This window comes from Pseudoalteromonas sp. J010, assembly GCF_003934235.1.
GTDB lineage: Bacteria > Pseudomonadota > Gammaproteobacteria > Enterobacterales > Alteromonadaceae > Pseudoalteromonas > Pseudoalteromonas peptidolytica.
Map to the genome: position 1 here is coordinate 1 of NZ_RDBW01000034.1, position 57,671 is coordinate 57,671.

Below are 57,671 nucleotides of genomic sequence, written 5' to 3' on the forward strand. Positions count from 1 at the left end.
GTTTCATTCTATACTACAAGGTGGTGAAAACAACAGTTAATTTGCATTTAGTTAAAACTATCCATCTAAAAAACGATGCAAAAACCAACAAAAAATACAAAAACAACAAACACGATCATTTTAAAAACAATATATAAACAAATTAAATATTATCTTAATAAATGTAGATATATAAAAAAACCCACGCATTGCGTGGGTTTTTGATAACCAGATAGGCGGCTGCTTATTTGCGCAGCTGGCGTAGAAGGCGTAGTTGAGCAAGAGCTTCTTCAAGCTGCAATGCCGCACGCTGATAATCCAGCTCGCTTGCAGTGCCAGAAGCTAATTGCGCCTGCGCTTCACGTTTAGCTTCTTCAGCAGCTTGCTCATCAATTTCATCCGCACGAATAGCTACGTCCGCAAGGACGGTAACTGTTTTCGGTTGAACTTCAAGCGTACCGCCGGCAACGTAGATAACTTCTTCTGAGCTATCTGCTTTAACCAAACGTACCATACCAGGTTTTAGGCCAGTCAGTAGTGGCGCGTGGCCAGGGTGAATACCAAGTTCACCTTCACTACCTGTCACTTGAATCGTAGCCACTTCGCCAGAGAATAAACTCTGCTCTGCACTTACTACGTCAAGGTGTACTGTCATTGCCATAACAACCTCCTAATTACATGTTTTTAGCTTTATCAACTGCTTCGTCGATTGAGCCAACCATGTAGAATGCCTGCTCAGGCATATCATCGTAATCACCGTTTAGGATGCCCTTAAAGCCAGAGATTGTGTCTTTAAGAGATACGTATTTACCAGGTGCACCTGTAAATACCTCAGCAACGAAGAATGGCTGAGATAGGAAACGCTGGATCTTACGTGCACGAGATACTACTTGCTTATCTTCGTCAGATAGCTCGTCCATACCTAGAATTGCGATGATGTCTTTCAGCTCTTTATAACGCTGAAGAACTGTCTGAACGCCACGTGCTGTATCGTAGTGCTCTTGACCGATAACTTGTGGGTCAAGCTGACGTGAAGTTGAATCTAGAGGGTCTACCGCAGGGTAAATACCTAGAGACGCGATATCACGAGAAAGTACTACTGTCGCATCTAAGTGAGCAAACGTTGTTGCTGGAGATGGGTCAGTCAAGTCATCCGCAGGTACGTATACCGCTTGGATTGAAGTGATTGAACCAGTCTTAGTTGATGCGATACGCTCCTGTAGAACACCCATTTCTTCAGCTAGTGTAGGCTGGTAACCTACTGCTGAAGGCATACGACCTAGAAGTGCTGATACTTCAGTACCTGCTAGTGTATAACGGTAGATGTTATCTACGAAGAATAGTACGTCACGACCTTCGTCACGGAACTTCTCAGCCATTGTAAGACCAGTTAGTGCAACACGTAGACGGTTACCCGGTGGCTCGTTCATCTGACCATATACTAGCGATACTTTGTCTAGTACGTTTGAGTCGTTCATCTCATGGTAGAAGTCATTACCCTCACGAGTACGCTCACCAACACCTGCGAATACTGAGTAACCGCTGTGCTCGATTGCGATGTTACGGATAAGTTCCATCATGTTTACGGTTTTACCTACACCCGCACCACCGAATAGACCAACTTTACCACCTTTAGCGAATGGACATACAAGGTCGATAACCTTGATACCAGTCTCTAGAAGTTCAACTGAGTTGCTCTGCTCTTCGTATGATGGTGCTGCACGGTGAATAGACCAACGCTCTTCTTCACCAATAGGGCCCGCTTCATCAATTGCATCACCAAGTACGTTCATGATACGACCTAGTGTTGCTGTACCAACTGGAACCTTAATTGGCTCAGCTGTACCTTGTACTGGAGTACCACGACGTAGACCGTCAGTACTACCTAGTGCGATACCACGTACCACACCGCCACCTAGCTGCTGTTGCACTTCTAGTGTCAAACCAGCTAAGTCGCCTTCTGTAACTTTTAGTGCGTCATATACGGCTGGCACGTTGTCTTGTGGAAACTCGATGTCCACAACGGCGCCGATAATTTGGACGACCTTACCTAAACTCATGTCTATTCCTCTTATTAAACTTTGCCGAAGCGTTATACGGCAGCCGAACCGCTCACAATCTCACTAATTTCTTGTGTGATTGCGGCCTGACGTGCCTTGTTGTATACCAGCTGTAGCTCATCAATCAGGCCACCTGCGTTATCTGTTGCGGCTTTCATCGCAACCATACGGGCAGCTTGTTCAGAGGCAGCATTCTCAACTACACCTTGGTAGACCTGAGACTCAATAAAGCGCACTAATAGTGTCTCTAAAATCGCCTCTGGGCTTGGCTCATATAGATAATCCCAAGCGTGAGCTGATACATCTTCTTCAGCTTTTGGCAAAGGTAATAACTGATCGATAACAGGCTCTTGTTTCATTGTGTTGACAAACTGGTTGTACACAACGAATAAGCGGTCAATTTTGCCTTCTTCAAATGCTTTAAGCATTACTTTTACAGGACCAATAATATCCTGAACTGAAGGCGTATCTCCTAACCCGGTCTTCTTGGCTTCTAGCTCACCGCCAAAACGCTTAAAGAAACCAGCAGCTTTGCTGCCTAGAGCTGCGAACGTTGCCTCAACCCCTTTGTCTTTCCACGCTTTTGCGTCTCTTACTACTTTTTTGAACTCGTTTGAGTTCAAACCACCACATAGACCACGGTCTGTAGAGATAACAATGTAACCAACTCGCTTCACTTCGCGTTCTTGTAAGAACGGGTGAGTGAAGTCAAGATTAGCCTGAGCAACACGACCGATCACTTTGCGTAAGTTTTCAGCGTATGGACGACTAGACGCTACGCGTTCTTGTGCCTTCTTCATTTTAGAAGCGGCAACCATCTCCATTGCGCTGGTGATCTTTTGAGTATTCTTGATACTCCCGATCTTGCTTTTTATCTCTTTTCCGCTGGCCATGACTCTCTCTCCGAATCTCGGTGAGTAGTTCCCTACTCACCTTAATAACACATTACCAAGTTTGCGTAGATTTGAACTTCTCTAGAAGTTCTTTAAGCTGCGCTTCGATCTCGGCGTTGTAGTTACCAGTTTCATTGATTTGAGCCATTAGCTCTGCGTACTCGCTCTTAGCAAATGCGATTAGGCTTGCTTCAAAATCAAGGATCTTGTTGATTTCGATGCCTTTTAAGAAGCCTTTCTCTACTGCAAATAGCGATAATGACATATCAGCAACAGACATTGGTGCGTACTGTTTCTGCTTCATTAGCTCTGTTACACGCTCACCGTGTTCAAGCTGTGCACGCGTTGCATCGTCAAGGTCAGAAGCGAACTGAGAGAACGCCGCTAGTTCACGGTACTGAGCTAGCGCTAGACGGATACCACCACCTAGTTTCTTAACGATTTTAGTTTGCGCTGCACCACCTACACGAGATACCGAGATACCAGCGTTAACCGCTGGACGGATACCTGCGTTGAACAAGTCAGTTTCCAAGAAGATCTGACCGTCAGTGATTGAGATAACGTTGGTAGGTACGAATGCAGAAACGTCACCACCTTGAGTTTCAATGATTGGCAATGCCGTCAATGAACCTGTTTTACCTTTAACTTCACCATTTGTGAACTTCTCAACGTAGTCAGCGTTTACACGTGACGCACGCTCTAGAAGACGTGAGTGAAGGTAGAATACGTCACCTGGGTATGCTTCACGGCCTGGTGGACGCTTAAGTAGTAGTGAGATTTGACGGTAAGCAACAGCTTGCTTAGACAAATCATCATATACGATTAGTGCATCTTCACCACGGTCACGGAAGTATTCACCCATAGTACAACCAGAGAATGGCGCTAGGAACTGAAGTGCTGCTGATTCTGACGCAGAAGCAACAACAACAATCGTGTTCTCAAGTGCACCGTGTTCTTCTAGTTTACGTACTACGTTTGCAATTGTTGACGCTTTTTGACCAACCGCTACGTACACACACTTAACGCCTGTGTCTTTTTGGTTGATGATAGCATCGATTGCTAGTGCTGTTTTACCAGTCTGACGGTCACCGATCACAAGCTCACGCTGACCACGACCAACTGGGATCATCGCATCGATAGACTTATAACCAGTTTGTACTGGCTCATCTACTGATTGACGCTCGATTACGCCAGGTGCGATTTTTTCAACTGGTTCAAAACCATCGTTATCAACAGCGCCTTTACCGTCGATTGGCTCACCTAGTGTGTTAACAACACGACCAAGTAGACCACGGCCTACTGGTACTTCAAGGATACGACCAGTTGATTTAACTTTTACGCCTTCTTTAAGGTCTGCGTATGGACCCATTACTACAGCACCTACTGAGTCACGCTCAAGGTTTAGTGCGATAGCATAACGGTTGCCAGGAAGCTCAATCATCTCACCCTGCATACAGTCAGCAAGACCGTGGATGCGGATGATACCGTCGGTAACAGATACGATAGTACCTTCGTTACGCGCTTCACTTACAACTTCAAACTGTTCAATGCGTTGCTTGATCAGTGCAGAAATTTCTGTGGAATTAAGTTGCATGCTCTTTTTCCCAATTACGATTGTAGCGACGTCGCAAGACGATCTAACTTGCCGCGAACAGAACCGTCAATTACGGTGTCACCGGCTTTAATCACTAGGCCACTTACAATGGCTTCGTCGATGCTACAATTCAGCTTAACTTTGCGTGCGAAACGTTTCTCAAGTGCCGCGACCAATTTTGCTTGCGCATCATCCGCAAGCGCTGTTGCCGAAACCACATCTACTTCGATTTCTTTGTCATAATCTGCTTTAAATTCAGCAAACAATTCTGCAACAGCTGGAATGGCAGCTAAACGCTCATTTTCGGCCATCAGCTTGATAAGGTTTTGACCTTGTTCGTTGAGTTGCTCTGCACATAACTTGATAATGATTTCAGACTGCTGTGTTTCAGTAGCAATGCTACCTAGTAGTGCCTGAACCTGCTCATCGCTGGTAACTTGACCAGCGAAGAACAGCATTTCATTCCAAGCTTCAACTGTGCCTTTTTCAACGGCAAGTTCAAAAGCCGCTTTAGCGTATGGGCGAGCGATAGTAGTCAATTCAGACATGCTCATACCCCCTGCTTAAAGCTCAGCGACAAGTTTTTCAACGATGTCACTGTGTGTGGCTTGATTGATTTCACGCTCTAAAATCTTCTCAGCGCCTGCGATAGAAAGTGCAGCGACTTGTGAACGCAGCTCTTCTTTCACACGGTTGCGCTCAGACTCAATTTCAGAGTGTCCCTGAGCAATGATTTTTTCACGCTCTTGCTGACCACGAGTCGTCTCTTCGTCAACAATTAGCGCAGCACGCTTCTTAGCTTGTTCGATGATTTCAGCCGCTTGTGCTTTCGCTTCTTTGAGCTGTTCAGCGCCTTGTGCACGTACGCGCTCAAGTTCTTTTTCAGCTTCATCAGATGCTGCTAAACCATCTTCGATTTTCTTTTGGCGAGCTTCAATCGCACCATTTAGTGGTGGCCATACGAACTTCATACAGAACCATACGAAGACCACAAATGCGATTAATTCACCTATTAGAGTGGCGTTTAAGTTCACGACCGCTCCTCCTTACTTGACAGTTGTTCGTTTCAGGTATTTTGCAATATTAAAGAGCGAACAACATGTACATAGCGATACCTACACCGATCATTGCAACGGCATCGATAAGACCAGCTAGGATGAACATTTTAACTTGTAGTGAAGGCGCAAGCTCAGGTTGACGAGCACATGCTTCTAAGAACTTACCACCCATGTTACCGAAGCCTAGTGCAGTACCGATAGCACCAAAACCGATTAGTAGTGCAACAGCGATAAGTTTAATAGCAACTGCGATTTCCATTTTTATCTCCAAAGTTTCAATAGTAAATTAAAGTTAAAGTTTAAATTTAAGTATAAAAAATCTTTATTATTCAGCTGATTAGTGACTTTCTGTACTAGCCATGCTGAGGTAAACGATAGTTAGCATCATAAATACAAATGCTTGCAGTACGATTACCATAATGTGGAATACTGCCCACACGAAGTGCAGTGGTAACTGCATTAAACCAATTGCACCGATAAGGATGAAGATCATCTCACCAGCGTACAAGTTACCAAACAAACGCAGTGCTAGTGAGAATGGCTTAGCCACTAGTGCGATTGTCTCAAGTAACAAGTTAAATGGAATTAAGATTGCCATCATTAGCTTGTTCTTAGAGCTAAATGGGTGCAATGTTAATTCTGCAATAAAGCCACCGATGCCTTTGATTTTAATTGAATAACCGATCATCAGRATAAACACACCTAGCGCCAGTGCCGCAGTCATATTTAAGTCTGTTGTAGGTACAATTTTCATGTATACATCGTGTGAGTCCATACCAAATGCTTGTTCACCAACAAAGCCGGCAAATGCAGGTAGGAAATCAACTGGAACTAAGTCCATCAAGTTCATTAAGAATACCCAAACGAAAATCGTTAGGGCCAAAGGTGCAACTAACTTGCTGTTACCGTGATAAGTATCGCGAACGTTGGCACCAACGAACTCAACAACCATTTCGATAAAGCACTGGAATTTACCAGGAACACCTATAGTGGATTTTTTAGCGGCACTTCGGAAGATCCATAAAAATATCAGACCTAAACCGATTGACCATGCGAGGGTATCTACATGCCATGTCCAGAAGCCACTATCCGCACATGCTTTGTTGAAGGCAAGACCGGCATCGGTCGAGCACATCTTGGCATTGGTCAAGTGGTGCTGAATATGGCTTGATAGAGTAACTTCTTCTGCAGCCATGTTTTATCCCAAAAGTTAATGATTAAAAAAAATCAGGACTAACCATTGTGTTAGCATCACGAGCATATACACACCAAAGAATGGCAGCATCATTACTGAAAAATGCTTAAAAATCAGTGCAAAGAGCACAACAGTTAGCAAAAATTTTAATCCATTTCCTCGTTTTATCGAGGAATATACTTGATTTGCTTTGCTCGCGCCCATAAAACGAAAAGCATAAGCAGCAAATACAAAATTAGGGAGTACTAACACAGCCCCGCCAGCTAATGCTGAAACTCCGGCTTGTACTCCCCAACCCATAAAAACGATTACTGCAGCGATTAATGCTACGATACCCTGAATCAAAACACCTTTTAATGCGGCTCGCCGATATGGACGGGCTAACGAATGAGTCACTTTATATTAACCTTAATGACGTTAAATTTTATCAGGGTATGAAAACTGGCGAAATTATACTTGTTTCTGCTTAATTTGCAACTTGACGCGATGAAATGTGACGTTTTTTGGACTCAAAATAGGTCATATTTTGTTAAGTAAGAGCGCGTAGATTGGTCGCACTTCGAAGGTGATTGCTTTTACAGCGAAGCTCTGTTGTTTGGAGCTGTGCAATAAACTGTAAAGACGGTAATGTGATGTCTGACTCAACACCACATTACCAGTTAGGCTAGGGGGCTTAGCTAGTTGGACTCAAACACAAAAAGTAGCAGTGCTTTTAGTCAACATTTTAATCTTAATTGGCATCGTTCATCTCAGGGTTAATACGCCCTAAGATACCATCGAGTTCATCTAAGCTCGCATAAGAGATAACCAGTTTACCTTTGCCTTTTTGGTTATAGTTAATCTCAACTTTTGCACCCAGGTTTTCCTGTAATTGCTGTTCCAATAGCTTCACATCAGGATCTTTTTGCTTAACAGCTTTTTCCTCAACTGGTTCTAGAATTGTACGTACCAGTTTTTCGGTTTCCCTAACCGTTAACCCCTTAGCAACAGCCGTTCTAGCAGCTTCTGATTGGGATTCACCACTGAGTGCTAACAAACAACGCGCGTGACCCATTTCAATATCACCATGCTCTAACAATATTTTTACATCGTCATTGAGATTGTTTAAGCGCAGTAAGTTAGTCACTGTGGTACGAGATTTACCCACAGCATCTGCCACTTGTTGATGTGTTAGCTCAAACTCATTCAATAACCTATCAAGTGCTATTGCCTCTTCCATCGCATTAAGATCTTCACGCTGAATGTTTTCGATCAATGCAATGGCAACCGCGGCTTCATCAGGAACATCTTTAACTAAGCAAGGGACTGTGTCTTGCTTGGCTAACTGCGCAGCACGCCAACGTCGCTCACCGGCGATGATCTCGAACTGTTGAGCTGACACTTTACGCACCACGATAGGTTGCAAAATTCCCTGAGATCGAATTGAGCTGGCAAGTTCTTCCAGTGCCTGTTCAGACATATCTTTACGCGGCTGGTATTTACCCGGCACTAGCCACTCTATGGGTAAACGTTGTAACTCTTGCTCGATAACTGGCTCTGCACTAGGTTCACTTTCGGCAGTCACCGGCTGCTCAGCGGCCGTAGCAGGTGCAGATGCACTTGGATTAGGTTTCGCCGAACTCAAAAGGGCATCCAACCCTCGGCCTAAACCTCGTTTTTTAACCGACATGTTCTTTTTATCCTCTTAGGCAACCGCAGCTGCTTGCTTTTCTTTGCGTCTTAGCATTTCCCCTGCAAGAGCAAGATAGGCTTTTGCACCACTGGATGCTCTATCATAATACATCGCTGGAGCACCAAAACTTGGTGCTTCCGCCAAGCGCACATTCCGTGGGATCACAGTACGATACACTTTATCACCAAAGTGCTGCTTTAGCTGTTCGGATACATCGTTTGCAAGGCGATTACGCGGATCGTACATGGTGCGTAAAATGCCTTCAATTTGCAATCCAGGATTTACCAATTTGCCCAATTGAGTGATGGTATCCATCAAGGCGGTCAACCCTTCAAGTGCATAATACTCACACTGCATAGGCACTAACACCGCATCAGCTGCTGCCATCGCGTTAACTGTGAGCATATTGAGAGAAGGTGGGCAGTCAATAAATATATATTCATATTTATCTTTGACGGCTTCTAACGCATTGCGCAATCTAACTTCACGGGCAAATAACTCCATTAGTTTGACTTCAGCAGCCGTTACATCGCCATTCGCTGCGATCAAATGATACTCACCGCTAGTTTCAGTAGAGATGACTTGATCGATAGGTGACTCTTCGATCAACAGATCATACACCGTCGCCACATCACCATATTTATCGACACCGCTTCCCATCGTTGCATTACCTTGAGGATCGAGATCGATCAGTAATACTTTACGTTTTGTCGCCGCCATGGACGCGGCCAAATTCACCGCAGTGGTTGTTTTACCAACACCACCTTTTTGGTTTGCTATTGCAATGATTCTTGCCACATTGTCCTCGACAATTAATCTTTAGAAAGAATGATTAAATGGCGCTCACCGTCTAGTTTAGGCACCACTAAGCTAATATCTTGCGATAAACTCACACCGTTTGGTAGCTTTTCTAGCTCATCAGCAGGGTACTGTCCCTTAAGCGCTAAGAATACACCTTGGTCATCGATTAAATGCGAGCACCACTGGATCATATCTTGTAGTGATGCAAAAGCACGGCTGAGTACACCGTCTAATTTAACACTTGGTTGATATTCTTCAACACGAGACTGCACAGGGGTGACATTATCAATGCCAAGCCCATGTTTTACCTGCATTAAAAACCGGACTCTTTTACCAAGGCTATCAAGAAGAACAAAATTGATGTCCGGTCTAGCAATCGCTAACACCATACCGGGTAAACCAGGGCCTGTGCCAACATCAATATAATTGCTACCTGTTAAATGCGGTGCGACGACTAAAGAATCCATGATGTGTTTCACCATCATTTCTTTAGGGTCTCGAACGGAAGTGAGATTGTAAGCTTTATTCCATTTATCCAGCAGTTGGACATAGTCGACCAACTGCTGCTTTTGTTGTTCGCTGAGCTCAATTGAGGTATCAGCGAGTAATTCATTCAATTGTTCTAATAACACAGTGTTCCACTGCTATTACGCCGACTTACGCAATAGCCCTTGCTTTTTCAGATACACTAATAATAGCGAAATAGCAGCAGGGGTGATACCAGAAATACGTGAAGCTTGGCCAATCGTTTGTGGACGCGCATCAGTTAGCTTTGCCACAACCTCATTTGACAGGCCACTTACCTGGCTATAATCAAAATCCGCTGGCAATACTGTTTCTTCATGACGTAGCTGTTTATTTATCTCATCCTGCTGACGCGCAATGTAGCCTGCGTACTTAGTCTGGATCTCAACTTGCTCAAGAGCAGGGATGTTATCAAACTCAGATCCTAGCCCTTCTATTGCCATGAGATCATGGTAATTAACTTCCGGGCGACGGATTAAATCTTCAAGACTGGCTTCGCGTACGAGTGGCTTTTTCAGCAGTTCGTTTACCGCATCAAGTGCTGGATGATCTTTATGGATCCAAGTGTTGCGTAAACGCTGTGCTTCTTGTTCCATGACTTCAAGCTTTTCATTGTAAGCTGCCCAGCGTTCATCATTAACAAGACCTAGCTCGCGGCCTTTTTCAGTTAATCGTAAATCTGCATTATCTTCACGTAATAACAAACGGTACTCTGCACGAGAAGTAAACATACGATAAGGTTCTTTGGTGCCTAATGTTGCTAAGTCATCAATCAGCACACCGGCATAAGCTTCATCACGGCGAGGAGTCCATGCTTCACGACCTTGAACCTGAAGTGCCGCGTTCATACCCGCGATCAGGCCCTGAGCACCAGCTTCTTCATAACCAGTGGTACCATTGATTTGACCAGCAAAGAACAGGCCATTGATAAACTTTGTTTCTAGTGACTGTTTAAGGTCACGTGGATCGAAGAAATCATATTCTATTGCATAACCAGGACGGCAGATATGAGCATTTTCAAAACCTTGGATCGAGCGTACGATCTCTAGCTGAATATCAAATGGTAAGCTGGTGGAAATACCATTTGGATATAACTCGTAAGAAGTTAGCCCCTCAGGCTCAACAAATATCTGATGCTTTTCTTTATCAGCAAAACGTACAATTTTATCTTCAATAGAAGGGCAGTAACGTGGACCTATACCTTCAATCACACCAGCATACATAGGTGAGCGATGCAAATTATTGCGGATCACTTCATGAGTTTTTTCATTGGTATAGGTGATATAGCATGGGATCTGCTTTGGATGATCAGACACTTTACCCATAAATGAGAAAACCGGAGTAGGGGTATCGCCTGGTTGTTCTTGCATCACTGAAAAATCAACCGTTCGTGCGTCGATACGTGGTGGAGTACCCGTTTTTAGACGATCAACACGGAATGGCATTTCACGTAAACGTTCAGCTAGGGCGATAGAAGGTGGATCGCCAGCACGGCCGCCTTTGAAGTTTTCTAAACCTATATGGATCTGACCACCTAAGAAGGTACCAACCGTTAGCACCACAGAAGAAGCACTAAAACGTAATCCCATCTGTGTCACTACACCTTTGACCTGATCCCCCTCAACAATTAGATCATCACAAGATTGTTGGAAGATCTTTAAGTTATCTTGGTGTTGTAAAATATCTTGGATCGCGGCTTTATATAATGCGCGATCTGCTTGAGCGCGAGTTGCCCGTACCGCTGGACCTTTAGATGAATTTAATGTTCTAAACTGGATCCCACCTTTGTCGATGGCCGTGGCCATTGCACCGCCAAGTGCATCGATCTCTTTTACTAAATGACCTTTACCAATTCCACCAATTGCCGGGTTACATGACATTTGGCCTAAGGTATCCATATTGTGTGTTAACAATAAGGTATTCATACCCATTCGGGCTGCTGCGAGTGCAGCTTCTGTGCCTGCGTGTCCACCACCAACAACGATGACATCAAAATGTTCATGATAAATCATTTACGGGATCCTACTTAAAACAACCGAGCAAATTTAGAAAGGATGCGTATTCTACCTAGAATTAACCAGAAGTGAAATGGTTAAACTTTAGACAACGCAAAAAAGAGATCTCTTAAAATATATAAGGATCTTTTTAAAGATCTTTATTGATCTTACTATTACTGATCCTATGATCTGTGAATAGTTTTGTATTCCTTTTTAGATCCAACTGCTTAGCTTAGATCAATTGATGTGAATTAGATCGGATCAACAGGCTTAAAACCTTTGATCAACTTGGCACTTTATTCACAGGCTTAGATCTTGATTATTTTATCCAATGGATAAGTAACCTTAGATCTGCAGTTAGATCAGAGGTTATCCACAATGCGATCTAAAATAGACTAAATTTGTGTATAACTTCTGTGTATTTATGATCGCCTCATTAAGCGATACTGTCGATAAACTTAGGTAGCCAAGCAATAGCGGTATCTTCTGGTAGATCAGATTGTAATACATCGATCTTTTCCACGTCGACCAGCAATGTCGCTCCTTTCTCTTTTAACAAGGCTGCAAGATTAAGTGCTGCATAGTTAAAGGTGTCATAACTTGAGTCGCCAATCCCTATCACTGCAAAGCGCAGGCCTTGGAGATCTGTTGTATCGTTTAGGGCTGATATAAAAGGCAATAGGTTTTCAGGATAATCTCCAGCACCATAGGTTGATGTGACCACCAGCCATAGTGTTTGTTGACATGCCTCAAGCTCTGGTTGCTCATGTAGGTTCACTGCAATGCCATGGGATTTAAGTGACTCTACTACTTGTTCTGCAACATATTCTGCTGACCCCATTTGACTACCAACGATCAGATCTAAAGTTTGCATTATTACCTTACCTAAGCTTCTAGTGCGCGACATCTTAGCGATTAACGTGAATATGTAAAGGGTAACACTTACGTTGTGGGAATTTTTTTTTGCTCAAATTCTGTTTGATTTTTTAGTTTTTTAATTATAGCTATGAATTTAAAGAAGAAAATAAAATATTCCTTATGGTTTATAGGTGATTTACTTGTGGATAATCTATGAGCTAGTTGAGTTTAACTGTACGTAGCTAAGGTGATGTTTCGCATTAATAAGTGGTTGATATCGCCATTATGGATGCAAGCAGTAAGGTTGTGGATTAGCGATTGTGGATAACGATCTAAATGGTTGAAGTTGATCGGTTTTTTTAGATCTATATAGTTAGATCCATATAATAAAAGAATCTAAAAAAACCGGGAGATCTAGCCATTAATTTAATTTGACTGCCATGTTATGCCGACAGAGTGTTCAAATAAGAAGTCAACTGTTGCTTCTTTAAGCATCCTTTTAGTTACTGACTCCTGCTGCGCTATCATGTGATCGCTCAGTGCATTTCCGGATGAGATACGTTTGACACCCAATTCTGTGAGCTGCTGTTTATCACTTAGTCCGGGCATCAACATTACGTTAACTGGAATCGAAAGTAGAGTAGTCAGGCGCTTTATCGTGACAAGTTCAGTTAAACCGGGAATAAAAAAGCCATCGCAACCCGCTTCTTGATAAGCGAATGCACGTTTAAGTAATGCTGTTTCATTCCATTGTGGTTGTAAGCAAAGATCGCAACGTGCATTGATAAAAAAGTGTTTAAAACCAGCGTCACGTAATGCTTGCCTGATAGCATATAGTAATGACTGGTGTGCTTGAATATCACGTAAACCGTTCTGATGACTGGGCGTGTCTTCAATATTGATACCAGCAACACCAAGATCTGCCAATTGAATAATATGCTTGATGATCTGACTTTGATCCTCGCTGTAGCCTGCCTCAATATCAACGCTTAAGGGAATAGTGATCACCTTAAGAATGGCACTGACTATTTGTAGCACATGATCAAATGTGAGTTGTTCTCCATCTTTAAAGCCTTGATGATTAGACATGCCCCAACTTGTTGTTGCAACTGCTTGGCCACCAGCTTGCTCAATAATAAGTGCCGATAAAGGATCCCAACAATTAGCAATAAAGAGGGGGTTGGGGTTTTGATGAAGGGCTTTAAAAATTGTTCGTTTATTCATTTTATTTCTCGTAAGTTTAAATACTTAGCATAAATATTCTTGTCAGAACAAACTGGCCACATTCGGCACTCAACATTTTTATACGTATTTTCACAAAAAAGTAAGGTGAGTCGCTTACTTGAAAAATATGTATGATTTTCATACATATGAAGAAGTTTTCAACAATATCCGTATTTTTATAAAATTTTATGTCATTGATAAATAAACTTTTTGTTTATTTTCTCATTATTTGTTATCCCATTCGCTTTGATGTTAATACTGATTATGAATTGTACAAAATAGCAAGGATTGCTTTGGTAAACGTTTTTACTTTTACATCAAAACTGGATTTTGCTTGGGCAATGAGATGTTTTATCGATTTATTCTCATTCCAGATAAGTCGATATAAACAAGGTGCTTATTACTAGCCGTTACATAACCGCAAAGTTAAGGAAAAAACATGAAAAAATTAATTGAAAAAAGTGCGCTATCTAGTATTTCTGGTGGTAGTGGTGTTTTGGATCCATTAGACCCAGCGTCGTCTGTTTTACATCCTGTTAGACCTGAATCTTCAGTACTGCACCCAGTGAGACCTGAGTCTTCAGTATTACACCCTGTTAGACCTGAGTCTTCGGTATTACACCCTGTTAAGCCCATCTAATACATAGATTTAATACGCGTTGGCATATGTGTTGTTGCCAACGATATTACCTTATACTTTACTTTTTATTAATATAATTCAAAGACTTAATTTTATATGTTGTATTGACCTCATGATTAAGATTGGAAATAATGCTTTTGACTTTAAGGAACACTAAAAGGTAAAGCATGGAGAAGAAACTGCGCATCAGTGCCGCTAAAGATTGGTATTCATTTCGCATTAGCGCTTCTGGAGAGCTGGAATTTAAACGTGTTGCACTATGGGCCGCCGATAAACATGGTTCAGTAACAGGACTTGTCTCTGGTACTGTGAGCAAAAAGTTCGCCAACTATTTATACAAGTCATCATACACACATGGTGGTTATATTCATTGGGATGATATGACACCCGATCAACAGAAAAAGGCAAAGCAGGACTGCCAAATAGACGTCGACAGGTTAAAAGAGCTACAAGAGGACGATACTAGCTCGTAATCGACACCCGCTGCTTTTTAATATTTACTTGAAATCACCGCAGTTTACATAACTGTGCTTCATTATTTTTTCTACTCTATAGTCCGATTAGTGCGGCTATACGTTAAATCCAATTAGAAATAACGACATGAATCAATTCGATAAAAACCAGATTATCACGCTGGATATTCAAGACCCGCAACAAATCAAACTAGCATTAACACAATATAAAGCTTTATTAGATGAGGATAGGGCTTTTAGCGATAGTCAATTTGATGTTGAGTTTAAGCAACTGGGAAAAGACGGTAAACGCCGCCTACAACCACAAGATAGCGGCAACAACCTTAAGTTGCTGCAGTCTGCGTTAAACTTAGGCCAAGAAGGCGGATCGCACCACTATAACCACCCTATAGATGATGATACTGAAACTTATATTTCTGAGGTTATTCTGTTTGCAGCTGCGCTGCAATATCCTGAAATTAAAGAGGTTGTTGTAGAAACCGCCCAAGCCATCGTTGCTTATAGTCGACGCCAAAACGATACAGACGAAATGTGGCTTGATGATATGCGGGTATTTGGCGTAGAAGCATTATATATGCTTGCAAAGACGGATATACGATATGCCTACTTGCTTGCACAGTTTTTTGTGCCTTATTGGGATGATGAACATGCCTGCGGTTACGAAAGCTATTTAAGTTCGATACTTCATGAGCATGGCTGGCACAATGAAATAATCAAAGCATTTATATGGTGTGACAACGAGAGCTTTAGATCTGGCATGTTCCAAAATGATCGATATAGTGACGATTGTAGCTACCAGCCATTGGGGGAATATTTATGCCAGCACCCCGAGCACTACGAACAATTTAAAGCATTAGTCGTTGCACGTTTCCAAGCAGAGCCTGTATTACTTGAGCGTGTGGATACTATGTGCGATGAGGATGAAGAAGAAGACTTAAGTACTTATCAACCCGTCGTGTCTCTATACCAATCGCTATTCCCTCATACTTGTTTTTATGACGATGAAGAAGCCAAAGATAGCTTTATGGCAATGCCATTTTTTGGCAGCACGCTCGAAAATGAAGCGTATGATTTACAGCAAAAAGTCCAATCACAGGTTGTAGGGCCGCTCGTTAAAATAGCACAAAGTGCCATTACTGCGCGTGCAAACTATCGCGCCTATCTCGCCAGAGACGAGAGAAAATATGAGCTTAACTATGGTAGCAATTTATTGAAGCCCTTAGTGCTAGCTATGCCCCAAGGTGAATCATTGTGGCGCTATATTGAAAGTGGTGAGCCACACACCGTGTTAGAAACACTCTTTGAAGTTGATGTACTTGAATTAGCGAAACTGCATGCCAGTGACATGGCTGAGCATCTTATTGATCAATTGAGTAGTTTCGAGCGCAATAACCAAGGTATAGCCGACGAATTGGAGTCGGTGCTCAGTCTTGTACGGGGCGATTTATTGACTGATCACTTCAGTGAAGAAGTTGAATATACACAACCAAATGGCATGGTGCTGACGCTTACGGTACGCAAAGATACAGAAACGAATTTACTACAAGCTCGTGCTCAGCAATACTTGCGCGTGATTGACGTATTTTACCATGCTCTAGGCAAACGTGAGTTTAGTAAATATATGATGGCATCACTTACCGAAGGTGATGAGGCGCTACTTTCTAGAGAAGCCTACTATCAGCGCTACACTCAACTCTCCTTATCTGATATTGAAAGCGCAGCAGAAAGTGCTAAAGCCAAAAATATTCAATCGATATTTCGCCACTTTACTAATCACGATGAATTACTGTGTCGCAAGCACCTAAACTTGGTTGACGAGCATTTTCGCTCATCCCGTGCGCTTTGCCATCCAGAGCAGTGGCCGCAATTGGATATGGGCTTAATGACACTGGCCAGTTATCACCTTCACAGTGATTACAATCAGCGTATTGGCGATGATATTACAGAGGCGCTGGTAACTTATCTTAACGATAATCATATTTGGCAACTCGCTGCCCAGCACATAATTAAAAAATGTCATAAAAAGTCAGACCGTTATAACCACGAAAATCTGGGGTTATCTGAGGAGCAAATAGCGCGGATCTGCGAACACTTTACTGCAGACACGCCGCAAGATGATTTGACCAGTATATTGGCACTAGTACAGCCACACTTGTATCGAGATGAGTGCTGTCTCGGCGATCTTTACTTAAACAAATTTAGTGAGCAGCAACCCAGCTATCAGCTTTTTAAAGATCATGATGATGACTTTCAGCGCTTTACCTTAGCCGCATTTTGGTTGCGGCAATTACCTTTACCCTTACAAAATAAAGCAGAGCGTTTGTGGCAATTTATTATTGCATTGGCGCCTGTTAGGGTTGCACGCAATGTGCTTCGTGCTTATTCAGATGATCATTGGGATATAGAGTTTAACAATATACTCGATGGGATTGATGTCTATGAGCACTTAAGTAGAGCTGGAATAGATAGCGGTATTCTGAATGCCTATGAAATGAGTTATCAACGTTATGACTTCGGGCGTTACGTAAATTGGATAGAGATTTACAGCGAAATAGTCAGTGATGATACCAGTATGTTTGGTAGCATGGGGCGTAAAAAAGCCAAAGCCATGGATCGGGGGCTTGCGTATATTAATGAGCGCACGAAAGTTGAGTTTTTACATCATGTATCACTCAAACATCCTGAAGTTGCAGTGGACTTTGATCATGACTTGCGCCGTGCGATAGATATTTTTGTGCAATTAAATCTGCACTCTTGGGAGCATGCGTTGGCACACGAGTCAGGTAAGGATTGTCTGTATTTTGGTGAAGGTGAAAAGTTACCAAAGAAGCTGCATAAAGCCATTGTGGCAGATAGCCTTTCAATACATGATAAACCTTGTCATGTTGATGGTCGAAGTTGGGAAGCCTGCACTGTGTTGCAGCAGCAAGGAGACAATTACGTGATTGTGATGGCCGATCATGAGGTGCCGCTTGCTTGGTATGAAGACAGACTGCCGTCGGGACCCTTATTGGTATTCTCAGAGCGGGTTGAACGTGCTGCTATTGTAAAGCGCGTTGCTGAACTTCAAGTGCAGTGCAATCGTATTAACGGGATTGTTGAACAAACGATGGCTTATCTAGATAACGAAATAGAGTTTGACGCCATGGCTGCGCTGTTCAAAGAGCAAATATCCACCGAGTTTATGCGTATCGATGCCGATGAATACCACATGTATAGTCTGCGTCAATTTGTGTGGATGCTAGATGTTAAGCGTCGCAACAAACTGGTACGTCTGCTTCTTAATCATGACTATCGCGGCTTTAAATTAATTGAAGCGCAAATGGAGCAACCTTGGTTGTTACACCAACTGGCACACAATGAAATTGATTTTGAGACTTATCTATCAAACAGCGATGAGTATGAAGGTGAAGCATCCGAGACCGGTATGGCATTTTTACTCGCCTGGTTATTTGATATCGGCGTTAAATCCGAACACCTGATGCTGTTTTGTATTAAGCGCAGCCATTTTGACGTGTGTCGTGAGTTTATTGTGGCACACGCCCGTGGCCAATATGGCAGTTTTAAACAGAGTTTGAGCTACCTACACGCGGGTCGCCGTGCTGAACTTCCTGAAATATTATGCCACGAAGCAGATGCTGAAGTATTGCTAGCTCCATTGAAAAAAGACAAATCTCGTAAGGTAAAAGAAGCAGTCAGCTATTACTGTAGCTAACCTGAGTTCGGATAATTAATGCCTTTCTAGCAACCTGCTTTAGCGCTAACTGCGTTGAATTCACTTCCAATAGCCAGCTATTGGTACGTAAATTCGCCTTGTTATCCCCAAAACTGTCTGGCTAGAGAAGGGGATAATTTAATGTGGTCTTGAAAACAACGAGTCAGCTCATTCCTTATCTAAGCCTCAGGTTAGCTAGTGTGTAACCATACGCCCGGAAATTGGGCGTATGACAACTCAAATATTTGGATGATTTATCCGAAGCTCAGGTTATTTACCAATACAGAATGAGCTAAAGATTTTGCCTAGCAAATCATCTGAGGTAAATTCGCCGGTGATCTCATTGAGGTATTGCTGGGTAAGGCGCAGTTCTTCTGCCAGAATTTCACCGGCAATGTGCATCTCTAGCTGAGTTTGGCCTATTTCTAAGTGCTCAGCAGCGCGTTCTAGGGCGTCTAAATGACGACGACGAGCCATAAAGCCACCCTCAGTTGCACCTGTGAATCCAATACAGGCTTTTAGGTGTTCTCTCAATAAATCAATGCCTTGAATATCTTTGGCACTCAGGCGAATAAGAGTATGGCCATCACTCGTGGTAGTGCCAATGGCTTCACCGCTCAAATCGACTTTATTGCGGATCACCGTAATCTCCATACCTTGCGGTAGTTGCTCAATAAAATCAGGCCAGATCTTCGCAGGATCGGTTTCGTGGGTTTCTGTGCCATCTACCATAAACAGTACATGATCGGCACCACGGATCTCTTCCCAAGCACGCTCTATGCCTATCTGTTCTACTTTATCTGGACTATCACGAAGTCCTGCAGTGTCGATAATGTGAAGCGGCATACCATCGATATGAATGTGCTCACGCAGTACATCCCGTGTGGTACCTGCAATGTCTGTAACAATCGCGGCTTCACGGCCAGCTAAGGCATTGAGTAGCGATGATTTACCTGCGTTAGGACGACCTGCAATCACCACGCGCATACCTTCACGCATAATACTGCCTTGCTTGGCTTGTTTACGCACTTCAGCGAGTTGCTGAATAATGCTCTCAAGATCTCCTGCGACTTTACCGTCTGATAGAAAATCAATTTCTTCATCGGGGAAATCAATTGCAGCCTCTACATACATACGAAGGTGAATTACTTTTTCGACTAATGCGTTGATATGTTTAGAGAAGTCACCTTGGAGCGAATGTAGCGCACTTTTTGCAGCTTGCTCGCTGGTGGCATTGATCAAGTCTGCGATGGCTTCTGCTTGCGTTAAGTCTAGCTTGTCGTTCATAAAAGCACGTTCTGAGAACTCACCAGGCTTTGCCAAGCGCACTTGCTCGATTTGGCTTATCTCCTTTAGCAGCATATCAAGGACAACCGGACCACCGTGGCCTTGTAGCTCAAGCACATCTTCTCCTGTGAATGAGTTTGGTCCTTGAAAGAACAGCGCAATGCCTTGGTCAAGCTGTTCACCTGCTAAGGTATTGAATGGCAGGTATTCGGCATAGCGAGTTTTTGGGCATTTACCTAAGATTTGCTCGGCGACCGCTTTGGCTTTACTACCTGATACGCGAATAATACCAACGCCACCGCGACCCGGAGCGGTAGCCTGTGCTGCTATGGTGTCTTGTGCAATCATGATGACTCTTTAGACTGTCTGGTTAATAGACATAATTGTACAGCAATAGATATATCTCAGGTATAGCTGCTAGATAATATCTACAAGTGTTGGTTCCCTTGCGATTTTGTTTTTGTTCTTCGGAGTGTACTGTGGCTATAGCGTTTGACTTGTCGCTTCGCGGTTCAAGCGATAATTGAGCGATATGGATTTGACCTAGTGTTGGTAACAATCAAGTTGGAAAGGTTGGCTTAGCTTCATTTTAGCAGTTAGATGACTTTGCTTAGGATTAGTCGTGTTTGTTAGTTATAGTATAGGTACAATACTTACTGGATACTTCTGGTAATAGGTTTGTATAAGGGAAATAAACACCGTGTTGTACTTCTTACATTTTCGCTTTGATCCAATGACATTGTGCTTATATCGTGATGCTGTGCAAGTTCCATTGCGGCCAAAGGTTGCACAGCTATTGGCATATTTTTTAACGCATCCAAATCAAGTTGTTGCACGTGAAACATTACTAAGCAGCCTCTGGCAACATGGCGAGTTTAGAGAAGCCGCACTCACTCAAAGCATTACAGAGCTCRGGCAAGCACTGAGCGACAGTCCCCAAAATCCAACGTTTATCAAAACTATCCCACAGCAAGGGTATTTGTGGATTTGTCCTGTTGAACAGCCGCATTCAAGAAGCCTAATTTCACATGTTACTAAGCTAGGGAAGAAAGCCACAATATTGCTCACCGCGGTTGGCTTAACAGCGATTATTAGTACAGTCAGCTTATATTTTTTATCTGCACCAAAGCCGGTTTCAAGCAAGGCTAGTGTCACATTGCCGACACTTATTATCCCACCTATGGCTAATGAAACGGGTGTACAAGCAAATGCGTGGTGGGGGTATGCGTTGGAAGCTGCACTACGGCAACAGCTGCAATCTAGTTATCACTTAGTACCCAAAAGCCAGTATCCAGAGCTTTCTGACAGTGATAAAACTAAAAAGCTCACGCTTTCTCTTAAACCGTTACAACAACGATTTCTATTAACGGCTAGTTTAGCAAGCGAGCGCACCGAGCTGATAGTCGAACAGCTAGATGAAAACTTTACAGCTATTGCAATGCAAGTCATAACACAACTAGCACTTAAAACTGAAGCGATAGATATGGCTCCCTTTAATCGTGGCATGCGTGACTATTATCGCGGTGTCCAAGCGTTAAATGAGCAAGGTCCAAAGCTAGCTAAAGCATACTTTGAAGCGGCGGTTATGCAAATGCCAGATCATATAGAAAGTCAGCTTGAGCTTGCACAAATTTGCTGGTGGCTTGGGGACATACAGTCTGCACATAAGCAGTTTGAGCATATCTCACTGAGCACAGCATCTATCGCGACGCAGGCTCGCTATCACTTGTATTATGGCGAGTTTTTAAAAGCAACAGGACAAGCGCAGCAGGCCTTGCAACAAGCGAAATTGGCATTGGATGTGGCACAGCAAAGTCAACAGGTTGAATTAATAGCATCTGCTTATCAACTTCAGGCGGACGCCTATTGGAGCCTTCAGCGCTGGGATGAATACAAACAAGCAATGAATTCAGCGCATGTTTTGGTGGGGAGTCGCTCTTTTGCCTACAGCGAAGCGCAGCGCAGCTTTTATTTAGCTAATCCACCCGCAGCAGGGCCGATAGAAAAGACTTTACTCAACTTAGAAAAAAGTAAGCCAGTCCTTGCTCAAGCGATCACTTACTATCAGCAAACGGCACAAAAATTAAGCTTAATTAAGGCATTATTTGCTTACGGACAAAACTATTTAGTGCCTGTTAGTGAGAGTGAACCAAGCTTATTAAAGGCGTTAGAATTGGCGCAACAGGGCGGCTATCACCATCTAGAAATGCAAGTACTAACTTACTTGGGGTTTTTCTATATTCAGCTTCATCAAGGGGAAAAAGCGCTTGATTACCTAAAGCAAATTACACCCGAACCACGTTTTGCGCCTAGTTATGAACAGCAGCAATTACTGATAGGCATGGCGCAAATGGATATTGCACTGCAAACGGGTGATGAAGAAGCAATGCAAAGCGCAATTTTACAATACCAAGCATTGCTCAAAAGTGATGATATATCTGTCGTGACGCGGGCGAACGTTAAATTATTACTCAGTTGGACATTGATAAAAGCAGGAGAGCTTGAGTCTGCCGAGCAGCTCTCACTGGAGGCTATGCAAGCGTATCAAACGCTACAACTACAGGAAGTTGAAACCTATGCGCTTTATACTCAAATGTATATACATCTTTTAAATGAAGAGCCGCAACAAGCACTTGATATTATTAGTTCACAGCAACACCCCAGCTCGCATCTTTTGCTACTTTATGGTGCTGTAGCCGCTGATATGGCGAAAGAGGAAGCGTTACAGCAAGACTTTTCAGACAAACTCACTGAGCTTGAAAATAGTCAATTATTACAGTTGCAGTTGCAGCAGTTACGACAGCAAAGCCGCATCGATAAGCGCTTTATTGCTGAGCTTATTGATGCGCCGTATAGCGTATATTGTCAAAGTAAATGGACGATAAATTAGCTCGAGATCTCCCTAAATTTACAATCTTGTTTGAGCAGCCAGTCTTCGCTTAAGCTGGCTGCGACAGGGAATTAGTCTAAGCTCGGTGGTTGATTACCGCGATATACCACTTTGCCTTGTTTGTCTTGTACCAACCAATAAGGTAATTCACGTACATCAAAAGCACTGAATACCTCATTGTGGTGATCGAACACAATATCGTGTTTGATATTAAAGCGCTTTTGATAAGCATAAGCACTTTGCTCGTCGACGTAAAATGGCTTAATTATCGTTAGCACGGGATAATCGCTGACTGCTGCGAGGTGATTATTCATTTCAATTTTCATTTCGCATGCTGGAATATGTTGAAACGGACATAAGCTATCACTGAAAAATAGCACTCGGTATTGGCTATTAACTGTTTTAATAGAAAACGGCGTACCGGTTAGTGTTTGTAAAGGAGCGCCTGCCTTTTCTTCTGCACCGATAGCGGTTGCTGTAGACAATTGCTCTCGTTTGATAACTTTACCATTTTCAACGAGTACACGCATGGGGGTTTGCCTCACTGAAAATTGCAGCATTAACTGATTTTGCTTATCAATTTTGATATTACCGTAACTAGGGTAAGCCGCTTTAAACTGCTCTAGACTTGCATCATCAATATTGATATCTGGCTGCAATATAACTCTCGGAGCTGATGGTGCGGGTAATGAGGTTGGCTGCACATACTCATCCCAAATATTGATAAAAATATACTCTTGTGTGCTCGCCTGCGCAGACATACTTAAATAGATGGTAATGTGCACAAGTAGTAATTTGATTAGTGACATTAGTTTACTCCTTGTAGTGCGTTTAGGWGCTGCTGTAGCTCATCGGTAAACAGTGCACTGCGATAAATTTCTTTACCGTTTTCATCAATTAAGATGTGCTGCGGTGTACCTAATACTTGAAACTGTTGGGTTATCTTACCGCTTTCATCAAATACCGTTGGAAATTGATAATTATGTTTATCAAGATAGGCTTTGATACCTTTTTCTGACTGATTGAAGCCGATATTAATAGCGATAACCTGATAGTGGTCATTGGCTTGTTGGTAGCTTTGTTCAAGTAGCGGCATCTCCTCAATACAGTAAGCGCACCAAGTTGCCCAAAATTTTAAATAAGTGATCTTCCCTTTGCTTGTAATCACATTGTTGGTCAGTGTACTAGCATTCAGTACGGGGTAGTCCTTAGCCGTCGATGTGGTGCTCAATAAAGTGAGTAGCAAATAAAAAATGATTCTGTTCATGGTAGTTCCTTCACTGTTATAGCCAGCTTTTGCCAGCTTGAATAAGAAAATATTGCGCCATTGCGACTAAGAGTAGTGCTGTGACTGTGGTGATGTGATTAAGCCATGCCCCTGATTTTGGCAACTTATCTAAAAATCGTGTGCTAAACCCAGCAAGCAACAGCAAGGTGCTCATTCCCAGGGCAAAACTAAATAGCAACATACCGCCCAATAAGGGCTGCTGAGCATTGGCCACGAACAATAACAGACCGCCCAGCACAGGTGATGTGCAAGGTGCTGCAACAAAGGCGCTGGCCATGCCCATGAGTAGCGGAGCAGAGGCTGTATTACTGAAGGCTGTGGAGAATGCAGGCAAGGGGAGTAACCCTTTTGATACTGCTGCAAAGTAAAGTAGCAGATTTGCAAAAATCAGTAGCACCCAAGGGTTAGTGGCAATTTGGCCGAAAAAGCTACCTGTGAGTGCGGCTACGAACCCAAGTGCTGCATAGACAGCTGCAAAGCCAATAGCGTACAACATAGGTGCAAGGCGGATATGACGTTGCTGACTCAACGTAGCAACAGTAATAGGTAAGATAGGATAGACACAGGGAGTAAAACTGGTGAGAACACCTATTAGCAAGGCGAGGGGGATTAACCACCAGCTTGTTTCCGCACTAGAAAGTGCCTGTAGTAACGTTGATTCAAACATCGTCTTCTCTTTGCGTGCTGTATTTGCAAATGAGCATGACGGATAGTGTCTATCTGACCTATCAAATTAGCATAAAATTACCATAAAATATTATCAAGTTATTGTTTTTAAGACATAAAAAAACGGCTCATTAGAGAGCCGTTTTTTCTGAATACGGGGAATTAACCGCGTACTTTCATGCCTTTTTTCTCCATACCACGGTAGATAATTAGCATCTGCGCGATAGAGATAAGGTTTGAAACCAACCAGTAAAGTACTAGACCTGATGGGAACCAGATAAAGAAGATAGAGAACACAACTGGCATGTAAGTCATCATCTTTTGCTGCATTGGATCAGTCACAGTCATTGGCTGTAACTTTTGAGTAAGGAACATACTTGCGCCAAATAGCACAGGTAGTACATAGTAAGGGTCCATCGCAGATAAGTCAGTTAGCCATAAGACAAATTCAGCATGACGTAACTCTGTTGACTCAAGGAAAACGTAAAATAGCGCAAGGAAGATTGGCATTTGTAGTAATAATGGGAAGCAGCCACCCATAGGGTTTACTTTTTCCTTACGGTACATCTCCATCATCGCTTGACCGAACTTCTGACGGTCATCGCCATAACGCTCTTTTAATGCCTGCATTTTTGGTTGCAGCATGCGCATTTTAGCCATTGAAGTGTATTGTGCTTTGGTCAGTGGATACAAAGCGGTTTTTACAATCAATGTAATCGCGATAATAGCCAGGCCCCAGTTACCCAAAATACCATAAAGGAACTTAAGTAGTGTGAGTAATGGCTGCGAGATAAACCATAACCAGCCGTAGTCTACAGTTAGGTCTAAGTCTTCTTGAATAGCCTCTAGCGCCTCTGTGTCTTTAGGTCCCATATAATACGTTGCTGTAATCGTTGCAGCGGTATTTGCTTGAACATTGGTCGGTTCACTCTTCATGCCAATAATGCCGTTACCGCTTCTTAGTGTTGTGTACACAGTATTATTGGTTTGCTGATCAGGAACCCAAGCGCTTACAAAGTAGTGCTGTAGAAATGCGACATAACCACCTTGGGTATTTTTATTAAGGTTCGCTTCAGCCATATCTGAGAAGCTGTATTTCTCGTAAGGCTCTTCCGCTGTACCATAGGCTGCACCAAGGTAAGTTTGGTCAACCATGCTGCCTTTATCCTGACGAGTACGCTTGATTTGTGTGTAAAGCTGCACTTGTACGGGATCTGCCGTGGTATTGTTGACATGATACTCTAGGCCAACGTCATATTTACCAGCATTGAAGATATAGGTTTTGGTGTACTGTACGCCTTTTTCATCAGTAAAAGTAAGAGGTACGCGTAATGTATCGCCTGCTAACTCATAGTGAGTTTGAGTTGACTTGTACACTGGGCGGCCTGATTTATTCGCGTCAGGGCCGTTTAAACCAATTAAGCCACTTTGTGAAATATACTGCTTAGCATCAAATTCACCAAGTAACAGGTAAGGCTGATCGCTGCCATGGGTTTCTGCATGTTGGAGTAATTTAGCTTCAACGATGTCGCCGCCTTTAGTATCAACTTTTACCGCAAGTACATCGGTAGTAATACTAATAACAGAACGTGTCGCCTGAGTTGCCACAACAGGCACATCGGATTGGCTAGACGCTGGAACATCAGTTTGATCTTCTGTTGGGGTTGAGTTCGCCACTTGATGTGCGGCGGCACTGGTACCAGTTTGAGGCTGGTTTTGTTCTTGTGTCCACTCTTGGAACAATAGGAACGAAACAAGCAACAAACCGATAAATAAAAACGTGCGTTGCGATTCCATAACAGCTCTTATTTCTCGTGTTGTTTAACTTTAGTTGACTTCACAGGTACAGGATCATCTCCACCTGCGCTCAAAGGGTGACATTTTAATATGCGTTTAACCGCTAACCAACTCCCTTTTGCAATTCCATGTAAATTAATTGCTTGAATTGCATAGCTCGAACAGGTTGGATTAAATCGACAATGAGGTCCAAGTAGGGGACTAATCCATTGTTGATAACCTCGGATCAGTAAAATAAGGAGATGCTTGGGTAGCGAACTCACTAATTTGAACTGACGCCTGATTTTGCCATGCCCTGAAGTTGAATTCATGGCATTGTAGATATCAATTTCCTCAATTTACTGCTTCAACCCAAGTGGGAAAAAACAGACTATTTTTCCATTGATATAGCTGATTAAAAGGTGAGCTAACCTTACCTTAATTGAGGTAAAATTACTACGTTGGCAAGGGTAAATGCGGCTTAAAAAGAAATGCGAAAAGCGGATTATTACTTTTTCGCGTTCCCTTGAGGTTTTTTTGAACGCTTTTGCTGTCTTGGCTTAAAAGCAGGCTTTGGTGCTCCTGGTTTACAACGTTCATTTATTTTACGCCACATCTTAGTTAGCTGTTTTGTTAGCTCTTCATTAGATTGCTCATCAACACCGGTCTTGACCATCAACACAATATCGATGTTATCCAGTTTATGACGATTTAGACGAAAGCTTTCTCTGGCAAGACGTTTAATGCGATTTCGTTGACATGCTTTTTTACAGCGCTTTTTAGCAACTGTTAAACCGAGTCTGGGATGACCAACATCATTTGGTTTTGCAAGTAGAGTAAAATAAGGTGTAGCAGCGCGAGCTGGCTCTTGAAATATGCGGGAGTAATGCGAGGGAGTTAACAGACGTAACTCCCTGCTAAAGCTAAAGTCTTCCACTAAATATTAAGCAGAAAGTACTTTACGGCCTTTAGCACGACGACGTGCTAATACTTTACGACCGTTCTTAGTCGCCATGCGAGCACGGAAACCGTGAGTACGCTTGCGCTTAAGTACGCTAGGTTGAAAAGTTCTTTTCATAACAATTCCATCCGATCGGTTAAAAGTTAAAACATCCTATGCAGGTCGCGATCCTGGCACAGGTGCCATTGCGAGCGCGAGATATTAAAGCTGAGTACGTCTAAAGTCAATCAAAATCTGCTCTGTGTGGCTAAATATTCCACAGCAAGCGTTTTGTTGCCTTATATATAGAACAAACTGAGCAGCAGTATCGAACACACATAGATGATCCATATAAAGTAGGATCAATACGAAATCGATCTGCATAGATCTGATCCGACGGGCGGCATTATAGCATTTAGTAAGAATAGGAAAAGCTCTGGAAAACTAAATTTGATCTTAATTTTGGGGTGAGATCTGGTGGTTTTTTTGCTATGATCTTACTTGTGGGTAAAAAATAAAAACCTTTTAAAATCATATGTTTGATTTTTTATTTTGATGAGATCTTACTTTTTCAAAAAGTCAATATTGAACTTGTGGATAAGATCACTTCATAATACCCCGCTTCCACCAGTGATTTTGTAATTATAAATAAGTATTTCCGGCGATCATCGTTTAGATCTAACTGTTCAGTTGATCTAAAACGTCTGTTTTTTATTCCCGGGAATCGAAACCTATTGGAGTTCAGAGTGTATCTGTCGGTTTGGCAAAGTTGTTTATATGTTTTGCAGGATGAATTGCCATCTCAGCAATTTAGTATGTGGGTAAGACCGCTACAGGCAGAAAGTACTGATGATACGCTAACTATCTATGCGCCAAATCGTTTTGTATTAGATTGGGTGCGAGAAAAGTATCTCCATCGTATTAATGAGCTACTCATTGAAATTTGTGGTGATGAAGCGCCAGAATTACGCTTTGATGTTGGTAGTAAGCCGGTATTGGCGGCGCAACCAAATACTGCGCAAGAAAGGACACCGACAGTTGGTCATGCTCCAGAGCAGACTACAGCCTCACAAGGCGGACAAACTAGAGTTGCTGAGAAAGTGGAGCCGGCACCTAAATCAGCACATAAGTCCAATATTAAAGAAAACTATACCTTCGATAACTTTGTTGAAGGTAAGTCCAACCAACTTGCCAAGGCTGCTGCAACTCAAGTTGCCGATAATCCAGGATCTGCTTTTAACCCTGTATTTATTTATGGTGGTACAGGCTTGGGTAAAACGCACTTATTGCACGCCGTTGGGAATGGTATTATCGAGCAAAAACCAGATGCAAAAATTGTGTATATGCACTCTGAAAGGTTTGTTCAGGATATGGTTAAAGCATTGCAAARTAATGCGATAGAAGAGTTTAAACGCTACTATCGTAGCGTTGATGCACTCATGATCGACGACATTCAATTTTTTGCAAATAAAGAACGTTCACAAGAAGAGTTCTTCCATACGTTTAATGCTTTGCTTGAAGGTAATCAGCAAATTATTTTAACTTCTGACCGTTACCCCAAAGAAATTGAAGGGGTAGAAGATAGATTAAAATCTCGTTTTGGTTGGGGATTAACAATTGCGATAGAGCCACCAGAACTTGAAACTCGAGTTGCTATTTTGATGAAAAAAGCGCAGCAGAGTAATATCAATTTACCACATGAAGTTGCTTTTTTTATCGCTAAAAAACTTCGCTCAAATGTTCGAGAGCTGGAGGGCGCGTTAAACCGTGTGATCGCGAATGCCAATTTTACAGGTCGACCAATTTCTATCGATTTTGTAAAAGAAGCGCTACGTGACCTATTAGCGCTGCAAGATAAACTAGTCACCATTGATAATATTCAGCGCACAGTTGCAGAGTATTATCGTATTCGTGTTTCTGATTTATTGTCTAAACGTCGCAGCCGTTCAGTTGCAAGACCAAGACAAGTTGCTATGGCGTTGTCTAAAGAACTGACTAACCATAGCTTACCTGAAATTGGTGATGCGTTTGGTGGCCGAGACCATACCACCGTGTTGCACGCGTGCAGAAAAGTAAAAGAGCTTCGTGACGAAAGCCATGAAGTTAAAGAAGATTATCAAAACTTAATTAGAACGCTGTCTTCTTAAGGGTTAAATGATGCAAATAACTATTCCAAGAGAACTATTTTTAAAACCACTCGTGCAGGTTTCTGGCGCCATTGAGCGCAAGCATACACTGCCTATTCTGTCTAATGTATTACTTGAAGTAAAAAGTGGTGCGCTATATATGACAGGAACAGACTTAGAGATAGAGCTAGTTGCGTCAGTGACTTTAGAAAACAGTGTTCCAGATGCTAAGATCACGCTGCCTGCGAAAAAGCTGTTAGACATCTGTAAGAGCTTGCCAGATAACTCTGATTTAGTGTTGAGCGCCCAAGAGCATCAGTTGTTATTAACGAGCGGTCAAAGTCGATTCTCTCTGACTACGCTGGCTGCAGAAGACTTCCCTAATCTTGAAGAATGGGATGGCGAAGTTGAGTTTACAATTACACGCTTAGAGCTTCGAAAGCTCCTTGAAGCAACGCATTTCTCTATGGCTAATCAAGATGTGCGCTATTACCTAAATGGCATGTCCTTCGAAGTCGATAATAATGAAATAAAAACAGTGGCAACAGATGGCCACCGCTTGGCTATTGCGCAACAAACGCTACCAGAATCGTTAAATACACAACGACAGCTAATTATTCCGAGAAAGGGCGTGCAAGAGATAATGCGCTTGTTACCGGCAGATGATAATGCCGTTACTATTCAGTTTGGTGCTAATCATGTGCGTATTATCGATAGTGAGTTCACTTTTACCAGTAAGCTGGTGGACGGACGTTTTCCTGATTATCGTCGAGTTTTACCACGTGGTGGAGACAAGCTAGTTACGGCAAATCGTGATTGGCTACGTAGTGCATTTCAACGTGTTTCTATTTTGTCTAATGAGAAATTCCGTGGAGTTCGATTAAATCTAACCAATGGACATTTGAAGATCAGTGCTAACAACCCAGAGCAAGAGCAAGCGGAAGAGGTTGTAGAGGTAGGCTATCAGGGTGATGATCTAGAGGTTGGCTTCAATGTGTCTTACCTGCTAGATGTATTGAATACTATCAAATCGGAAGATGTCCAATTTACATTATCTGATGCGAATAGCAGTGCGCTCATTGAAGCGGTTGGCGATGAAAATGCAATGTATGTAGTCATGCCAATGCGCCTATAGATATATGAGTTTAACTCACCTCAGCCTCAATACGTTTCGCAATATTGAGGCTATAACACTTTCACCTAGTCATGCCGTTAACATCATTCTTGGTGAAAATGGCAGCGGTAAAACAAGCTTGCTTGAAGCCATCTATTTTCTCTCCAGCGGTAAATCTTTTCGTACTAACTTACAAAAGTTAATGATCAAGCATGAGGCTTCTCATTGCGTTGTACATGCTAAAAAACAACTACATAACTTGTCTATACCTCTTGGTATTAGTAAATACATGAGTGGCGAAACTAAGTTGAGAATCCAAGGGCAAGCAAGTCGGAAAGTTGCTGAACTCGCCCAAGTGCTGCCTGTTCAAGTGATAACTCCTGAAAGTTATGAGTTGTTTTTTGGTGGTCCAAAAGAGCGAAGAAAGTTTCTTGATCTAGGGGTGTTCCACGTGGAACACCAGTTTTATTCTGCTTGGAAGATGTTTAACCAAGTACTCAAACAACGTAATGCACTTCTCAAGACCAAGCCCAGAGATTTTCAGTCCCAATTAAGCTATTGGGATAAAGAATTTGTTCGACTTGCTGAACAAATAAATATACTAAGAGAAGCGTATATAAGTAGGTTTCAGGCGCATTTTTTTGATAAGATAGGGGATATAAGCCCTATCTTTAAAGGCCTTGAAATTCGCTTTCAAGCGGGCTGGAAGGGAGAACTGGCAGARGTACTTGCCAATCAATTAGAGCGTGACATAAAACTTGGCTATACAAGTAAAGGGCCGCACAAGGCGGACTTTAACTTTTATACTCAAGGGCACAGTGTGGAACATATTTTCTCTCGGGGACAGTTAAAGCTGCTGCTGTATGCTTTAAAAGTTATGCAGAATAGTTTGATTGACCAAGAGAGTAATAAGCAATCTGTATTGCTTATTGATGATTTACCTTCGGAGCTCAGTGATGAGACTAAGGGGGCGGTATCGCGTTTACTCGCACAATGCCAGTCTCAACTGTTTATTACTGCAATTACTCCAGAAAGTATTGCCGCCGTTATTGAACCTATGGAACGTGAAATTAAAATGTTCCACGTGGAACATGGCAGCTTAATAACAAAATAATTGGAAGAAACCATGTCGGAAAATTACGATTCGTCGAGTATTAAAGTACTTAAAGGATTGGATGCTGTAAGAAAGCGTCCGGGAATGTATATCGGTGACACAGATGATGGCACTGGTTTGCATCACATGGTGTTTGAGGTCGTTGATAACTCAATTGACGAAGCACTAGCAGGATATTGTGACGATATTTTCGTAACAATTCATACTGATGGCTCCGTGTCTGTTAGAGATAATGGCCGTGGTATCCCAACTTCAATACATGAAGAAGAAGGGGTATCAGCAGCAGAAGTTATCATGACAGTACTACACGCTGGTGGTAAATTTGATGATAACTCATATAAAGTATCGGGCGGTTTGCATGGTGTAGGTGTATCGGTTGTAAATGCACTTTCTGAAAAACTACAATTAACAATTCGCCGCGATGGCAAAGTGCACCAACAAAAATACACCATGGGTGTTCCTGATGCGCCCCTAGGTATTATTGGTGAAGCTGAAACTACAGGTACTGAACTGAGATTTTGGCCAAGTGCTGAGACATTCTCTGACACAAACTTCCACTATGATATTCTTGCAAAACGTCTACGTGAACTCTCATTCTTAAACTCAGGTGTGAGTATCATTCTTAGCGATGAGCGTGAAGAGAACAAGCAAGACCACTTCAAATATGAAGGGGGTATTCAAGCCTTTGTTGAATACCTTAACCGCAAAAAGACACCAGTCCATCAAAGTGTTTTTCACTTTTCGACTGAGCGTGAAGATGGTATCAGTGTTGAAGTGTCGATGCAGTGGAATGATGGTTTCCAAGAAAATATATACTGCTTTACGAACAACATTCCACAACGTGATGGTGGTACTCACTTAGCTGGGTTCCGTGCAGCATTAACACGTACACTAAACACTTATATGGAAAAAGAGGGCTTTAACAAGAAGCATAAAACGAATGCTACTGGTGATGATGCCCGTGAAGGTTTAACAGCTGTAGTTAGTGTTAAAGTTCCTGATCCTAAGTTTTCTTCACAAACCAAAGATAAGCTTGTTTCAAGTGAAGTGAAAGGTGCCGTTGAGCAAATGATGGCGGAAAAGCTCACCGAGTTCTTGCTTGAAAACCCTGGTGATGCAAAAACCGTTGTAAACAAAATCGTTGATGCGGCGCGCGCGCGTGAAGCTGCACGTAAAGCACGTGAAATGACTCGTCGTAAAGGTGTGATGGATTTAGCTGGTCTGCCAGGTAAACTTGCAGACTGCCAAGAACGAGATCCTGCTCTTTCTGAACTATATATAGTGGAGGGTGACTCGGCAGGTGGTTCTGCTAAGCAAGGTCGTAACCGTAAAAACCAAGCTATTCTACCACTCAAAGGTAAAATTCTTAACGTAGAAAAAGCACGTTTTGATAAGATGCTTTCTTCTCAGGAAGTGGCAACACTAATCACTGCGTTAGGTTGTGGTATTGGCCGTGATGAATACAACCCTGAAAAGCTAAGATACCACCGCATTATTATCATGACCGATGCGGACGTGGATGGTTCACACATCCGTACGCTGCTACTGACTTTCTTCTATCGTCAAATGCCAGAGATTATTGAACGCGGTTATGTGTATATTGCTCAGCCGCCACTATATAAAGTGAAGAAAGGTAAGCAGGAGCGTTATATTAAAGATGATAATGCACTAACTGCGTATCTAACGACATTGGCACTTAACGATGCTGCACTATACCCAGCTGAAGGTGCGGAACCAATTTCTGGTAACAAGCTAGAAAACTTAGTACATGATTATCAGAATACGATAGATATCATTGAGCGTTTAAAGCGTAAGTATCCGTCTTCAATTATGAACCGTTTGCTTTACCATCCTGAACTGACCGAAACAGACTTATCTAATGAGTCAACAGTAACAGCATGGACTGAAGGCTTAGTTGCTGATCTTGTGAAAAAAGATGAAGATGCCACTATTTTCAACGCTGAAGTTGCATTTGATGAAGAGCGTAATATGTATTACCCAGTGGTCAATATTCGCCAGCACGGGGTAGATAAAGCGCACACATTAAACTTCGATTTTATTACTTCAAAAGACTATGTCCGTATTGCAAATACAGGACGTCAAATTGGTAACTTAATTTCCGAGGGCGGTTACGTCCAGCGTGGTGAAAAGACTCAGGCAATTGATTACTTTGAAACAGGCCTTGAGTGGCTAATTTCGGAGTCTAAGCGTGGCTTGTATACACAACGCTATAAAGGACTAGGTGAGATGAACCCTGATCAACTTTGGGAAACCACCATGGATCCAGATGCGCGTCGTATGCTACGTGTGACCATTGAGGATGCCATTGCTGCAGACCAATTGTTCGCAACCCTAATGGGTGACCAGGTAGAACCTCGTCGAGAGTTTATCGAAACAAATGCCTTGCGCGTAGTTAACTTAGACGTATAAATACAACCATCTAATAAAAAGGAGGGATTTTCCCTCCTTTTTTTATGCTTTAAAGCTTAAAACCCTAAAGCGCTCGCGGTATACTGAGCATAATTTTCAATCATTGAATCTAGCGTGAGCGCGGAAAGCACAGTGTTCACACACGATAAGTACCAGATAAAAATAAGCCAACTATGCAAAAATACGATATCAAAACCTTCCAAGGTTTGATCCTGGCTTTACAGGATTACTGGGCGCAGCAAGGCTGTGTTGTAGCTCAACCTTTAGATATGGAAGTTGGTGCGGGTACATTCCACCCGATGACCTTCCTAAAGTCCATTGGTCCTGAACCAATGTCGAGCGCGTATGTGCAACCATGTCGTCGTCCGACAGATGGTCGCTATGGTGAAAACCCGAACCGTCTTCAACATTACTACCAATTTCAAGTGGTACTGAAGCCATCACCTGAGAACATTCAAGAATTATACTTAGGCTCGTTAGCTGCACTAGGTATCGATACTCTGACTCATGAAGTTCGTTTTGTCGAAGATAACTGGGAATCGCCAACCTTAGGTGCCTGGGGGCTTGGTTGGGAAGTTTGGTTAAACGGTATGGAAGTGACACAATTTACTTACTTCCAGCAAGTTGGTGGTATTGAATGCTCGCCAGTAACCGGTGAAATTACTTATGGTTTAGAGCGTCTTGCAATGTATATACAAGGCGTGGATAGCATCTATGACTTAGTTTGGACAGATGGGCCAATGGGACGTGTCACTTATGGTGATGTGTTCATGCAAAATGAAATTGAGCAGTCGACATATAACTTTGAACATGCAGATGTAGATGCGCTATTCAAACAGTTTGACCAGTGCGAAAAAGAAAGTGAAAAACTGATTGAAGCAGGGCTACCATTACCAGCGTATGAGCAAGTGATGAAGGCGTCCCATGCTTTTAACTTGTTAGACGCGCGCCATGCTATTTCTGTAACTGAGCGTCAGCGCTATATCTTGAGAGTTCGCGCTTTATCAAAAGCCTGTGCACAGGCGTACTATGATGCACGTGAAGCACTTGGCTTCCCGCTTTGTAAGGATTAATAATGTCGACTGAAAACTTACTTGTAGAAATTGGCACAGAAGAATTACCACCAAAGGCTTTACGTAATCTTGCTGAATCGTTTGCAGAGAATACCAAGCTGGAACTAGCAGCACTGGAACTTGGTCATGAAGGCGTTAGCTGGTACGCATCACCTCGTCGTTTAGGTATTCAAGTTAAGGCACTACAGACACAACAGGCAGACAAGGTTGTTGAAAAGCGTGGCCCTGCAATCCAAGCTGCATTTGACGCAGAGGGTAACGCTACAAAGGCTGCACTAGGCTGGGCGCGTGGTTGTGGTATTGATATAAATGATGCTGAGCGTTTAGAGACTGATAAGGGCACTTGGTTACTACACAAAGCAAAAGTAGAAGGCCAGCAGACTTTAACGTTACTAAGTGATGTGATCAACAAAGCACTAGCTAAGTTACCTATTCCTAAGCCGATGCGTTGGGGTGCGAACAAGACGCAATTTATCCGCCCTGTACATACCGTGGCAGCACTACTTGGTAGTCAACAAGTCCAAGGTGAAGTACTAGGTAAAGCGATTGGCAATGAGCTACAAGGACATCGTTTCCATCACCCAGAGCGTGTACGTGTAACACATGCTGATGACAGCCACCAAGTATTAAAAGACGCTTATGTCATTGCGGATTATGAAGCACGTAAAGCGCTAATTCGTAGTCAGATTGAGACTGAAGCGCAAAAGCTAGGCGCACAAGTGGCGATGGATGAAGATTTACTTGAAGAAGTTACCTCTCTCGTTGAGTGGCCTGTGACTTTAGTTGCATCCTTCGAAGAAGCATTTTTACAAGTGCCTGATGAAGCTCTTATCTACACCATGAAAGATGACCAAAAATACTTTCCACTGTTAGACAAACAAGGCAACTTGATCAACAAGTTCTTATTTGTTTCTAACATTGAAAGTAAAGATCCAAGTGTGGTGATCTCGGGTAACGAGAAGGTGGTTCGCCCACGTCTGGCAGACGCGCAATTCTTCTTTGAAACGGATAAGAAGAAAACGCTAGAAAGTCGTCTTGAGTCACTTGATACAGTATTGTTTCAAAAGCAGCTTGGCACACTTAAAGACAAATCAGAGCGTATCTCTGCATTGGCAGGTTTTATAGCCGAACAACTTGGTGCCGATAAAGCCTTGGCTGAACGTGCTGGCCTACTCAGTAAAACGGATCTAATGACTGAGATGGTGATGGAGTTTACCGACGTTCAAGGTGTAATGGGAATGCACTATGCACGTATTGATGGTGAAGCCGAAGAAGTTGCATTAGCACAAAACGAGCAGTACATGCCGCGTTTTGCTGGAGATAATTTACCATCCAACCCAATCAGTTTTGCCGTGGCGCTCGCTGATAAGTTTGACACTTTAGTGGGTATTTTTGGTATTGGTCAGACGCCAAAAGGGGATAAAGACCCATTTGCACTGCGTCGTGCTGCAATTGGTGCATTGCGGATCATGGTAGAAAAAGCGCTACCTCTCGATATTCAGGATATTGTCGCTAAAGCAATGACCTTATTCGGAGATAAGCTGAGCAATGCAAATGTCGCTGAGGATGTTATTGAGTTTATGCTTGGCCGCTTCCGTGCATGGTACCAAGATGAAGGGATCAGCGTTGATGTTATTCAAGCTGTACTGGCTAGACGCCCAACCAGCCCAGTTGACTTTGACCGTAGAGTAAAAGCGGTAAGCCACTTTAGAACGCTAGCAGAAGCAGAAGCATTAGCTGCTGCCAATAAGCGAGTAAACAACATTTTAGCTAAGAACAATGTTGCCTCTGAAGCTTTAGTAGATACTTCACTATTACAAGAAGAAGCTGAAAAAACATTAGCAGCACAAGTTGCTGCGTTAACTGCTGAGCTTGCACCTGTTTACGCTAAAGGCGATTATCAAACAGCGCTCACACGGTTAGCGAACCTGCGTGAAGCGGTGGACAACTTCTTTGACAACGTAATGGTGATGGCGGACGACGAAGCCATTAAGGCGAATCGCCTAGCATTATTGAGTCAGTTGAGTAAGCTGTTCTTAAACACTGCTGATATTTCGGTGTTACAAAATTAAGTGTGAATACAAAAGCCAGCGGTTGCTGGCTTTTTGTTAGTTCATCATTAGCAAGTAAAAAGGTTGTTCGCTATGATAAAAAAACAAGGGGCACTGGCATTTGTACTGTTGGCACTTACCGCTTGTAGCAGTAACTTACAGTTACCTGCTGAATCGACCTCATCAACGGTAGTTGGCAAGTTAGATAAAACACTATATTTACGTGGCGATTTTACCTTGTGGGATGCAGAACCTCAGTATCGTATGGAAGAGACGCAACCTGGGATTTATATCACCAAAGCCAAATTTATGAGCCCGGGAAAAGTATACGAGTTTAAAATTGCCGACGAACAATGGAGTGAAGGCTATAACTGTGGTTATCAAACTGAAGGGCAGCTGACACTGGGTCAGCCCTTAATTGCTGATTGCAATACGGTATATAATTACTTTAGTTTTAAGCCGAGTAAAAAGGGCTGGTATGAGATCCGTTTGGACTATCGAAACCCTAGAGTACCAAAAGTCGTCATTGTAAAATCTTAAAAAAGCGGCAACCGCCGCTTTTTTACCATTACTGACCTTTTTTAATTACATATTTATATGGCGACTCAGCCACCGCTTTAGCAATTAAGGTGTGATCCATAAATTCGCAGAAACTTGGAATATCTCTTGTTGTTGAGGGATCATCTGCAATCACTAACAAAGTTTCACCTAAGTTCATCCTTCTTACCATGCCTCTTATCATCATCACAGGCTCAGGGCAACGCAAGCCTACAGCATCTAGGGTATGGTCGGTATTATCAAAACTCATTGTGGGTGGCCTTGTTGGTTACGTTATTAGTTAGGAAAACTGCTATTTTAACCGCATGTTGTAAGTAAGCTCAAGTTTGGATAACTCAAGTCTGATACCAATTAGTCTTAATACTTGCTCAATTTGAAGGAGCAAATCTGACGCTAACTGCGTTAAAAATTTCTCATTTAGAACAACTAAATAGCAAAATATTTGCCTTGCCTACATGGATGTAGGTACCTCAGCGATAGCAGGACGCGGTAGCGGTGTTATCGACAAAATTTTCTCGCCTCAAAATAGACCACTTAATTAAGATAATTGGTATTAGCCAACCGAGGTAAGGTAAATACAGGAAACAAAAAAGGCAAAACAGCTGAGCCGTTTTGCCTTGGTCACCAAGTTGAAGTTGTTTGCTGGCACTGTATAAGACAACCCAGCACCAGCTGGTTGGAGTTAGTTATCTACACGCTCGAATACGGTAGCGATGCCTTGGCCTAAACCAATACACATGGTAGCAAGGCCGTATTTTGCGTCTTTCTCTTCCATTAAGTTAATAAGCGTTGTGCTGATACGTGAACCAGAACAGCCCAGCGGGTGACCCAGTGCAATTGCACCACCGTTAAGATTCACTTTCTCATCTACTTTGTCTAATAGACCAAGGTCTTTTAGTACTGGTAGAGACTGTGCTGCGAAGGCTTCATTCAGTTCAGCAACATCAATATCATCGATGGTAATGCCTGCTTGTTTCAATGCTTTTTGCGAAGCAGGTACTGGACCGTATCCCATGATTGAAGGATCGCAACCTGCAACTGCCATCGACTTAACGCGAGCACGAATTGGCAGGCCAAGCTCTCGTGCTTTAGACTCACTCATGACCAACATCGCAGAAGCACCGTCAGACAGCGCTGAAGAGGTACCCGCAGTTACTGTACCAGACGCTGGGTTAAATACCGGACGTAACTGGCCTAAGCCTTCTAGGCTTGTTTCTGGGCGGATAACTTCGTCATGCTCGACAAGTACAGGTGTACCATCAGCATCATGACCTTCCATTGGCAGGATTTCTTTGGCAAAACGTCCTTCAAGGGTTGCTGCATGGGCACGTTGATGTGAGCGTACGGCAAATTCATCTTGCTGCTCACGACTAATACCGTGCATTAGCGCTAAATACTCAGCTGTTAACCCCATCACACCGGCAGCTTGAGCAATCGATGTAGAAAGTCCTGGGTGGAAATCATTCCCATGTGTCATTGGCACGTGACCCATATGCTCAACACCACCGATGAGGTATGTATCGCCAGCCCCAGTCATGATTGCGCGGGCTGCGTCATGAAGCGCTTGCATAGATGAGCCGCACAGTCTATTAACTGTTACCGCAGGCRCAGTGTGTGGAATACCAGCCAATAAAGCTGCATTACGGCCAACGTTAAAACCTTGCTCTAAAGTTTGTTGTACACAGCCCCAGTAAATGTCATCAATAGAGTCTGGTGCCACTTGAGGGTTACGCTCAAGTAAGCCTTTCATCAAATGTGCGCTAAGATCTTCAGCACGCTTATGTTTAAATACACCGCCCTTTGAGCGACCCATTGGGGTGCGAATACAATCTACGATTACCGCGTTTTCCATGTTACTTGCCCTCCACTTGATAGAACACTTTACCTTCATTAGCCCACTGTCTTGTTTGTTCAGAGACTTGGTAAATTTCACCAAGGTGAGCATACTTATCAGCCATAGCAACAAAGTTTGCTAGGCCAATTTGGTCTAGGTAGCGGAATGCACCGCCTCTAAATGGAGGGAAGCCAATACCGTAAATGAGAGCCATGTCAGCTTCTTGTGGTGAAGCAACGATGTTTTCTTGAAGACACAGCAATACTTCGTTGATCATAGGCACCATACAGCGCTCAATAATCGTTTGCTTGTCAAATTCTGTTGGTGCGTCACAAATACTGCTCAGTAGCTCAAGTGCGCTGTCGTCTTTACTCTTCTTCAAGCGACCTTTGCGATCTGGTGCGTATTGGTAGAAGCCTTTTTGATTCTTCTGACCAAAGCGCTCAGCACCTGCTAACACGGCGACAGGATCTTTGTCTTTACGCGCCATACGAGTAGGGAAGCCATCAGCCATCACGCCTGTACAATGATTTGCTGTATCAATACCGACTACGTCTAGTAAGTAAGCAGGACCCATTGGCCAACCGAAGACATTTTCCATGACTTTATCCACTTTTGCGAAGTCAGCACCTTCAACGACAAGTTGACTGAAGCCTGCAAAGTAAGGGAATAGTACCCGGTTAACGAAAAAGCCTGGGCAGTCATTAACAACAATAGGAGACTTACCTAGTTTTAAGGCGTARTCAACAACGGCAGCAATGGTTTCATCCGATGATTGCTCACCACGGATAATCTCTACCAAAGGCATTTTTGGCACAGGGTTAAAGAAGTGCATGCCACAGAAGTTTTCTGGTTTTTCCAGTGCAGTTGCTAATTCATCAATTCGAATGGTTGATGTATTTGATGTGAGAATTGTACCTTCAGGTAGCTGTGATTCAAGACTCGCCAAGACTGATTTTTTGATCTTTGGATTCTCAACAACGGCTTCAACGATAATATCTGAGTCTTGCAGATCTTGGTCGTTAAGTGTTGGTTTGATTTTACCTAAAGTGGCAACCATTTTATCCATCGACATGTGGCCGCGCTGTACTTTCTTACCAAGTAATTTTGCAGCTTCGCCCATACCAAGGTCTAGGGCACCTTGCTGGATGTCTTTCATGACGATTGGTGTGCCTTTGTATGCTGATTGGTAAGCGATACCGCCACCCATAATACCAGCACCTAACACAGCGGCTTGCTTAATCTCTGTGTTGCTTTGCTTTGCTTGTTTCTTGGCTACTGTTTTGATGTATTGATCTGCCAAGAAAATACCAGTTTGCGCTGCGGCTTCTGCGGTCTTAGCAAGCTTGGCAAAGTTTTGGTTTTCAAGTGCCATTGCTTCACTGCGGCCAAGGTTTGCGGCTGCTTTGAGTGTTTGTACAGCCATCATAGGTGCAGGGTAGTGACCTTTAGTTTTGGCCATTACCATGCCTTCAGCCATACCAAAACTCATGCCTTGCTCAACACGGTTCATCTTCAAAGGTTCAAGCTTAACTTGGCGTTTTGCACGCCAATCCAGTTTACCTTCGATAGCTTGTTCTAATGTGCGAATAGCGGCTGCCATTAATTTGTCAGCAGGCACTACACCGTCAACTGCACCGACTTTCAATGCGTCGTTTGCGCGGTTTTCTTTACCCGTGGTGATCCACGTCATCGCATTGTCAGCGCCGATTAAGCGAGGAAGCCTTACGGTACCACCAAAGCCTGGCATGATCCCGAGTTTTACTTCAGGTAAGCCAATCTTGGCACTGTCTGAGGCGATACGATAATCGGTAGCTAATAACCACTCACAGCCACCACCAAGTGCTAAGCCGTTGACAGCTGATAATGTTGGGAAGGGCAAGTCTTCTATCGCATCGAAGACATCGGTTGCATCCTTAATCCAGCCAACCAGTTCTTCTTCTGGACGTTGGAAGGTAGGCAGGAATTCGAAAATATCAGCGCCAACGATAAAATGGTCTTTGTCGCTGCTAAAGATTAGGCCTTGAATATCATCGCGCTTACTCAACTCGATTAGCGCTTCATGGCTTTCTTTAAGTACTTGCTGAGATAATTTATTGACTGAGCCTGGTAGGCAAAATTTAAACTCAGCGATATTGCCTTTGCAAAAATCAACTACAAAGGACTCGCGTTTGATTAACATACATGTTCTCCCGTGCTATACACTGGTACGATGAGTTGTAATTTCAATCAGTGTGGATCCTTTGGCGGCAAATTGCAATGAAAAATTTACCGCACATTTACTGAAATACCTGAGTCGGTTTGCTATGGTGGCTTAACACACCGCGTATTATGTGTAGTTTGCGAGCTGAACCGCAAATTACAAGCCAAAGTAGCCGTTGTTTTACGCCACCTTTAGATAAGCATACTTTGGCTGTATTTCAATTTCGGTGTGAATTGTTTTTAGCAGATTGAAAAGGGTTTGCATGACACATTGGTTACGTCGCCTAGCTGTGGGCAGTTTATGTTTCGTAAGCTGTCTTGGTGCAGCTCAGAGCACTCATGATGAATTTAAACAGGCTGAGCGTATTGCTTGGTCTGGCAATTATAACAATTTTACAGCAGCCGTAGCGCAGCTTGATCATCCGCTTAAGCCTTATGTGGAAATGGCATTTTATCAGCGCCATCCTAGGTTGAAATATCAACAAGAAATCCAGCACTTTCTAACTATATACGAGCACACACCACTCGAGTGGCCGGTGCGTTCGGCTTGGTTGGAGTATCTAAAGCGCCACAAAAAGAAAGCGCGCTTTATCGAGTTTTACCGAGAAACAAGTGATGTGGAGCTGAAGTGTACTTATTTGTCTTATCAGCTTGATTTAGGTGCACCGAAAAAGGCAATCTTAGATCAAGTTGCTGATATTTGGACTGTAGGAAAATCCCAGCCAAGAGCATGTGATGGGCTTTTTAGGGCGTGGCAAAAAGCCGGGTATAGAACCTCAGAGCGGGTGTGGCAGCGAGTTTCTAATGCTGCACAGTCAGGGCAAACATCCCTATTGGACTATCTTCAAAAGTTACTACCAAAGCACGAAGCCTACTTAGCCCAGCTATATAAAACGGTACGTCAAGACCCTAGTGCGGCGGCGGGCTTGTACCGCTTTAAAAAGCGCACCGTAAAAGAGTCTGAAATAGCGGTATACGGTGTCCGCAGACTGATTTGGCGCGATCCTGACTTGGCGCTGCGAGCATGGCAGAAAATGCAAAACATGTTCAGTTTCTCGCAGCAACAAAAAGACAGTGTGGCATATCGCTTTGCATTGGCACTAGCGTCAAAAGGTCACAAAGACGCACGGTTTTGGTTGAATAAGGTGCCAAAATCACTACAGGATAAAAAGCTCTTGCAATGGCTGATGAGTAATATGCTAAAAGAGCAAGACTGGGAAGGTATTTCGGCGTTATTTGTGGGCCATGAGCAACTCAGTAACGCACAGCAATATTGGTTGGCTTTTAGCTTGTCAAAACGAGGAGATATTGCTGGCGCAAATGCGATTTGGCAGCAACTTGCCAAGGAGCGTGATTACTACGGATTTTTAGCCGCTGCGCGATTGGGTTTACCCGTATCTTTAAATGAGCTGCCGCTAGAAATTGACGCTGCTATTGTTGATCAAGTATCTCAAGCGCCAGGGTTTAAACGTGCTAAAGCGTTGTATGAGTTAGAACGTTATACTCAAGCGCGAAGAGAGTGGAACTACTTAACCAATACCTCAAGTAAAGATGAAAAGCTCGCAGCATCTGTATTGGCTGCCGAGTTCGATTGGTATGACAGCACCATTTTTACGCTAGCCCAAATCAAAGCTTGGGATTATGTGGATTTACGCTTCCCGATGGCATTTAAAGACCTATTTTCAAAGTACAGTAAACGCCATCGCGTTGACCTTGCTTGGAGTATTGCGATTGCGCGTCGAGAGAGTTCCTTTGCACCTGACGCTCGCTCTAGCGCCGATGCCCATGGCTTAATGCAGCTACTTCCAAGTACGGCAAAGTACGTTAACAACCGTAAACGCGTAACAAAAAAGCGGCTTTATCAACCTGCAACCAATATCCGCCTTGGGACTAGTTATTTGGAGTACTTAAAGCGTAAAAATGCCGGTAATGAGATTTTAGCAACCGCATCTTATAACGCAGGCTACCACCGAATAAAACGTTGGTTACCTTCAGAGGCTATGCCTGCTGAGCTGTGGATAGAGCTAATTCCGTATAAAGAAACACGAGATTACGTGAAAAATGTGATGGCATATCGACAGGTGTATCACACTCGCCTTGGTCGAGATGGCAATATCTTAGCTGATATTTTAGAGATGAAAATTGTGAAGTAACCGCACATGGCTGGTATTAGACTCAGTTCGTCGTTTTTAGGTAACAGCTATGATAGACTCGAAAGCATGTGAATTTTTGAAAATGGGTAACCCATGGATAAGTTAGCAAATTTATACGCAGAGCATATTGCCACTTTGCAACAGCGTACAAAAACGATAGTAGACAGAGAAGGACTAGATGGGCTTGTGATCCACTCTGGTCAAGCTAAGCGTCAGTTCCTTGATGATATGTACTATCCGTTTAAAGTTAACCCACAATTTAAAGCTTGGTTACCTGTTATCGATAACCCGCATTGCTGGATTGTGGTTAACGGCAATGATAAACCTAAGCTTATCTTCTATCGTCCGGTTGATTTTTGGCACAAAGTGCCGGATGAACCAAGAGACTTCTGGGCTGAGTATTTTGATATTCAGCTCTTAGTTAAGCCGGATCAAGTTGAGCAGCTACTACCTTACGACAAAGCAAATTATGCCTACATCGGTGAGTATTTAGAAGTTGCACAAGCGCTAGGTTTTACCCAAGTGAACCCTGAGCCGGTAATGAACTTCCTACATTATCATCGTGCTTATAAAACCCAATACGAAATGGCATGTTTACGTGAAGCAAGTCGTCTAGGTGTGCTGGGTCATGTGGCTGCGCGAGAAGCGTTTTTTGCTGGTGGCTCTGAATTTGAAATCCAGCAAGCGTATCTCAATGCGACTCTACATATGGAAAACGATACACCTTACGGTAATATTGTCGCACTGAACGAAAACTGTGCCATCTTGCACTATACCCATTTTGAACGCAAAGCGCCGAGTCAGCATTTGTCGTTTTTGATTGATGCAGGAGCTAACTACAATGGCTATGCCTCTGACATTACGCGAACCTATGATTTCGCCAAGCAAGGTGAATTTGCCGAGTTGGTGAAAGTCATGAACGATCACCAAATTGAGTTGGGTAAAGCATTACAACCGGGCAAACTATACGGTGAGCTACATATCGATTGTCATCATCGTGTGGCGCAAGTACTCAGTGACTTTGATATTGTTAAGCTAGATGCACAAGCGATAGTTGAAAAAGGCATTACATCGACGTTCTTCCCTCATGGTCTCGGTCACCACATCGGTCTACAGGTACACGATATGGGCGGGTTTATGGCGGATGAAGCGGGCACGCATCAAGCGCCACCCGAAGGTCACCCATTCTTGCGCTGTACCCGTAAAATTGAAGCAAATCAAGTATTCACCATTGAACCTGGCCTATACTTCATTGATTCATTATTAGAAGATTTGGTGCAAACAAACAACAAACAGTACATTAATTGGGATAAAATTGATGCGCTGAAGCCATATGGTGGTATCCGTATTGAGGACAACATCATTGTTCATGAAGATAGGCTAGAAAATATGACCAGAGATCTCGGTCTAGAGTGATCTGCTAGCGAGTACTAACTATCAGTATGTTTGGGAGCCAATTGGCTCCCTTTTAGTTTGGAGCAGTATGTCAGAATATTTCATCCCGAGTGAAACAATTAGTCATCACGAAGAAATTAAGAAAAGCGCGTTTATTGTCCATTTGGCGCATACCCCTACTATTGAGGACGCCAAAGCATTTATTAAACACATCAATGAGCAGTATCCAGATGCGCGTCACAACTGTTGGGCACACATTGCCGGGGCACCAGGAGGAAGTCATATATTAGGTTTTTCTGATGATGGCGAGCCAAATGGCACTGCGGGTAAGCCAATGCTAAATGTTTTGTTGGGTTCTGGCCTTGGAGAAATAACGGCAGTAACCACACGATATTTTGGTGGTATCAAGCTAGGCACGGGCGGTTTAGTAAGGGCGTATGGTGGAACCCTCAATAATGCTTTGGCTATACTCAAAACAAGCAAAAAAGTACCTGCTTCTATCATTGTTGGCCAGAGTGATTACCATCTTCAGGGGGTGATAGAGCAGTTGTTACAAAGCCAATTTACGGTGTTACATAGTGATAAAGCGTATGGTGCCAATATTGCGTGGCAGCTTTCTGTCGATAGTCGACAGACACAACAAATTATTGATGCTATTTATGAATTAACCAATGGTGTTGTATTATTTAAACACCTCAAGGAGTAGGCTCTACTTCTTTACATTTACTCATTAACCTCTGGTTAAATAACAAAAGTGCAGCGTACAAAATGCAATTTCGTACCATAATAAAAATTCTCGGACAATTAGTTGCCCTGTTTAGTATCACTATGGTGCCACCGGCCATTGTCTCTTTGATATACAAAGATGGTGGTGGTGTACCTTTTGTCCTAGCTTTCATCTTTAGTGTGTTAATGGGACTGTTCGCGTACTATCCAAATCGCAAGGAAAACGGCGACCTTAAGGCCAGAGAAGGGTTCTTAATCGTTGTATTGTTCTGGTTAGTACTGGGAACATTCGCGTCCTTACCTCTAATTTTCCTCGATAAACCGAATCTTTCACTTGCAGATGCCGTTTTTGAAGCCTTTTCTGGGCTAACCACAACGGGGGCAACAGTACTGACAGGTATTGAGCACTTGCCAAAATCTGTACTCTTTTATCGTCAACAATTGCAGTGGCTAGGCGGTATGGGGATCATTGTTTTAGCGGTGGCTGTACTGCCTATGCTTGGTGTTGGTGGTATGCAGTTGTATCGAGCCGAAACGCCAGGGCCCGTAAAAGACTCTAAAATGACACCGAGAATAGCCGATACTGCAAAGCATTTGTGGTATATCTATGTTTCACTCACAGCGGCTTGTACAGTTTCCTATTGGCTTGCAGGAATGAACTGGTTTGATGCTATATGTCATGCTTTTGCTACTATAGCGATAGGCGGCTTTTCGACCTATGATGCTTCTATTGGTTACTTTGATAACCCTCTAATTAATGTTATTTGTGTGATCTTCTTGTTGATTGCTGCAATTAACTTTTCATTGCATTACGCTGCGGTCTCAAGCCGCAACATCAAGGTCTACCTGCGAGATCCAGAGTTTAAAGTTTTTCTATTTATTCAACTCGCACTTGTGGTGATCTGCTTTGCGGTATTGTCATCAAATAATGTTTATGAAACGGGCGACGAAACCTTGGATCAGGCACTTTTTCAAGCAGTGTCAATTAGTACTACCGCAGGGTTTGCCACTGATAGCTTTTCAAGTTGGCCTTTGTTTCTTCCTATTTTGCTGATTTTTTCAAGCTTTATTGGTGGGTGTGCAGGCTCTACGGGAGGTGGCATGAAAGTGGTGCGAGTCTTCTTACTCTATTTACAAGGGATCCGTGAGCTGAACCGCTTGGTTCACCCAAGGGCTATTTACTCAATTAAACTGGGTCGTAAAGCCCTACCAGATAAAGTCGTCGAAGCCGTATGGGGATTCTTTTCCGCTTATGCGCTGGTTTTTGTCATTATTATGGTCGCATTACTTGGTACTGGTCTGGATAATATCACCGCCTTTTCTGCAACGGCTGCTTGTCTAAATAACCTCGGTCCCGGCCTTGGCGAGGTGGCTGCGCATTATGGTGATATTAGCGATTCTGCAAAGTGGATACTGACCTTAGCGATGGTATTTGGTCGATTAGAGATATTTACATTATTGGTGTTGTTTACACCTACCTTCTGGCGCGGATAGCCGACAAATAACGATGGGCTTGTACTGACAACGCCCATCTCACCTTATACCCACACCAAGTGTTTTTGCCTTACGATTTCATCCTTAAGAAAGAAAAAGTTAATAAAAATACTAAAAACTCGGATTTTCGGGGTTTTCAAATGTCAGTATTTTTACAACGATTTAACTTTGAGGTGACGACTTTGCTTGCCACACGCTTTTCAGATAAAGGGTTTAGAGTCATTGAAGGATTTGCCGCAAGCCATGAGCAAGGTTCTGGAATGCAGCTTATAGAACGAAGCGTAACACAGTTAAACAACCTGATAAGGGATATTGGTTATTTATTACAAGCGGAGCAAGACTTACCAACAGCTCCCAAGGCATATGACTTATATCATCAAATTGGTTGTGAAAGTGGTGCTCGGTTTGTTGTACAAGTTGTGTCTGAAAATGAGCTTTGGCAAAAGCGTCAAATACCCGCAATACTCGATACAATTGCGCCAAATCATACTGGTTGTTTGTTTCAACATGACGTATCCGGGATTTTATTCGTCGCAAAACGTAATAGTGAGCCAATGATGCTTTTTATTGAAGCTGAAGAATTGGCGATGCCACAAAGTTCGCTTGAGATCCAAAGCAGGATGATGACATTAAGAGACGGTGCAATGATGTTAAAAAGCCATTTTTTGATTAAGTGACCTAAGGTTGCTTTTAACACTTGTGCTGTCGCCTTGACCATAAAATGGATTTTATTGGCAAGTGCGGTGAAAGGGAGGCTGCATCAATTAAGGTCAAATGATAGCTGAGAGCATTGATGGCGAACGTGTTGTAATTCACCTTAATTCAGTTTTAAATGACCCTTCGCTAAAACTGCTACAATACAAAAGCAGTAGAGTTAAACTCAGGAAGGGTTAGGATCATGTTAAGAACTCGAGAGGTTGGGCAGGAAAGTTTGCTCACAGCCATCAGCGCAGGCAGTCTCGTTGATATAGAAATTTGCTTACCGGCGAACAGTAAAAGAATAAAAACAGAATATGTCGGTCTGCTCCAAGGAGCATTTTTAATTTTAAACCATCCCAACCCTAAGCGATTAGGCGCGGCGCTGGACTTTGTTATGGAAGGAACCACTGTCATTGTTAGAGCATTGCTCGAAAATGGTGATGGTCAGGTTATTGCTTTCAGATCGCAGATTAAAGCGGYTTCAGTCCATCCCGCGCGGCTTATTTTCCTCCACCCCCCGGAAAAGATTCAAACTTACAAGCTACGTGCGCAAAGTCGCGTACCAACGCTTATTCCTGCTCACTTTCAACACAGTAATAAAAACGAAGTGGGTGTCATCAAAGATATTTCCCTATCAGGGTTACAGCTTGATTTAACGTCAGCTGATATGCCTGATTTGCAAGAAGGTGCAAAATGTAGCGTACTGATTGAGGGCAAAGAAGGAAACCAAATTACCTTAGAGGGTGATGTGCGAAAGATACGCCAACATGATGATATTTTGTCTTTGGGTATTCACCTGACTTCGGAGCCAGGCGTGATCCGTGGTGTGTTAAAGGATTACCTGATAGATTTATCGATTTTTCAAGATCACCGCGATACGTAAACTATGGCGCTTTACACAAATAAAGCGCTGACCTGAAAGAGCTTCTCTACGACACCAATTTGTTTTTTATCGATTAAGAACATGATCACGTGGTCGCCAGATAGAATAATGGTGTCGTCATGTGCAATGAGTACATCTTCATCGCGTACGATTGCGCCTATCGTTGCGCCTGGGGGCAGCTTAATGTCTCGAACCGTACGACCAACGACCTTTGAAGTGTTTTCGTCACCATGTGCTACAGCTTCAATTGCCTCTGCTGCGCCTTTGCGCAGTGAATAAACATTTACGATATCACCACGACGTACGTGTGTGAGTAGCGCTGAAATGGTGGCTTGCTGTGGTGAGATTGCAATATCAATATCACCCCCTTGAACGAGGTCGACGTAGGCACCACGTTGGATCAGCGCCATGGTTTTTTGTACTCCCATACGTTTAGCCAGCATCGCGGCCATGATATTGGCTTCATCATCATTGGTTACGGCAATAAAGACATCGACTTGCTCGATATGCTCTTCTGAAAGTAACTCTTGATCAGAGGCGTCACCACAAAACACCACAGTATTATCTAGGGTTTCAGACAGCTGGGTAGCACGCGCTTGATTACGCTCAATCAATTTAACACTATGATTCTTATCTAGTGAGCTTGCCAAACCAGCGCCGATGTTACCACCACCGGCTATCATTATTTTTTTATAGGAACGTTCAAGCTTTTGTAGCTCATTCATTACTGCTCGAATATGCTTGGTAGCGGCAATAAAGAACACTTCATCATCGGCTTCGATCACTGTTGTGCCTAGCGGTTTGATGGCTTTCCCTTGGCGATAAATTGCAGCAACCCGAGTATCGACGTTAGGAATGTGTTCCTTCAGGGCAGAGAGCGCATAGCCTACAAGTAAGCCTCCGTAATATGCTTTTACGGCAACAAGGGAGAGCATACCTTCGGCAAATTGGAGTACTTGTAGGGCACCCGGATAATCAATCAGGCGACGGATATATTGCGTGACCAGCTGTTCGGGAGCAATATAGTGGTCGACTGGTAAGTCATCGTTATGAAAAAGCTTTTCTCTATACTTTAAATATTGCTCGGAGCGGATCCGAGCAATTTTCGTTGGCGTATTAAAAATACTGTAAGCAACCTGACACGCTATCATATTCACTTCATCTGAGCTGGTTACTGCGATGATCATATCTGCGTCTTCAGCTCCAGCCTGACGCAAGATATCGGGGTGTGCACTGTGTCCCGTCACGCCCTGTAAATCATATTTATCTTGTAGCTCTCTTAAGCGCTCGCCGTCGATATCAACAACGGTAATTTCGTTTTCTTCACCGACAAGGTTTTCTGCCAGTGTTCCGCCGACTTGTCCGGCACCTAAGATAATGATTTTCATATGTATTGCGTCGAGTTATATTATTTTTTTATCAACTTAGCATAATAAAACCCATCGCTCAGTCCGGGTAATAATTGCAAGCCTGGTTGTGCTTTGGTGTCTGCATCATGTAAAGGAACAAGCTCAGCATCAGGTGTCGCAGAAAGAAAGCGTGCGATCTGTTGCTGGTTTTCTTGTGGTAATACCGAGCAGGTTGCATAAACTAGTGTGCCACCGGGCTTGAGTAATGGCCAGATTTTATCAATAATTTGTGCCTGTAACGTCACCAAGTTATCAATGTCAGAAGCTCGCCTCAGCCATTTGATGTCCGGGTGTCGTCTAATAACACCAGTAGCTGAACAAGGTACATCCAACAAGATACGATCATATAATTCGCCATCCCACCAAGCTTCAGGGTCACTAGCATCGCCCTCAAGGCATTTGGCCGACAATCCGATCCGTTCAAGGTTTTGCTCCACACGTGCTAAGCGTGCGCCATCAGCATCAATTGCGGTCACTTTAGCGTCAGCTAACTCTAAAATATGGCAAGTCTTACCACCTGGGGCGGCACAAGCATCAAGAATATTTTCACCTTTTTGTGGAGATAATAATCTTGCTGCTTTTTGAGCTGCAGCATCTTGCACTGAACAAGCGCCAGTGGCAAATTGTGGTAAGGCATAGACATCAATTGGACTATCAAGCAGTATGCCGTCTGGGTATTCACCATGAAGCTGATAGGCGACACCCGCCTGGTCTAACATAGCTGCATAATCTGAGGTGGAAAACTGTGATTGGTTAACACGCAGCCACATTGGTGCCTGTTGTTGATTCGCTTCTAAAATAGTCTGCCACTGAGTTGGGTAAGCTGCTTTTAGTTGATTAATAAACCAGCCTGGGTGGTTGTATAAGCAAGCTGGGATCTCGGTAGCACTGGTTTCTAGCTCGACTTGATGGCGCTGGAAGTTACGTAAAATCGCATTAACCAAGCCTTTCATGCCAGGCGCTCTAAGCGGCGTTAATGCGTTTACTGTCTCAGCAACCGCGGCGTGAGCAGGGACACGCATATGTTGAAGTTGGTAAATACCCACATACAACAAAAACTGGAAAACACGTCGCTTACCTTTTAGGGGCTGATCTAACAGTTGCTGGCAGTAATGCTCTAAAGACGGTAAATATCTCAATACGCCATAGCAAATCTGTTGTAGCAAAGCTCTGTCTTTACCGTCTAACTGGCTGGTGGCAAGTGGCAATTGCGCACTTAACGATGCACCTTTATCGACAACTTGAAACAGGGTTTGGGCAGCGAGTGCGCGAACATTACTCACGCTTCACCAACCTTAGCGCCAATTGCTACCCAATCAGCTCGACCATTTAAAAAGTCTTGTGCAGACATTGGCTTCTTTCCTTGAGGCTGCAAGRTGTGGATCTCGATTGCTTGTATGCCACAGGCAATAACGRTACCGTGCTTATCTGCGCGAAGTACGTGTCCTGCATCACCTTGTTCGTCAACAACCTTTGCCTGCCAAATTTTGACACTGTTACCTGCCATGCTGGTAAAGCAAACCGGCCATGAATTAAATGCGCGGATGTTTCGTTCAATTTGCTCAGCGTCCATTTGCCAATCAATGTTAGCTTCTTCTTTGCTCAGCTTCTTAGCATAATTGGCTAACGTATCGTCTTGCTTTTCTGGGGTGATCTCACCAGCAGACAAGCGTGCTAGCGTCTCGATAAGCGCATCGGGGCCGAGCAACGCAAGTTTGTTGTATAAATCTGCACTCGTATCTGTTGCGGTTATAGGGCAGCGAGCAATATGTAGCATATCGCCAGTATCTAGACCTTCGTCCATTTGCATTATCGTCACACCGGTTTCACTGTCTCCAGCCCAAACGGCGCGTTGGATTGGAGCGGCTCCTCGCCATCTTGGTAAGATAGAACCATGTACATTAAGACAGCCTAGTCGAGGTGTATCTAAAATAGCCTTCGGAAGCAGCACACCATAGGCAACAACAATCATGACGTCGGCATTTAATGCCGCAAGTTCAGCCTGTGCCTCTGGTGTTTTAAGCGATTGTGGTTGCAATACTGGAAGGTCATGTTTTTGTGCTAACACTTTTACTTCACACGCTTTTAGCTTTTTACCACGCCCAGCAGGGCGATCTGGTGGACAGTATACTGCCACAACGTCATGGTGTGATTGAATAAGAGCGTCAAGGTGGCGCGCTGCAAAATCAGGCGTGCCTGCGAAAACGATACGCAAAGGATTACTCACGAAATACCCTAAAGTCAGTTAGTTGGTAATGGATTAGGCTTGCTTTGCAGCGAGCTTAGCTTCTTTTTCGAGCTTCTTACGAATACGATTACGCTTGAGTGGCGATAGGTAATCGATAAATAGCTTACCAACTAAGTGGTCTAATTCATGTTGAATGCACACGGCTAGTAAGCCTTCGGCGTCTATTTCATACGTTTCGCCTTGCTCATTCATTGCTTTCACTGTGACTGTTTCAGCACGGTCCACTTTTGCGTATGAATATGGCACCGATAGGCAGCCTTCTTCGCTCACGGTAGACCCATCGCGCTTGATAATTTCTGGGTTAATTAATACGCGCGGTTCATCGCGCTCTTCTGAAACGTCAATAACAACAATGCGTTGATGAATGTTCACTTGCGTAGCCGCAAGGCCGATACCATTTTCATCATACATAGTTTCCAACATATCTTTAACGATTTGTCGTACTTCGTCATTAACCTCTGCTACTGGTTTTGCAACGGTACGCAAACGTTCATCTGGAAACTTTAAAACTTCTAATATAGCCATGATTACCCTAAATCAATTAATCGTGTAAGCTGATGTAAGCTAGTGTATGGTCTTATTTTAGCCATTCAAGTTCCCCTTTAACAGGTTTTGATGGATAATAAGCAAAAATAACCACAAGGAAGCCATCATGAAATATCCGATTGCTGCAATAATGATCGCTAGTTGTACTGTTTTTTCAGTAAAAGCAGAGCCCTTGACAGTGAAAGCTGATGCACCGCAACATTATGTGGTGAAAAAAGGCGATACTTTGTGGGATATTTCTAAAATGTACCTGCGCTCCCCATGGAAGTGGAAGCAGCTATGGCAGTGGAATCCAAATATTGCAAATCCTGATTTAATCTATCCTGGTGATAATCTTAAGTTGCAGTACGATGCACACGGAAATCCAATGTTGATATTGGATAAAGGGATAAAAAAGCTCTCTCCACATGTGCGTGTTATCAACCAAAAGTCGACGGCAATTCCAACTTTACCTCTACCAATGATGGAGCCTTTTTTGCGGTTTGAGCAAACTCTGTCTGAATCCAAGTTTGCCCAAAGCCCTATTGTATTAGGTGCCGACCGAAATGTGAAAAATGCGTCGCCTGGTCACCTACTTTATGTCAAAGCGGATTTAGTCAAAGGCGGTCATTATGCTATCTATAGGCGCGGTGACACATATCGGGCATTGGATAGTAATGAAACGCTAGGTTTAGAAGCTGTGCTAGTAGGAAGTGGTCATGTTGTTGAACAGGGTAATATGAAAGCCGGAAGACCAGCTAAGCTTCATCTCGAAGTGGCTAAACAAGAAGTACGAGCTGGTGATATTGTTTTACCTATCGCCAGTGGGCAAAGCTATCCCGCGCAGTTTTCAATGGCCCGTCCAAAACAACAGACAAGTGGCCGCATTATTGCGAGTGACAATAAGCTTAGAGAGTTTAGTACCATGAGTGTTGTGGTGCTTGATGTTGGCAGCAAAGCGCAGCTTAAAGAGGGCAACGTGCTTGATATTGTTAGACAATCGCCTACAGTTATAGAAAGTCAACATGGACCTCGCTACATTGAAGATGCGTCTCGACTCGACAAAATGATCACCCAAATGGGGTCTTGGTTTGGTGAGGAAAATGATGACAGTAGCATCGTATGGCATATGCCCAAAGAAAAGGTAGGAGAAGTTATGGTCTTTAAAGTTTATGAAGACCTCAGCTACGCCATGGTTGTGGCGACTTCCGAACCAATAAGAGTCGGTGACTACGTACAAGCGCTCAAGGAAATGGCTGACAATTAGCAGCTCAACTTCTCCTTGAATGAAGCAATAAACTCAAGGAGAGAGTATGAAATATTCAGAACAAAAATGTGTTCTGGCACTGGCTTTATGCCAAGGTCTTGGCGTAAAAACGGTGCTTGCTTTACTGAAAAAGTTGTCACTTAATGAGCTGTTTACCCTAGGTAAACCTGAACTGTGTGCCTTAGGACTCAGTGAGCAAGTGGCGAATAACTTGCTTCATACGGATTGGTCAAAAATAGACAGTATTAGCACGTTTTGTCAAAACCAGCAGATCCATATCCTCACTATATTTTCTTCCGCTTACCCAACTCAACTAAAAGAAATTTGTAACCCGCCGATTGTACTTTTTTGTAAAGGTAACGTCTCATTACTAGCGCAACCACAAGTCGCAGTGGTTGGTAGTCGTAGCTCTACTCGAACGGGACTTGAATTAGCGAGTGAATTTGCGAATGGGCTGAGTCGCTCTGGTCTGGTTGTAACCTCTGGCATGGCCAGAGGAATTGATGGTGCAGCACATCAAGGTGCTCTTGATGCTGGTGGGAGCACAATTGCCGTGCTTGGTACTGGGGTTAATGTGGTTTATCCCAAGCGTCATCAACGACTCTACGATGATATTGTTCAGCGTGGTCTGGTTATCAGTGAGTTTTTGCCTAACACCTCCGCGAACAGTACACACTTCCCGCGGAGAAATCGCATAATCTCTGGGCTTGCTTTGGGTGTTCTGCTTGTTGAAGCTGAGATAAAAAGCGGCTCGTTAATTACCGCACGCTATGCACTGGAGCAGAATAAAGAAGTGTTTGCGATTCCAGGTTCAATTAAAAACCGATTAAGTAGCGGTTGTCATTACTTGATAAAGCAAGGGGCAAAGCTTACCGAGAATATTGAGGATATTTTGGAAGAAGTGAGCTTTTTTTGTGAAAACAGTCTATATAGTATAGAAATAGATAGGCAAAAAGAGGAACTGTGTCCTGTATTAGAAAACCTTGGCTTTGAAGTGACTTCTGTTGACACTTTAACGCAAAGGACCCAGTGGCCAGTAGAGCAGGTGGTTGCCAGACTACTGGACCTAGAACTCGAAGATAAAGTAGAGCGTGTATTAGACGGCTACATAAAACTCGCGAGGGGTTAAGAAGATGTTTGATATTCTAATGTATTTATTTGAGAACTATATTCATAGTGAAGCAGAAATTTTTGTCGAACAAAATGAACTGACCGATGAACTCCTTCGCGCAGGCTTCAATCAAGGTGAAATATATAAAGCGCTTGATTGGTTAGAGCAGCTTGCAGATTTACAACACAGTGATGAATACCCCTACTTAAATGCCAAGCCCGACCATGCCACACGTATTTACACGGATAGCGAGTGTAATATGCTAGATGTAGAGAGCAGAGGCTTTTTGATGTTTGTAGAACAAGTTGGTGTGATTGACAGTACAACCAGAGAGATGGTGATGGATAGGTTGTTTGCTCTGGACAAAACCTACATCAGCTTGGATGACCTTAAGTGGGTTATCTTGATGGTACTATTTAACGTACCAGGTAAAGAGCATGCTTATGCGCAAATGGAGGATCTTATTTTTACAGAGCCTGCATCAGTTGTGCATTAACAGAGTAATCGAACGGTTTTACTCTACCATGGCAAGCAAAGGTCGTTGGATGTGCTTCAAGTGCAATGACGACCACAACCACCTATTTTGTCTGAGCCTTAGATAATTGGTATAGCTCATGTCTTTCACGCAGCTCGTTTTAGCACTAGCGACATAGGACTTAAAAACAGTGAGTTTACTCAACTTGAACTCAGAATAATAACTTGTTCTCTAGTCGCTGTTGTCTCTTACTACTGCGTTAGATTTGTTCGTAATAGGTTATTTACTGACGCACAAAAAACGCACGAATTTGTCAGGTATTAGGAAATAACTTCTGACTAGCGTGATATTGCGCTTCTTGAGCTTAGGTATTTTAGTTGATACCACGAGTTCAAGTTTACTCAGTTATTGACCAAATCCTAAGATATTTATTCAAAGCGATTTGTTATCATTTCCTTGACCCCAAAACCAAGGTGATTATATTAAGCGCATACTTGCACAAAGGGCGGTAATAGAGCCATGAGTAAAATTGATCATGCGTTATTCAATGCAAAGAAGCATGCGTTAGAAAAAGAATATGAAGTATGCCCCGACTGTGGCTCCGAGCTGGTGATAAAAAACAGTAAAAAGGGGCCATTTATTGGCTGTGCTAGCTATCCTACCTGTGAATATATCAGGCCTTTGGCGCATCATGATAGCCATGTTATTAAAGTACTTGAAGGTGTAGCTTGCCCCGAATGTAGCAGAGATTTAGTCATCAAAAATGGTCGCTACGGCATGTTCATTGGTTGTACCGGTTATCCTGAGTGCCATTATATTGGGCATGAGGATGCGTCTGACTCGCAGGAATTACCAGATTGTCCTAAGTGTAAAAAAGGGAAGTTAACACAGCGAAAAAATAAGTTTGGTAAACACTTCTATAGTTGTAATAGTTATCCAAGTTGCAAATATACTTTGAATGCTAAGCCTATCGAGCATGCTTGCCCTGATTGCCATTGGCCGGTGCTGGTGGAGAAAACCAGAGCTGGTAAAGCTGTGTTACAATGCCCGCAGAAGTCATGTCAATCGATAGTGGAAATACCGTGAAAAATGACGATAAAGCGGAAGCTTCGATAATAACCTCGCCCGAATCAGCATTGCAAGCTGGTGAGGTGATCTGTTATCCCACCGAAGCTATTTTCGGATTGGGGTGTGATCCTGATAACGAAGAGGCCGTAGCTAAACTGCTGGAGATTAAATCGCGACCAATAGCA

At 43.2% G+C, this 57,671-nt stretch carries 52 protein-coding genes (1 of these 52 running past the window's edge); 22 read left to right on the forward strand and 30 right to left on the reverse strand.

The features are described 5' to 3' along the window. Window positions 1–223 precede the first annotated feature (223 nt). From EAG18_RS17435 to EAG18_RS17505, 15 genes are all read right to left on the reverse strand, one after another. On the reverse strand, window positions 224–640 hold the full coding sequence (locus EAG18_RS17435) for a F0F1 ATP synthase subunit epsilon (protein ID WP_125253641.1): 417 nt from the start codon (window positions 638–640) through the stop codon (window positions 224–226). A 13-nt stretch (window positions 641–653) separates the two neighbouring features. Further along, the gene (gene atpD / locus EAG18_RS17440; RefSeq protein WP_125253642.1) at window positions 654–2,039 is read right to left on the reverse strand and encodes a F0F1 ATP synthase subunit beta; all 1,386 of its coding nucleotides are present in this window, start codon (window positions 2,037–2,039) and stop codon (window positions 654–656) included. A gap of 32 nt (window positions 2,040–2,071) precedes the next feature. Next, a complete protein-coding gene (gene atpG / locus EAG18_RS17445; protein ID WP_125253643.1) occupies window positions 2,072–2,932 on the reverse strand; it encodes a F0F1 ATP synthase subunit gamma in 861 nt (286 codons plus the stop codon). Window positions 2,933–2,984: 52 nt separating this feature from the next. After that, on the reverse strand, window positions 2,985–4,526 hold the full coding sequence (atpA, locus tag EAG18_RS17450) for a F0F1 ATP synthase subunit alpha (protein WP_125253644.1): 1,542 nt from the start codon (window positions 4,524–4,526) through the stop codon (window positions 2,985–2,987). Window positions 4,527–4,540: 14 nt separating this feature from the next. Next, a complete protein-coding gene (atpH, locus tag EAG18_RS17455; RefSeq protein WP_125253645.1) occupies window positions 4,541–5,074 on the reverse strand; it encodes a F0F1 ATP synthase subunit delta in 534 nt (177 codons plus the stop codon). Window positions 5,075–5,089: 15 nt separating this feature from the next. After that, on the reverse strand, window positions 5,090–5,560 hold the full coding sequence (gene atpF / locus EAG18_RS17460) for a F0F1 ATP synthase subunit B (protein ID WP_010376882.1): 471 nt from the start codon (window positions 5,558–5,560) through the stop codon (window positions 5,090–5,092). Window positions 5,561–5,609: 49 nt separating this feature from the next. Then, a complete protein-coding gene (gene atpE / locus EAG18_RS17465; protein WP_010376881.1) occupies window positions 5,610–5,843 on the reverse strand; it encodes a F0F1 ATP synthase subunit C in 234 nt (77 codons plus the stop codon). 78 nt (window positions 5,844–5,921) lie between these two features. Further along, window positions 5,922–6,779 (reverse strand): F0F1 ATP synthase subunit A, encoded by an 858-nt coding sequence (atpB, locus tag EAG18_RS17470; RefSeq protein WP_125253646.1) that lies wholly within the window; start codon window positions 6,777–6,779, stop codon window positions 5,922–5,924. Window positions 6,780–6,794: 15 nt separating this feature from the next. Further along, window positions 6,795–7,175 carry an ATP synthase subunit I gene (locus EAG18_RS17475; protein ID WP_125253647.1) on the reverse strand — a complete coding sequence of 127 codons (381 nt, stop codon included), beginning with the start codon at window positions 7,173–7,175 and terminating at the stop codon, window positions 6,795–6,797. 334 nt (window positions 7,176–7,509) lie between these two features. Then, the gene (locus EAG18_RS17480) at window positions 7,510–8,448 is read right to left on the reverse strand and encodes a ParB/RepB/Spo0J family partition protein (protein ID WP_125253648.1); all 939 of its coding nucleotides are present in this window, start codon (window positions 8,446–8,448) and stop codon (window positions 7,510–7,512) included. 15 nt (window positions 8,449–8,463) lie between these two features. Continuing rightward, window positions 8,464–9,249: a ParA family protein gene (locus EAG18_RS17485; protein WP_125253649.1), complete on the reverse strand. Its 786-nt coding sequence runs from the start codon at window positions 9,247–9,249 to the stop codon at window positions 8,464–8,466. Window positions 9,250–9,263: 14 nt separating this feature from the next. Next, entirely contained in the window at window positions 9,264–9,884 is a 621-nt protein-coding gene (rsmG, locus tag EAG18_RS17490; RefSeq protein ID WP_125253650.1) for a 16S rRNA (guanine(527)-N(7))-methyltransferase RsmG, read from the reverse strand. A 15-nt stretch (window positions 9,885–9,899) separates the two neighbouring features. Further along, complete coding sequence (gene mnmG / locus EAG18_RS17495; RefSeq protein ID WP_125253651.1) at window positions 9,900–11,789, reverse strand: tRNA uridine-5-carboxymethylaminomethyl(34) synthesis enzyme MnmG; 1,890 nt, start codon at window positions 11,787–11,789, stop codon at window positions 9,900–9,902. 421 nt (window positions 11,790–12,210) lie between these two features. Next, window positions 12,211–12,648, reverse strand: a complete 438-nt coding sequence (locus EAG18_RS17500) for a flavodoxin domain-containing protein (RefSeq protein WP_125253652.1) — start codon at window positions 12,646–12,648, stop codon at window positions 12,211–12,213. 410 nt (window positions 12,649–13,058) lie between these two features. Next, entirely contained in the window at window positions 13,059–13,856 is a 798-nt protein-coding gene (locus EAG18_RS17505; protein WP_125253653.1) for an isocitrate lyase/phosphoenolpyruvate mutase family protein, read from the reverse strand. A 439-nt stretch (window positions 13,857–14,295) separates the two neighbouring features. On the opposite strand from EAG18_RS17505, the gene EAG18_RS17510 reads away from it, so the two are divergent. The 3 genes from EAG18_RS17510 to EAG18_RS17520 all read left to right on the forward strand — a co-directional run bounded on the left by EAG18_RS17510 (window position 14,296) and on the right by EAG18_RS17520 (window position 18,684). Beyond that, entirely contained in the window at window positions 14,296–14,496 is a 201-nt protein-coding gene (locus tag EAG18_RS17510) for a hypothetical protein (RefSeq protein WP_125253654.1), read from the forward strand. A 167-nt stretch (window positions 14,497–14,663) separates the two neighbouring features. Beyond that, entirely contained in the window at window positions 14,664–14,969 is a 306-nt protein-coding gene (locus EAG18_RS17515; RefSeq protein ID WP_125253655.1) for a hypothetical protein, read from the forward strand. Window positions 14,970–15,096: 127 nt separating this feature from the next. Next, window positions 15,097–18,684, forward strand: coding sequence for a hypothetical protein (locus EAG18_RS17520; RefSeq protein ID WP_125253656.1), 3,588 nt, complete (start codon window positions 15,097–15,099; stop codon window positions 18,682–18,684). Between the two features lie 270 nt (window positions 18,685–18,954). On the opposite strand, the gene mnmE is transcribed toward EAG18_RS17520, so the two are convergent. Then, window positions 18,955–20,319 (reverse strand): tRNA uridine-5-carboxymethylaminomethyl(34) synthesis GTPase MnmE, encoded by a 1,365-nt coding sequence (gene mnmE / locus EAG18_RS17525; RefSeq protein WP_125253657.1) that lies wholly within the window; start codon window positions 20,317–20,319, stop codon window positions 18,955–18,957. A gap of 352 nt (window positions 20,320–20,671) precedes the next feature. Here mnmE and EAG18_RS17530 point away from each other — a divergent pair, with 352 nt between their 5' ends. After that, the gene (locus EAG18_RS17530; protein ID WP_185745615.1) at window positions 20,672–22,861 is read left to right on the forward strand and encodes a winged helix-turn-helix domain-containing protein; all 2,190 of its coding nucleotides are present in this window, start codon (window positions 20,672–20,674) and stop codon (window positions 22,859–22,861) included. A gap of 71 nt (window positions 22,862–22,932) precedes the next feature. Here the strand turns inward: EAG18_RS17530 and EAG18_RS17535 are convergent, their stop codons facing one another. The 7 genes from EAG18_RS17535 to rpmH form a co-directional block, all read right to left on the reverse strand. Next, window positions 22,933–23,670, reverse strand: coding sequence for a hypothetical protein (locus EAG18_RS17535; protein WP_125253658.1), 738 nt, complete (start codon window positions 23,668–23,670; stop codon window positions 22,933–22,935). Further along, the gene (locus EAG18_RS17540; protein ID WP_125253659.1) at window positions 23,670–24,128 is read right to left on the reverse strand and encodes a TlpA disulfide reductase family protein; all 459 of its coding nucleotides are present in this window, start codon (window positions 24,126–24,128) and stop codon (window positions 23,670–23,672) included. The genes EAG18_RS17535 and EAG18_RS17540 overlap by 1 nt, the downstream gene beginning before the upstream one ends. 16 nt (window positions 24,129–24,144) lie before the next feature. Next, the gene (locus tag EAG18_RS17545; RefSeq protein ID WP_125253660.1) at window positions 24,145–24,816 is read right to left on the reverse strand and encodes a cytochrome c biogenesis protein CcdA; all 672 of its coding nucleotides are present in this window, start codon (window positions 24,814–24,816) and stop codon (window positions 24,145–24,147) included. A 161-nt stretch (window positions 24,817–24,977) separates the two neighbouring features. After that, window positions 24,978–26,612 carry a membrane protein insertase YidC gene (yidC, locus tag EAG18_RS17550; RefSeq protein ID WP_125253661.1) on the reverse strand — a complete coding sequence of 545 codons (1,635 nt, stop codon included), beginning with the start codon at window positions 26,610–26,612 and terminating at the stop codon, window positions 24,978–24,980. 8 nt (window positions 26,613–26,620) lie between these two features. Continuing rightward, window positions 26,621–26,923: a membrane protein insertion efficiency factor YidD gene (yidD, locus tag EAG18_RS17555; RefSeq protein ID WP_211091617.1), complete on the reverse strand. Its 303-nt coding sequence runs from the start codon at window positions 26,921–26,923 to the stop codon at window positions 26,621–26,623. Between the two features lie 176 nt (window positions 26,924–27,099). Beyond that, window positions 27,100–27,528, reverse strand: a complete 429-nt coding sequence (gene rnpA / locus EAG18_RS17560) for a ribonuclease P protein component (protein ID WP_125253662.1) — start codon at window positions 27,526–27,528, stop codon at window positions 27,100–27,102. A gap of 6 nt (window positions 27,529–27,534) precedes the next feature. After that, window positions 27,535–27,669, reverse strand: coding sequence for a 50S ribosomal protein L34 (rpmH, locus tag EAG18_RS17565; RefSeq protein WP_010376846.1), 135 nt, complete (start codon window positions 27,667–27,669; stop codon window positions 27,535–27,537). A gap of 608 nt (window positions 27,670–28,277) precedes the next feature. Between rpmH and dnaA the strand changes: the two genes are divergently transcribed. The 7 genes from dnaA (at window position 28,278) to EAG18_RS17600 (ending at window position 37,979) form a co-directional block, all read left to right on the forward strand. Next, entirely contained in the window at window positions 28,278–29,678 is a 1,401-nt protein-coding gene (gene dnaA, locus EAG18_RS17570; RefSeq protein WP_125253663.1) for a chromosomal replication initiator protein DnaA, read from the forward strand. 10 nt (window positions 29,679–29,688) lie between these two features. After that, window positions 29,689–30,792, forward strand: a complete 1,104-nt coding sequence (gene dnaN / locus EAG18_RS17575; protein ID WP_125253693.1) for a DNA polymerase III subunit beta — start codon at window positions 29,689–29,691, stop codon at window positions 30,790–30,792. Window positions 30,793–30,796: 4 nt separating this feature from the next. Then, complete coding sequence (gene recF, locus EAG18_RS17580; protein ID WP_125253664.1) at window positions 30,797–31,885, forward strand: DNA replication/repair protein RecF; 1,089 nt, start codon at window positions 30,797–30,799, stop codon at window positions 31,883–31,885. A 12-nt stretch (window positions 31,886–31,897) separates the two neighbouring features. After that, the gene (gene gyrB, locus EAG18_RS17585) at window positions 31,898–34,315 is read left to right on the forward strand and encodes a DNA topoisomerase (ATP-hydrolyzing) subunit B (protein ID WP_125253665.1); all 2,418 of its coding nucleotides are present in this window, start codon (window positions 31,898–31,900) and stop codon (window positions 34,313–34,315) included. A 173-nt stretch (window positions 34,316–34,488) separates the two neighbouring features. After that, window positions 34,489–35,388 carry a glycine--tRNA ligase subunit alpha gene (gene glyQ, locus EAG18_RS17590; RefSeq protein ID WP_125253666.1) on the forward strand — a complete coding sequence of 300 codons (900 nt, stop codon included), beginning with the start codon at window positions 34,489–34,491 and terminating at the stop codon, window positions 35,386–35,388. Between the two features lie 2 nt (window positions 35,389–35,390). Continuing rightward, a complete protein-coding gene (glyS, locus tag EAG18_RS17595) occupies window positions 35,391–37,460 on the forward strand; it encodes a glycine--tRNA ligase subunit beta (RefSeq protein ID WP_125253667.1) in 2,070 nt (689 codons plus the stop codon). 72 nt (window positions 37,461–37,532) lie between these two features. After that, window positions 37,533–37,979: a hypothetical protein gene (locus tag EAG18_RS17600; protein WP_125253668.1), complete on the forward strand. Its 447-nt coding sequence runs from the start codon at window positions 37,533–37,535 to the stop codon at window positions 37,977–37,979. A 28-nt stretch (window positions 37,980–38,007) separates the two neighbouring features. Here the strand turns inward: EAG18_RS17600 and tusA are convergent, their stop codons facing one another. The 3 genes from tusA to fadB all read right to left on the reverse strand — a co-directional run bounded on the left by tusA (window position 38,008) and on the right by fadB (window position 42,013). Then, window positions 38,008–38,247 (reverse strand): sulfurtransferase TusA, encoded by a 240-nt coding sequence (gene tusA / locus EAG18_RS17605; protein ID WP_125253669.1) that lies wholly within the window; start codon window positions 38,245–38,247, stop codon window positions 38,008–38,010. 432 nt (window positions 38,248–38,679) lie between these two features. Continuing rightward, window positions 38,680–39,849, reverse strand: a complete 1,170-nt coding sequence (fadA, locus tag EAG18_RS17610; protein ID WP_125253670.1) for an acetyl-CoA C-acyltransferase FadA — start codon at window positions 39,847–39,849, stop codon at window positions 38,680–38,682. A gap of 1 nt (window position 39,850) precedes the next feature. Further along, the gene (fadB, locus tag EAG18_RS17615) at window positions 39,851–42,013 is read right to left on the reverse strand and encodes a fatty acid oxidation complex subunit alpha FadB (RefSeq protein WP_125253671.1); all 2,163 of its coding nucleotides are present in this window, start codon (window positions 42,011–42,013) and stop codon (window positions 39,851–39,853) included. A gap of 283 nt (window positions 42,014–42,296) precedes the next feature. On the opposite strand from fadB, the gene EAG18_RS17620 reads away from it, so the two are divergent. The 6 genes from EAG18_RS17620 (at window position 42,297) to EAG18_RS17645 (ending at window position 49,383) form a co-directional block, all read left to right on the forward strand. Beyond that, window positions 42,297–44,186, forward strand: a complete 1,890-nt coding sequence (locus EAG18_RS17620) for a transglycosylase SLT domain-containing protein (protein ID WP_125253672.1) — start codon at window positions 42,297–42,299, stop codon at window positions 44,184–44,186. Between the two features lie 93 nt (window positions 44,187–44,279). Next, complete coding sequence (gene pepQ / locus EAG18_RS17625) at window positions 44,280–45,602, forward strand: Xaa-Pro dipeptidase (protein ID WP_125253673.1); 1,323 nt, start codon at window positions 44,280–44,282, stop codon at window positions 45,600–45,602. A 67-nt stretch (window positions 45,603–45,669) separates the two neighbouring features. Next, window positions 45,670–46,287: a YigZ family protein gene (locus EAG18_RS17630; RefSeq protein WP_125253674.1), complete on the forward strand. Its 618-nt coding sequence runs from the start codon at window positions 45,670–45,672 to the stop codon at window positions 46,285–46,287. Between the two features lie 62 nt (window positions 46,288–46,349). Then, complete coding sequence (locus tag EAG18_RS17635; RefSeq protein WP_125253675.1) at window positions 46,350–47,801, forward strand: TrkH family potassium uptake protein; 1,452 nt, start codon at window positions 46,350–46,352, stop codon at window positions 47,799–47,801. Between the two features lie 140 nt (window positions 47,802–47,941). After that, the gene (locus EAG18_RS17640; RefSeq protein ID WP_241651711.1) at window positions 47,942–48,478 is read left to right on the forward strand and encodes a hypothetical protein; all 537 of its coding nucleotides are present in this window, start codon (window positions 47,942–47,944) and stop codon (window positions 48,476–48,478) included. 221 nt (window positions 48,479–48,699) lie between these two features. Further along, window positions 48,700–49,383: a flagellar brake protein gene (locus EAG18_RS17645; RefSeq protein ID WP_125253676.1), complete on the forward strand. Its 684-nt coding sequence runs from the start codon at window positions 48,700–48,702 to the stop codon at window positions 49,381–49,383. Between the two features lie 11 nt (window positions 49,384–49,394). Here the strand turns inward: EAG18_RS17645 and trkA are convergent, their stop codons facing one another. Genes trkA through def form a run of 4 tightly spaced genes read right to left on the reverse strand, consistent with a single transcriptional unit; the run spans window position 49,395 to window position 53,565 of the window. Beyond that, window positions 49,395–50,771, reverse strand: coding sequence for a Trk system potassium transporter TrkA (trkA, locus tag EAG18_RS17650; protein ID WP_125253677.1), 1,377 nt, complete (start codon window positions 50,769–50,771; stop codon window positions 49,395–49,397). A 20-nt stretch (window positions 50,772–50,791) separates the two neighbouring features. Then, window positions 50,792–52,075 carry a 16S rRNA (cytosine(967)-C(5))-methyltransferase RsmB gene (rsmB, locus tag EAG18_RS17655; protein ID WP_125253678.1) on the reverse strand — a complete coding sequence of 428 codons (1,284 nt, stop codon included), beginning with the start codon at window positions 52,073–52,075 and terminating at the stop codon, window positions 50,792–50,794. Continuing rightward, window positions 52,072–53,019, reverse strand: coding sequence for a methionyl-tRNA formyltransferase (gene fmt / locus EAG18_RS17660; protein WP_125253679.1), 948 nt, complete (start codon window positions 53,017–53,019; stop codon window positions 52,072–52,074). Before fmt ends, rsmB begins: the two co-directional genes overlap by 4 nt. A gap of 33 nt (window positions 53,020–53,052) precedes the next feature. After that, complete coding sequence (gene def / locus EAG18_RS17665) at window positions 53,053–53,565, reverse strand: peptide deformylase (RefSeq protein WP_125253680.1); 513 nt, start codon at window positions 53,563–53,565, stop codon at window positions 53,053–53,055. A gap of 127 nt (window positions 53,566–53,692) precedes the next feature. Here def and EAG18_RS17670 point away from each other — a divergent pair, with 127 nt between their 5' ends. The 5 genes from EAG18_RS17670 to EAG18_RS17690 form a co-directional block, all read left to right on the forward strand. Next, the gene (locus tag EAG18_RS17670; protein ID WP_125253681.1) at window positions 53,693–54,832 is read left to right on the forward strand and encodes a LysM domain-containing protein; all 1,140 of its coding nucleotides are present in this window, start codon (window positions 53,693–53,695) and stop codon (window positions 54,830–54,832) included. A 46-nt stretch (window positions 54,833–54,878) separates the two neighbouring features. Beyond that, the gene (gene dprA / locus EAG18_RS17675; RefSeq protein WP_125253682.1) at window positions 54,879–55,961 is read left to right on the forward strand and encodes a DNA-processing protein DprA; all 1,083 of its coding nucleotides are present in this window, start codon (window positions 54,879–54,881) and stop codon (window positions 55,959–55,961) included. A 4-nt stretch (window positions 55,962–55,965) separates the two neighbouring features. Then, window positions 55,966–56,439 carry a DUF494 family protein gene (locus EAG18_RS17680; protein WP_125253683.1) on the forward strand — a complete coding sequence of 158 codons (474 nt, stop codon included), beginning with the start codon at window positions 55,966–55,968 and terminating at the stop codon, window positions 56,437–56,439. A 498-nt stretch (window positions 56,440–56,937) separates the two neighbouring features. After that, window positions 56,938–57,504, forward strand: a complete 567-nt coding sequence (locus EAG18_RS17685) for a type I DNA topoisomerase (RefSeq protein WP_125253684.1) — start codon at window positions 56,938–56,940, stop codon at window positions 57,502–57,504. After that, on the forward strand, window positions 57,501–57,671 hold the start of the coding sequence (locus EAG18_RS17690; protein ID WP_125253695.1) for an L-threonylcarbamoyladenylate synthase. The gene runs 408 nt beyond the window's last position; the window shows 171 of its 579 coding nt (coding positions 1–171); its start codon is at window positions 57,501–57,503; its stop codon lies off the right edge, out of view. The genes EAG18_RS17685 and EAG18_RS17690 overlap by 4 nt, the downstream gene beginning before the upstream one ends.

What these genes read in the sequence shown, in the direction of transcription:
- EAG18_RS17435 (WP_125253641.1), bottom strand. Translation starts at nt 640, where the DNA reads ATGGCAATGACAGTACACCTTGACGTAGTAAGTGCAGAGCAGAGTTTA.
- atpD (WP_125253642.1), bottom strand. Translation starts at nt 2,039, where the DNA reads ATGAGTTTAGGTAAGGTCGTCCAAATTATCGGCGCCGTTGTGGACATC.
- atpG (WP_125253643.1), bottom strand. Translation starts at nt 2,932, where the DNA reads ATGGCCAGCGGAAAAGAGATAAAAAGCAAGATCGGGAGTATCAAGAAT.
- atpA (WP_125253644.1), bottom strand. Translation starts at nt 4,526, where the DNA reads ATGCAACTTAATTCCACAGAAATTTCTGCACTGATCAAGCAACGCATT.
- atpH (WP_125253645.1), bottom strand. Translation starts at nt 5,074, where the DNA reads ATGTCTGAATTGACTACTATCGCTCGCCCATACGCTAAAGCGGCTTTT.
- atpE (WP_010376881.1), bottom strand. Translation starts at nt 5,843, where the DNA reads ATGGAAATCGCAGTTGCTATTAAACTTATCGCTGTTGCACTACTAATC.
- EAG18_RS17480 (WP_125253648.1), bottom strand. Translation starts at nt 8,448, where the DNA reads ATGTCGGTTAAAAAACGAGGTTTAGGCCGAGGGTTGGATGCCCTTTTG.
- mnmG (WP_125253651.1), bottom strand. Translation starts at nt 11,789, where the DNA reads ATGATTTATCATGAACATTTTGATGTCATCGTTGTTGGTGGTGGACAC.
- EAG18_RS17500 (WP_125253652.1), bottom strand. Translation starts at nt 12,648, where the DNA reads ATGCAAACTTTAGATCTGATCGTTGGTAGTCAAATGGGGTCAGCAGAA.
- EAG18_RS17505 (WP_125253653.1), bottom strand. Translation starts at nt 13,856, where the DNA reads ATGAATAAACGAACAATTTTTAAAGCCCTTCATCAAAACCCCAACCCC.
- EAG18_RS17510 (WP_125253654.1), top strand. Translation starts at nt 14,296, where the DNA reads ATGAAAAAATTAATTGAAAAAAGTGCGCTATCTAGTATTTCTGGTGGT.
- EAG18_RS17515 (WP_125253655.1), top strand. Translation starts at nt 14,664, where the DNA reads ATGGAGAAGAAACTGCGCATCAGTGCCGCTAAAGATTGGTATTCATTT.
- EAG18_RS17520 (WP_125253656.1), top strand. Translation starts at nt 15,097, where the DNA reads ATGAATCAATTCGATAAAAACCAGATTATCACGCTGGATATTCAAGAC.
- mnmE (WP_125253657.1), bottom strand. Translation starts at nt 20,319, where the DNA reads ATGATTGCACAAGACACCATAGCAGCACAGGCTACCGCTCCGGGTCGC.
- EAG18_RS17535 (WP_125253658.1), bottom strand. Translation starts at nt 23,670, where the DNA reads ATGTCACTAATCAAATTACTACTTGTGCACATTACCATCTATTTAAGT.
- EAG18_RS17545 (WP_125253660.1), bottom strand. Translation starts at nt 24,816, where the DNA reads ATGTTTGAATCAACGTTACTACAGGCACTTTCTAGTGCGGAAACAAGC.
- yidC (WP_125253661.1), bottom strand. Translation starts at nt 26,612, where the DNA reads ATGGAATCGCAACGCACGTTTTTATTTATCGGTTTGTTGCTTGTTTCG.
- yidD (WP_211091617.1), bottom strand. Translation starts at nt 26,923, where the DNA reads ATGAATTCAACTTCAGGGCATGGCAAAATCAGGCGTCAGTTCAAATTA.
- rpmH (WP_010376846.1), bottom strand. Translation starts at nt 27,669, where the DNA reads ATGAAAAGAACTTTTCAACCTAGCGTACTTAAGCGCAAGCGTACTCAC.
- dnaN (WP_125253693.1), top strand. Translation starts at nt 29,689, where the DNA reads ATGCAAATAACTATTCCAAGAGAACTATTTTTAAAACCACTCGTGCAG.
- gyrB (WP_125253665.1), top strand. Translation starts at nt 31,898, where the DNA reads ATGTCGGAAAATTACGATTCGTCGAGTATTAAAGTACTTAAAGGATTG.
- glyQ (WP_125253666.1), top strand. Translation starts at nt 34,489, where the DNA reads ATGCAAAAATACGATATCAAAACCTTCCAAGGTTTGATCCTGGCTTTA.
- glyS (WP_125253667.1), top strand. Translation starts at nt 35,391, where the DNA reads ATGTCGACTGAAAACTTACTTGTAGAAATTGGCACAGAAGAATTACCA.
- EAG18_RS17600 (WP_125253668.1), top strand. Translation starts at nt 37,533, where the DNA reads ATGATAAAAAAACAAGGGGCACTGGCATTTGTACTGTTGGCACTTACC.
- tusA (WP_125253669.1), bottom strand. Translation starts at nt 38,247, where the DNA reads ATGAGTTTTGATAATACCGACCATACCCTAGATGCTGTAGGCTTGCGT.
- EAG18_RS17620 (WP_125253672.1), top strand. Translation starts at nt 42,297, where the DNA reads ATGACACATTGGTTACGTCGCCTAGCTGTGGGCAGTTTATGTTTCGTA.
- pepQ (WP_125253673.1), top strand. Translation starts at nt 44,280, where the DNA reads ATGGATAAGTTAGCAAATTTATACGCAGAGCATATTGCCACTTTGCAA.
- EAG18_RS17630 (WP_125253674.1), top strand. Translation starts at nt 45,670, where the DNA reads ATGTCAGAATATTTCATCCCGAGTGAAACAATTAGTCATCACGAAGAA.
- EAG18_RS17635 (WP_125253675.1), top strand. Translation starts at nt 46,350, where the DNA reads ATGCAATTTCGTACCATAATAAAAATTCTCGGACAATTAGTTGCCCTG.
- EAG18_RS17640 (WP_241651711.1), top strand. Translation starts at nt 47,942, where the DNA reads ATGTCAGTATTTTTACAACGATTTAACTTTGAGGTGACGACTTTGCTT.
- trkA (WP_125253677.1), bottom strand. Translation starts at nt 50,771, where the DNA reads ATGAAAATCATTATCTTAGGTGCCGGACAAGTCGGCGGAACACTGGCA.
- def (WP_125253680.1), bottom strand. Translation starts at nt 53,565, where the DNA reads ATGGCTATATTAGAAGTTTTAAAGTTTCCAGATGAACGTTTGCGTACC.
- EAG18_RS17670 (WP_125253681.1), top strand. Translation starts at nt 53,693, where the DNA reads ATGAAATATCCGATTGCTGCAATAATGATCGCTAGTTGTACTGTTTTT.
- dprA (WP_125253682.1), top strand. Translation starts at nt 54,879, where the DNA reads ATGAAATATTCAGAACAAAAATGTGTTCTGGCACTGGCTTTATGCCAA.
- EAG18_RS17680 (WP_125253683.1), top strand. Translation starts at nt 55,966, where the DNA reads ATGTTTGATATTCTAATGTATTTATTTGAGAACTATATTCATAGTGAA.
- EAG18_RS17685 (WP_125253684.1), top strand. Translation starts at nt 56,938, where the DNA reads ATGAGTAAAATTGATCATGCGTTATTCAATGCAAAGAAGCATGCGTTA.